The organism is Williamsia sp. MIQD14 (assembly GCF_051025635.1).
In the GTDB taxonomy this organism is placed as follows: Bacteria; Actinomycetota; Actinomycetes; order Mycobacteriales; family Mycobacteriaceae; genus Williamsia_A.
On record NZ_JBPFDG010000003.1, the window covers coordinates 506652 to 562657 of the forward strand.

Annotated in this window: 52 protein-coding genes (2 of these 52 cut by a window edge); 33 read left to right on the top strand and 19 right to left on the bottom strand. The window is 68.5% G+C overall.

The window, feature by feature from the left end; translation table 11 throughout:
• Together ACQ7HM_RS13935 and ACQ7HM_RS13940 are read right to left on the bottom strand one after the other, a co-directional pair.
• On the bottom strand, nucleotides 1–156 hold the beginning of the coding sequence (locus tag ACQ7HM_RS13935; protein WP_434216826.1) for a VOC family protein. Its footprint begins 1119 nt before the window's first position; only the first 156 of its 1275 coding nucleotides appear in the window; the start codon lies at nucleotides 154–156; the stop codon falls past the left edge of the window.
• Nucleotides 153–665, bottom strand: coding sequence for an RNA polymerase sigma factor (locus ACQ7HM_RS13940; RefSeq protein WP_434216827.1), 513 nt, complete (start codon nucleotides 663–665; stop codon nucleotides 153–155). Before ACQ7HM_RS13940 ends, ACQ7HM_RS13935 begins: the two co-directional genes overlap by 4 nt.
• Before the next feature lie 65 nt (nucleotides 666–730).
• Between ACQ7HM_RS13940 and ACQ7HM_RS13945 the strand changes: the two genes are divergently transcribed.
• From ACQ7HM_RS13945 to ACQ7HM_RS13965, 5 genes are all read left to right on the top strand, one after another.
• Complete coding sequence (locus ACQ7HM_RS13945; RefSeq protein WP_434216828.1) at nucleotides 731–1747, top strand: esterase/lipase family protein; 1017 nt, start codon at nucleotides 731–733, stop codon at nucleotides 1745–1747.
• The gene (locus tag ACQ7HM_RS13950; protein ID WP_434216829.1) at nucleotides 1717–2679 is read left to right on the top strand and encodes an esterase/lipase family protein; all 963 of its coding nucleotides are present in this window, start codon (nucleotides 1717–1719) and stop codon (nucleotides 2677–2679) included. The genes ACQ7HM_RS13945 and ACQ7HM_RS13950 overlap by 31 nt, the downstream gene beginning before the upstream one ends.
• Nucleotides 2680–2738: 59 nt before the next feature.
• Complete coding sequence (locus tag ACQ7HM_RS13955; protein WP_434216830.1) at nucleotides 2739–3500, top strand: VOC family protein; 762 nt, start codon at nucleotides 2739–2741, stop codon at nucleotides 3498–3500.
• 49 nt (nucleotides 3501–3549) lie between these two features.
• Nucleotides 3550–4518 carry an arsenic resistance protein gene (locus ACQ7HM_RS13960; RefSeq protein WP_434216965.1) on the top strand — a complete coding sequence of 323 codons (969 nt, stop codon included), beginning with the start codon at nucleotides 3550–3552 and terminating at the stop codon, nucleotides 4516–4518.
• Nucleotides 4519–4588: 70 nt separating this feature from the next.
• Nucleotides 4589–5542 carry an SGNH/GDSL hydrolase family protein gene (locus ACQ7HM_RS13965; RefSeq protein ID WP_434216831.1) on the top strand — a complete coding sequence of 318 codons (954 nt, stop codon included), beginning with the start codon at nucleotides 4589–4591 and terminating at the stop codon, nucleotides 5540–5542.
• 10 nt (nucleotides 5543–5552) lie between these two features.
• On the opposite strand, the gene ACQ7HM_RS13970 is transcribed toward ACQ7HM_RS13965, so the two are convergent.
• Entirely contained in the window at nucleotides 5553–6980 is a 1428-nt protein-coding gene (locus tag ACQ7HM_RS13970; RefSeq protein ID WP_434216832.1) for an acyltransferase, read from the bottom strand.
• Between the two features lie 53 nt (nucleotides 6981–7033).
• A complete protein-coding gene (locus ACQ7HM_RS13975) occupies nucleotides 7034–7975 on the bottom strand; it encodes an AraC family transcriptional regulator (protein WP_434216833.1) in 942 nt (313 codons plus the stop codon).
• A gap of 72 nt (nucleotides 7976–8047) precedes the next feature.
• Here ACQ7HM_RS13975 and ACQ7HM_RS13980 point away from each other — a divergent pair, with 72 nt between their 5' ends.
• The 3 genes from ACQ7HM_RS13980 to ACQ7HM_RS13990 all read left to right on the top strand — a co-directional run bounded on the left by ACQ7HM_RS13980 (nucleotide 8048) and on the right by ACQ7HM_RS13990 (nucleotide 10933).
• Nucleotides 8048–8521 (top strand): DUF1772 domain-containing protein, encoded by a 474-nt coding sequence (locus tag ACQ7HM_RS13980; protein ID WP_434216834.1) that lies wholly within the window; start codon nucleotides 8048–8050, stop codon nucleotides 8519–8521.
• 7 nt (nucleotides 8522–8528) lie between these two features.
• Nucleotides 8529–9416, top strand: a complete 888-nt coding sequence (locus ACQ7HM_RS13985) for an alpha/beta fold hydrolase (protein WP_434216835.1) — start codon at nucleotides 8529–8531, stop codon at nucleotides 9414–9416.
• A gap of 287 nt (nucleotides 9417–9703) precedes the next feature.
• Nucleotides 9704–10933, top strand: coding sequence for a DUF222 domain-containing protein (locus ACQ7HM_RS13990; protein ID WP_434216836.1), 1230 nt, complete (start codon nucleotides 9704–9706; stop codon nucleotides 10931–10933).
• A gap of 12 nt (nucleotides 10934–10945) precedes the next feature.
• Here the strand turns inward: ACQ7HM_RS13990 and ACQ7HM_RS13995 are convergent, their stop codons facing one another.
• Complete coding sequence (locus ACQ7HM_RS13995) at nucleotides 10946–11800, bottom strand: NmrA family NAD(P)-binding protein (RefSeq protein WP_434216837.1); 855 nt, start codon at nucleotides 11798–11800, stop codon at nucleotides 10946–10948.
• A gap of 127 nt (nucleotides 11801–11927) precedes the next feature.
• Between ACQ7HM_RS13995 and ACQ7HM_RS14000 the strand changes: the two genes are divergently transcribed.
• Nucleotides 11928–12320, top strand: coding sequence for a winged helix-turn-helix transcriptional regulator (locus tag ACQ7HM_RS14000; RefSeq protein WP_434216838.1), 393 nt, complete (start codon nucleotides 11928–11930; stop codon nucleotides 12318–12320).
• Between the two features lie 216 nt (nucleotides 12321–12536).
• Nucleotides 12537–15065 carry an ATP-dependent Clp protease ATP-binding subunit gene (locus tag ACQ7HM_RS14005; RefSeq protein ID WP_434216839.1) on the top strand — a complete coding sequence of 843 codons (2529 nt, stop codon included), beginning with the start codon at nucleotides 12537–12539 and terminating at the stop codon, nucleotides 15063–15065.
• Between the two features lie 76 nt (nucleotides 15066–15141).
• Here the strand turns inward: ACQ7HM_RS14005 and ACQ7HM_RS14010 are convergent, their stop codons facing one another.
• On the bottom strand, nucleotides 15142–15498 hold the full coding sequence (locus tag ACQ7HM_RS14010) for a hypothetical protein (RefSeq protein WP_434216840.1): 357 nt from the start codon (nucleotides 15496–15498) through the stop codon (nucleotides 15142–15144).
• 174 nt (nucleotides 15499–15672) lie between these two features.
• On the opposite strand from ACQ7HM_RS14010, the gene ACQ7HM_RS14015 reads away from it, so the two are divergent.
• The gene (locus ACQ7HM_RS14015; RefSeq protein WP_434216841.1) at nucleotides 15673–16665 is read left to right on the top strand and encodes a ferritin-like domain-containing protein; all 993 of its coding nucleotides are present in this window, start codon (nucleotides 15673–15675) and stop codon (nucleotides 16663–16665) included.
• A 64-nt stretch (nucleotides 16666–16729) separates the two neighbouring features.
• Nucleotides 16730–17620, top strand: coding sequence for a hypothetical protein (locus ACQ7HM_RS14020; RefSeq protein WP_434216842.1), 891 nt, complete (start codon nucleotides 16730–16732; stop codon nucleotides 17618–17620).
• An 11-nt stretch (nucleotides 17621–17631) separates the two neighbouring features.
• On the opposite strand, the gene ACQ7HM_RS14025 is transcribed toward ACQ7HM_RS14020, so the two are convergent.
• Nucleotides 17632–19092 (bottom strand): DUF222 domain-containing protein, encoded by a 1461-nt coding sequence (locus ACQ7HM_RS14025; protein WP_434216843.1) that lies wholly within the window; start codon nucleotides 19090–19092, stop codon nucleotides 17632–17634.
• Nucleotides 19093–19419: 327 nt separating this feature from the next.
• A complete protein-coding gene (locus tag ACQ7HM_RS14030; RefSeq protein ID WP_434216844.1) occupies nucleotides 19420–21198 on the bottom strand; it encodes an acyl-CoA dehydrogenase in 1779 nt (592 codons plus the stop codon).
• A 116-nt stretch (nucleotides 21199–21314) separates the two neighbouring features.
• Between ACQ7HM_RS14030 and ACQ7HM_RS14035 the strand changes: the two genes are divergently transcribed.
• Nucleotides 21315–21896: a TetR/AcrR family transcriptional regulator gene (locus tag ACQ7HM_RS14035; RefSeq protein WP_434216845.1), complete on the top strand. Its 582-nt coding sequence runs from the start codon at nucleotides 21315–21317 to the stop codon at nucleotides 21894–21896.
• 13 nt (nucleotides 21897–21909) lie between these two features.
• Here ACQ7HM_RS14035 and ACQ7HM_RS14040 read toward each other — a convergent pair whose 3' ends face one another.
• From ACQ7HM_RS14040 to kstR, 3 genes are read right to left on the bottom strand one after another with little or no spacing between them, the layout of a single operon-like run.
• Complete coding sequence (locus ACQ7HM_RS14040) at nucleotides 21910–22323, bottom strand: hypothetical protein (protein WP_434216846.1); 414 nt, start codon at nucleotides 22321–22323, stop codon at nucleotides 21910–21912.
• 48 nt (nucleotides 22324–22371) lie between these two features.
• Nucleotides 22372–23535: an iron-containing alcohol dehydrogenase gene (locus ACQ7HM_RS14045; RefSeq protein ID WP_434216847.1), complete on the bottom strand. Its 1164-nt coding sequence runs from the start codon at nucleotides 23533–23535 to the stop codon at nucleotides 22372–22374.
• On the bottom strand, nucleotides 23532–24242 hold the full coding sequence (kstR, locus tag ACQ7HM_RS14050) for a cholesterol catabolism transcriptional regulator KstR (RefSeq protein ID WP_434216848.1): 711 nt from the start codon (nucleotides 24240–24242) through the stop codon (nucleotides 23532–23534). Before kstR ends, ACQ7HM_RS14045 begins: the two co-directional genes overlap by 4 nt.
• Before the next feature lie 205 nt (nucleotides 24243–24447).
• Between kstR and ACQ7HM_RS14055 the strand changes: the two genes are divergently transcribed.
• Nucleotides 24448–26646 (top strand): acyl-CoA dehydrogenase, encoded by a 2199-nt coding sequence (locus tag ACQ7HM_RS14055; RefSeq protein ID WP_434216849.1) that lies wholly within the window; start codon nucleotides 24448–24450, stop codon nucleotides 26644–26646.
• 23 nt (nucleotides 26647–26669) lie between these two features.
• On the opposite strand, the gene ACQ7HM_RS14060 is transcribed toward ACQ7HM_RS14055, so the two are convergent.
• The gene (locus ACQ7HM_RS14060; RefSeq protein WP_434216850.1) at nucleotides 26670–29120 is read right to left on the bottom strand and encodes a sensor domain-containing protein; all 2451 of its coding nucleotides are present in this window, start codon (nucleotides 29118–29120) and stop codon (nucleotides 26670–26672) included.
• A 230-nt stretch (nucleotides 29121–29350) separates the two neighbouring features.
• Between ACQ7HM_RS14060 and ACQ7HM_RS14065 the strand changes: the two genes are divergently transcribed.
• From ACQ7HM_RS14065 to ACQ7HM_RS14095, 7 genes are all read left to right on the top strand, one after another.
• The gene (locus ACQ7HM_RS14065; protein WP_434216851.1) at nucleotides 29351–30511 is read left to right on the top strand and encodes a beta-ketoacyl synthase N-terminal-like domain-containing protein; all 1161 of its coding nucleotides are present in this window, start codon (nucleotides 29351–29353) and stop codon (nucleotides 30509–30511) included.
• A 157-nt stretch (nucleotides 30512–30668) separates the two neighbouring features.
• Nucleotides 30669–31757, top strand: a complete 1089-nt coding sequence (locus ACQ7HM_RS14070) for an acyl-CoA dehydrogenase family protein (protein ID WP_434216852.1) — start codon at nucleotides 30669–30671, stop codon at nucleotides 31755–31757.
• Nucleotide 31758: 1 nt separating this feature from the next.
• Nucleotides 31759–32925, top strand: a complete 1167-nt coding sequence (locus ACQ7HM_RS14075) for an acyl-CoA dehydrogenase family protein (protein WP_434216853.1) — start codon at nucleotides 31759–31761, stop codon at nucleotides 32923–32925.
• 7 nt (nucleotides 32926–32932) lie between these two features.
• On the top strand, nucleotides 32933–33952 hold the full coding sequence (locus tag ACQ7HM_RS14080; protein ID WP_434216854.1) for a bifunctional MaoC family dehydratase N-terminal/OB-fold nucleic acid binding domain-containing protein: 1020 nt from the start codon (nucleotides 32933–32935) through the stop codon (nucleotides 33950–33952).
• Nucleotides 33949–34413: a MaoC family dehydratase gene (locus ACQ7HM_RS14085; protein WP_434216855.1), complete on the top strand. Its 465-nt coding sequence runs from the start codon at nucleotides 33949–33951 to the stop codon at nucleotides 34411–34413. The genes ACQ7HM_RS14080 and ACQ7HM_RS14085 overlap by 4 nt, the downstream gene beginning before the upstream one ends.
• Nucleotides 34410–35585, top strand: coding sequence for a lipid-transfer protein (locus tag ACQ7HM_RS14090; RefSeq protein ID WP_434216856.1), 1176 nt, complete (start codon nucleotides 34410–34412; stop codon nucleotides 35583–35585). Before ACQ7HM_RS14085 ends, ACQ7HM_RS14090 begins: the two co-directional genes overlap by 4 nt.
• Nucleotides 35582–37255, top strand: coding sequence for an AMP-binding protein (locus tag ACQ7HM_RS14095; RefSeq protein WP_434216857.1), 1674 nt, complete (start codon nucleotides 35582–35584; stop codon nucleotides 37253–37255). Before ACQ7HM_RS14090 ends, ACQ7HM_RS14095 begins: the two co-directional genes overlap by 4 nt.
• Here ACQ7HM_RS14095 and ACQ7HM_RS14100 read toward each other — a convergent pair.
• Nucleotides 37252–38913 carry an MFS transporter gene (locus ACQ7HM_RS14100; RefSeq protein ID WP_434216858.1) on the bottom strand — a complete coding sequence of 554 codons (1662 nt, stop codon included), beginning with the start codon at nucleotides 38911–38913 and terminating at the stop codon, nucleotides 37252–37254. The genes ACQ7HM_RS14095 and ACQ7HM_RS14100 overlap by 4 nt on opposite strands.
• Before the next feature lie 137 nt (nucleotides 38914–39050).
• Here ACQ7HM_RS14100 and ACQ7HM_RS14105 point away from each other — a divergent pair, with 137 nt between their 5' ends.
• The 3 genes from ACQ7HM_RS14105 (at nucleotide 39051) to ACQ7HM_RS14115 (ending at nucleotide 40987) form a co-directional block, all read left to right on the top strand.
• Nucleotides 39051–39179: a hypothetical protein gene (locus ACQ7HM_RS14105; RefSeq protein ID WP_328856991.1), complete on the top strand. Its 129-nt coding sequence runs from the start codon at nucleotides 39051–39053 to the stop codon at nucleotides 39177–39179.
• Nucleotides 39180–39274: 95 nt separating this feature from the next.
• A complete protein-coding gene (locus ACQ7HM_RS14110) occupies nucleotides 39275–39895 on the top strand; it encodes a TetR/AcrR family transcriptional regulator (protein WP_434216859.1) in 621 nt (206 codons plus the stop codon).
• Between the two features lie 129 nt (nucleotides 39896–40024).
• Entirely contained in the window at nucleotides 40025–40987 is a 963-nt protein-coding gene (locus ACQ7HM_RS14115; protein WP_434216860.1) for a ferritin-like domain-containing protein, read from the top strand.
• A gap of 10 nt (nucleotides 40988–40997) precedes the next feature.
• Here the strand turns inward: ACQ7HM_RS14115 and ACQ7HM_RS14120 are convergent, their stop codons facing one another.
• Both ACQ7HM_RS14120 and kstD read right to left on the bottom strand, forming a co-directional pair.
• A complete protein-coding gene (locus ACQ7HM_RS14120; RefSeq protein WP_434216861.1) occupies nucleotides 40998–41861 on the bottom strand; it encodes a MaoC/PaaZ C-terminal domain-containing protein in 864 nt (287 codons plus the stop codon).
• Nucleotides 41861–43579 (bottom strand): 3-oxosteroid 1-dehydrogenase, encoded by a 1719-nt coding sequence (kstD, locus tag ACQ7HM_RS14125; RefSeq protein WP_434216862.1) that lies wholly within the window; start codon nucleotides 43577–43579, stop codon nucleotides 41861–41863. The genes ACQ7HM_RS14120 and kstD overlap by 1 nt, the downstream gene beginning before the upstream one ends.
• A 172-nt stretch (nucleotides 43580–43751) precedes the next feature.
• On the opposite strand from kstD, the gene ACQ7HM_RS14130 reads away from it, so the two are divergent.
• The 3 genes from ACQ7HM_RS14130 to dmpG are packed head-to-tail and all read left to right on the top strand — an operon-like array spanning nucleotide 43752 to nucleotide 46535.
• A complete protein-coding gene (locus ACQ7HM_RS14130; protein ID WP_434216863.1) occupies nucleotides 43752–44588 on the top strand; it encodes a 2-keto-4-pentenoate hydratase in 837 nt (278 codons plus the stop codon).
• Nucleotides 44585–45484 (top strand): acetaldehyde dehydrogenase (acetylating), encoded by a 900-nt coding sequence (locus ACQ7HM_RS14135; RefSeq protein WP_434216864.1) that lies wholly within the window; start codon nucleotides 44585–44587, stop codon nucleotides 45482–45484. Before ACQ7HM_RS14130 ends, ACQ7HM_RS14135 begins: the two co-directional genes overlap by 4 nt.
• Before the next feature lies 1 nt (nucleotide 45485).
• Entirely contained in the window at nucleotides 45486–46535 is a 1050-nt protein-coding gene (gene dmpG, locus ACQ7HM_RS14140) for a 4-hydroxy-2-oxovalerate aldolase (RefSeq protein ID WP_434216865.1), read from the top strand.
• Between the two features lie 62 nt (nucleotides 46536–46597).
• On the opposite strand, the gene ACQ7HM_RS14145 is transcribed toward dmpG, so the two are convergent.
• From ACQ7HM_RS14145 to ACQ7HM_RS14160, 4 genes are all read right to left on the bottom strand, one after another.
• Complete coding sequence (locus ACQ7HM_RS14145) at nucleotides 46598–47524, bottom strand: type IV toxin-antitoxin system AbiEi family antitoxin domain-containing protein (RefSeq protein ID WP_434216866.1); 927 nt, start codon at nucleotides 47522–47524, stop codon at nucleotides 46598–46600.
• 122 nt (nucleotides 47525–47646) lie between these two features.
• The gene (locus tag ACQ7HM_RS14150; RefSeq protein ID WP_434216867.1) at nucleotides 47647–48444 is read right to left on the bottom strand and encodes a VOC family protein; all 798 of its coding nucleotides are present in this window, start codon (nucleotides 48442–48444) and stop codon (nucleotides 47647–47649) included.
• A gap of 68 nt (nucleotides 48445–48512) precedes the next feature.
• Entirely contained in the window at nucleotides 48513–48875 is a 363-nt protein-coding gene (locus ACQ7HM_RS14155; RefSeq protein ID WP_434216868.1) for a hypothetical protein, read from the bottom strand.
• Nucleotides 48876–48879: 4 nt separating this feature from the next.
• Nucleotides 48880–50085, bottom strand: a complete 1206-nt coding sequence (locus ACQ7HM_RS14160) for a Rieske 2Fe-2S domain-containing protein (protein WP_434216869.1) — start codon at nucleotides 50083–50085, stop codon at nucleotides 48880–48882.
• Nucleotides 50086–50267: 182 nt separating this feature from the next.
• Here ACQ7HM_RS14160 and hsaA point away from each other — a divergent pair, with 182 nt between their 5' ends.
• The 6 genes in view from hsaA to ACQ7HM_RS14190 are tightly spaced (at most 28 nt apart) and all read left to right on the top strand, a layout consistent with a single transcriptional unit that may run on beyond the window.
• Nucleotides 50268–51449, top strand: a complete 1182-nt coding sequence (hsaA, locus tag ACQ7HM_RS14165; RefSeq protein WP_434216870.1) for a 3-hydroxy-9,10-secoandrosta-1,3,5(10)-triene-9,17-dione monooxygenase oxygenase subunit — start codon at nucleotides 50268–50270, stop codon at nucleotides 51447–51449.
• A gap of 4 nt (nucleotides 51450–51453) precedes the next feature.
• Nucleotides 51454–52380: an iron-dependent extradiol dioxygenase HsaC gene (hsaC, locus tag ACQ7HM_RS14170; protein ID WP_434216871.1), complete on the top strand. Its 927-nt coding sequence runs from the start codon at nucleotides 51454–51456 to the stop codon at nucleotides 52378–52380.
• Between the two features lies 1 nt (nucleotide 52381).
• Complete coding sequence (gene hsaB, locus ACQ7HM_RS14175) at nucleotides 52382–52954, top strand: 3-hydroxy-9,10-secoandrosta-1,3,5(10)-triene-9,17-dione monooxygenase reductase subunit (RefSeq protein WP_434216872.1); 573 nt, start codon at nucleotides 52382–52384, stop codon at nucleotides 52952–52954.
• Nucleotides 52951–54165 (top strand): hypothetical protein, encoded by a 1215-nt coding sequence (locus ACQ7HM_RS14180; protein WP_434216966.1) that lies wholly within the window; start codon nucleotides 52951–52953, stop codon nucleotides 54163–54165. The genes hsaB and ACQ7HM_RS14180 overlap by 4 nt, the downstream gene beginning before the upstream one ends.
• A 7-nt stretch (nucleotides 54166–54172) precedes the next feature.
• A complete protein-coding gene (locus ACQ7HM_RS14185; RefSeq protein WP_434216873.1) occupies nucleotides 54173–54955 on the top strand; it encodes an SDR family oxidoreductase in 783 nt (260 codons plus the stop codon).
• Between the two features lie 28 nt (nucleotides 54956–54983).
• A protein-coding gene (locus tag ACQ7HM_RS14190) for a sulfotransferase family protein (RefSeq protein ID WP_434216874.1) crosses the window boundary here: on the top strand, nucleotides 54984–56006 show its 5' portion. 129 nt of this gene lie beyond the right edge of the window; 1023 of the gene's 1152 nt are visible here — the first part of the coding sequence; its start codon is at nucleotides 54984–54986; the stop codon falls past the right edge of the window.

The following is a 56006-nucleotide window of genomic DNA, read 5'->3' on the forward strand; positions in this document are numbered from 1 at the left end:
GTCGACGGTGAGGGACATGTCGATTCTTTCCGGGAGGGTGGCGCCCCGTTCGAGGCGGATGCGCAGGCGGCTGCGGAAATCCGCCGACGGGTCGAGGGGTGTGTCGTCGGCGCGCAGGACGGCGAGCGGATCTCGGTCTCCGGGATGGGTGGTCACGACACGCCTCCTCTCGCGGTCGGAGCGCCCGGATAGTGGGCGCGGAAGTCGCGCTTCGCGCGGGTCAACAGCGCCTCGGTCGCCGACACGGTGCGGCCGAGGTGTCCGGCGCAATCGGCGACGGTGAGGTCGTCGACATAGCGCAGGGTGAGCACCGCCCGATGCAGCGGTGTGAGTTGCGAAAGCACGTGTTCGGCGATGAGTCGGTCGAGCTCGGTGTCCCAGCCGTCGTGGACGGTCTCGGGCACCTCGGCGACCGGTGTCGCGGTCCGTGCGGCGCGACGCCAGTGGTCGGCGAGCTTGTGCCGGGCGACGCCGACCAGCCACGCGGTGCCCGACGCGGGCATCGCACCCCGGCGCGCGGCGTCCATCGCGGCGAGGAACGTCTCCGAGGTCAGGTCCTCGGCGACGGTGGTGTCGCGACACCGGCGCAGCAGGTATCCGTAGACGACCGGCACCGCGTCGTCGTAGATCTCGAGGAGCGCGCCCGCGCCCGATCCGACACTCACATCCCCATAGTCGTCGGGTGGCGCGGAAATCCGGCGGAATCGGAGGCGACCCGTAATCTGACGACGTGGCGCATGGTCCGTTGATCCGACTGCTCGGCGACGCGATGACCATCCCGCTGCGTGTCGGCGGCCTGCTCACGCGGTCGACCGACGACGTCGGACTGCTTGCCCCCGATCAGGAGATCGACAACCCGGCGCCCCCGAACTCCGCCCATGAGCGGCAGAAGGTCGCGTACAACTTCTTCTCCGGGATCGGCCCGGAGATCGCCAACCCCGGCGGCGCGTTACCCGGTGCGAACCGGTGGGACGACGCTGTCGACCCGGCCCACCCGAACCCGGTGATCCTCGTGCACGGCACCGGTGGCGGCGGCCAGACGAACTGGGGCACCTACGTCCCGCTGCTCACCGGCGAGCGCTACTCGGTGTTCACCCTCACCTACGGTGCACTGCCCCATCTGCCGTGGCCGTTGTCGGCGATGGGCGGCATGACGACGATGGAGGACAGCGCCACCGAGCTCGGCGACTTCATCGACCGAGTGCTCGCCTCGACCGGGGCCGACAAGGTCGACATCGTCGGTCACTCCCAGGGCACGCTCGTGCCCAACCACTATGCGAAGTTCCTGGGCGGGGCCGACAAGATCGACAAGTACGTGTCGCTCGCGCCTCTGTGGGAGGGCACGAGTGCCTTCGGGGCCGGCCTGCTGCACACGGTCGACCTGCGGCTGGGCATCGACCCGCTGAAGGTGCTGCCGTGTCGAGCGGTGTCGCAGATGACGATCGGTTCGGCGTTCCTCGCCCGCATGAACGCCGATGGCGGTCCCTATGTCCCCGGCATCCGCTACACCAACATCTCGACACGGTTCGACGAGTTCGTGCGGCCGTACACCAGCGGTCAGCTGCCCGCGACGTCGGACGATCAGCACGTCACCAACATCGTCGTCCAGAGCAACTGCACGCAGGATTTCTGCGACCATCTCGGCATCTGCGGGTCGCCCCGGTCGGCGCGGCACGTCCTCAACGCACTCGATCCCGACCACACCGAGGAGGTGCCATGCGTGTTCGTCCCGCCGTTCTTCGGCTGACCGCGCTCGCCCCTGTCCTGTTCACCGCAGTGCTGATCGCCGCCACCGGCGTCGCGGCCCCCACCGTCACCGCGACCCCGCTGCCGGTGACCTACGACTTCTTCGCCGGCGCCCGCGCCGAACTGGCGAACCCCGGCGGTTCGCTGCCCGGCACGAACGACTTCGCCTGCCGACCGAGCGCCGCGCACCCGAACCCGGTGATCCTGGTGCACGGCACCGGCGGCAACCGGCAGACGAACTGGGCCACGCTCGGGCCGGTGCTGCACAACGCCGGCTACTGCGTGTTCGCCCTGAGCTATGGCGCGCTGCCGGGTACGCCGTATCCGCTGAACCAACTGGGCGGGCTCACCAGCATGATCCCGAGCGCGCGGCAGCTCGCGGTGTTCGTCGACCGGGTGCGGGCGGCCACCGGCGCGGCGAAGGTCGACCTCGTGGGCCATTCGGAGGGCACCCTGATGCCCGAGTGGTACGTGCGGTATCTCGGCGGCGCACGGTTCGTGAACCGGTACGTCTCGCTCGCCCCGTACTGGAAGGGTCAGGATCAGACGCCCTATCTGCAGCTCGAATCGGCCACGCGCGCACTGGGACTCGACCCCAAGGCGGTCCTGCCGTGCCCGGAGTGCGCCGAGGAGCAGTACGGCAGCCCGTTCATGCGCCAGATCAACGCCGGCGGCACCCCCTACGCCCCGGGGGTCGTCTACACCAACATCATGACCCGCTTCGACGGCATCGTGGAGCCCTGGACCGACGGCTTCGTGCCCGGCCTGCGCACGACCAACATCGTGGTCCAGGACACCTGTGCCGCCGACCGCTCCGACCACCTGTCGCTGGTGTCGTCCCCCCGCACGGCGGCGCTGGTGCGCACCGCTCTCGACCCCGCCCACCCGGTGCCGGTGCCATGTGTGCCGGTGGCCCCGGGCCTGCCCGGCTGATCCGACGACACCGACCGCGCCGCCGATGAGTTCGGCCGGTCGGCGGAGTCTGTACCGGTATGGCCACAGCAACGATCTCCAGCGCACTGCTCTCCAGCGACGATCCCGCACGGCTCCGTGACTGGTACGCGTCGGTGTTCGACGCCACCGTCGAGCAGGTCGGCGACGATCCCGGGTACGACGTCGTGGACCTCGACGGGTTCTATCTGATGATCGACGCCCGCGACGACGTCAGCGGGCCGGCCCGCGAACCCGCGCGGCTCATCCTCAACCTCGAGGTCGACGACATCCACGCGACGGCGGCCCGCGTCGACGACCTCGGCCACGGGTGGCTCGCCCCCGTCGAGGACCGCGACGGCAGCTGGTTCGGGACCGCCACCGATCCCGACGGCAACTTCGTGCAGATCATCGCGCTGAGCGAGGCGATGGTGCGGGACGCGCAGGAGGCCTCGATGACGCCGTTCAGCGGGTTCGCCGTCCGGGACATCGATGCCGCCGCGGAGTTCTACGGCGACGTCCTCGGGCTGCGTGTGGCGCGGTCGGACTCCGGGATGCTGACGCTGCACCTCGACCGCCGCACCCGGGTGCTGGTGTACCCCAGCGACGATCACCGGCCCGCCTCGCACACCGTGCTGAACATCCCGGTGGCCGACATCGATGTCGCCGTCGACGAACTTGTGGGCCGTGGCGCGGCGGTCCTGCGCTTCCCCGGGATGCCGTGCGACGACAAGGGCATCATGCGTGGCCGCCAGATGGGGATGGGTCCCGACATCGTGTGGTTCGCCGATCCGTCGGGCAACGTGGTGTCGCTGCTGCACTGAGCCGCCCAGCGCGCTCTCGCTATCCTCGGCGTCCGTGACGGTCGCGGCGATGGAGCGGTTCCAGATCCCGCTCTACCTCGTCGCGCTCGCCGTCGGAGCAACCGTGGGCATCGGTGTCCCCGACGCCGGTCCGGTGGCCGGGCACGCCGTCACCCCGGTGCTGATCGTGCTGCTCTACGCGACGTTCCTCGCGGTCCCGTTCGGACGCATCGGCCTCGCTCTGCGCGACGGCCGATTTCTCCTCGGGGTGCTCGTGCTCAATTTCGTGCTGGTGCCCGCGGTCGTGTTCGCGCTGACGCGCGTGATCGCCGACGACCGGCCCGTCCTGGTCGGCGCGCTGCTGGTGCTGCTCACACCCTGCATCGACTACGTCATCGTCTTCAGTGGGCTCGCCGGCGGGGCGTCGGATCGGTTGCTCGCCGCGTCGCCGCTGCTGATGCTGCTCCAGCTCGCGCTGTTGCCGCTGTACCTGTGGGCCTTCGTCGGGTCCGACATCGTCGGTGTGATCGACGTCGCCCCGTTCGCCGAGGCGTTCGCGCTGCTGATCGTGGTGCCGCTGATCCTCTCCGGCATCACCCAGTCCGTCGCTCGCCGACACCGGGCCGGACGGGTCGTCGCGTCGGCGATGGCGGCGGGGATGGTGCCGGTCATGATGATCACCCTCGCGGTCGTGGTCACCTCCGAGATCGACGCCGTTGCCGACCAGTGGTCGTCGCTGGTGCCGGCGGCCCTGGTGTTCGTCGCCTTCCTCGTCGTCATGCCGGTTCTCGGCGTCGGTGTCGCCCGGATCGCCCGATACGACGTCGCCGCGACCCGCGCGCTGGTCTTCTCCGGCGCCACCCGCAACTCGTTGGTGGTCCTGCCGCTCGCCGTCGCGTTGCCGCCCGCCCTCGATCTCGCGCCCGCGGTCGTGGTGACGCAGACGCTGGTGGAGCTGCTCGGGATGGTCGTCTACGTGCGGATCGTCCCCATGGTGATCGGCGGGTCGGCGAATCACGCTGCGGTCACCGGCGCATGAGACGATGTTCGGCGTTCGTCATGCGCAGGCCCGGTCACCGGGGTGCGGGCAGAAGGGGAGGGACATCGACGTGGGTCCGGGAACGCGACGGCGCTGGTTGCGTACGGCCGCTTCGCTGACGGCGATCGTGGGCGTGGCCGCGCTGGTGGCGACCGCGGTCGGGTGGTCGACGTCGGATTCGACGACCGACGACGAGGCGATGTCCCCGCTGCCGCGCAGCGTCTCCACCGAGGGCCCGCTCCACTACGTCGCCCTGGGCAGTTCGTACGCCGCCGGTCCCGACGTGGGCGACCTGATCAGTGCCCGCTGCCTGCGCAGCCGCGACGACTACCCGCACCGGGTCGCGGCCGGGTGGCGCGCCGACCTCACCGACGTGACCTGCTCCGGGTCGACCATCCCCGACATCCTCGACCGTGCGCAGCCGGGTCGGGCCTCGGAACCGCAGATCGATGCCGTGCGCCCCGACACCGAGCTGGTCACGATCACCACCGGCGGCAACGACCTGCGCTACATCGGTCGACTCACCGAGATCAGCTGCTCGAACTGGCTGGCCGAGCCGGTCAACGTCGACGGGAAGAAGTGCCGGCCCGGACGGCCGTCGCCGCCCCCGGTACCCGCCGACTACGACCGGCTGCGGGCGTCGATGATCCGTCTGGTCGACGCCGTCCGTGCCCGCGCGCCGCGTGCGGTCGTCATGATCGTCGACTACCTGCCGGTGCTCGACGCGCAGGCGACGACCTGCCCGGTCGTCCCGCTCGACCCGCTGCAGGCGCGCCAGACCGCCGACACCTTCGCGGCGTTGACCGCGACGACGCGTGCCGCCGCGGAGGCGTCGGGCGCGACCCTCGTGAACGCCGCGGCCGCCGGTGCCGATCACACGGCGTGCTCGGCATCGCCCTGGGTCTACGGCTTCCGACTACCCCTGCCATACCACCCCAACGCCGAGGGACGCGAGGCGATGGCGTCGCTGGTCCTCGACGCGCTGGAGACCTCCGGGCTGCGCCGCCCCACGACGCCGAGCTGAGCGAACGCGGTCAGGCCGCGACGGGGGTGTCGTGCGAGCGACGCTGCTTGAGCAGGACCCACAGCGACGACGCAGTGAGCAGTGCGCCGGTCCCGACCAGGGCCGATCCCGCGAGCGGCGAGAAGGTGTAGTGCACGGCGAGGCCCGCCGCCATCGTCAGGACACCCACCGGCAGTGACTTCGCGGGTGTCTGCGTACGCCAGTCGAGGGTGCTGCGTCCGGTGGTGATGAGGCTGATCGGGCTGCGACGCAACACCTCCACGATCGCGATGGTCATCGCGACGACCGCGGCGTAGGCGAGGACGATCTCGAGGCCGGTCGGCGCGTCGATGTCCTCGAGCACCGTCGGCTGCACCACGCTCAGCGCGACCGCGTGGGCGAGGTAGATGCCGAACGAGCGGTCGGCGGCGGTGCGCATGAACCGCGCCGCGATCGATCCCGCCCGTCGTCGCTCCTGCCAGATGGTGCCGATGCAGTAGAGCATCGCGATGATGGCGATGTAGGCGAAGGTGTTGTGCAGCATGAAGACGTTGGTCGCGCGGAACATCGACTCGCCGCGGTCGATGAGCACCAGGAAGTAGATCAGCGTCACCGCGACGACGATCGCGCCGACGCCGAGAACCGCCCACCGGAACCGCTTGGCGAAGCGGCTGAACGCCTCGAAGTGCATCGCGGCGAGAGCGCCGGACAGGATGAAGAACTGGTAGGGGAGCAGGGTTATCTCGAGGTGCCGCCACAGCACCCCGACGACGCCCTCCACCAGGAAGCCGTGCTGCGGTCGCACCATCAGGTAGAGCAGCACCGAATGGAACGCGAAGCTGACCAGCAGCAGGTAGCGGTGGTAGCCCCAGGTCTTGCGCATCACCCACAGCAGCGCGGGGAAGATCGCGTAGATCTGCATGCTCACCGACAGGAAGTACAGGTGGTACCAGGCGCTGCCGGTGATGAGGTCGTAGACGAGGCTCTTGGCCGCGAGCCGGGCGGCGTCGAGCGAGCGCACGGTGTCGGCGATGCCGGTGAGCCCGCCGCCGAGGTAGTGGCCGTAGAGCCAGTACAGAAGGCTCCACACCAGGAACGGCAGACCGATCAGCTTGTAACGACGACGCCAGAACGGCCAGACGTTCAGTTCGCGGTTGCGGTACTGGTAGGTGAGGACGAAGCCGGTGAGCGCGAAGAACCCGTACCGGGTGTAGCGGAGCAGCGTCTCGATCGCGCCGGCCGCGACGTTGGCGGGTGCGGCGACGCCGAGCATGACGTGGTCGAGGATGACGCCACCGAAGGTGACCAGGCGGACCAGGTCGATCTGGTGCAGATGCTTGTCCCGTGTGACCGGCGGCGCCGCGACCTCCACCGGCTCGGCGGGATCGGCGGCGGTGCTCGGGGTCGGGTCCGTGTCGGAGGGTGTGCGACCCGACGGGACGTCAGTGGGAGAAGCCATGATGAACCGAGACGATACTGCGCGATCCTGTGTGTGCCCTGCCGAGCCACGCCTCAGGCGCGCAGGTGTCGCCGGAATTCCCGGGGACTGACGCCCCGATGCCGGGTGAACGCGGCGCTCAAGGCGAACGCGCTGCCGTAGCCGACCTCGTGGGCCACCGACTCGAGTGTGCGCGCGGGATCGGCGAACAGATCGGCGGCCGACGCGAGCCGCCACTGCGTCACATACGTCATCGGTGCCGTGCCGACGAGCTCGGTGAAACGGCGCGAGAACGCTGATCGGGACATGCCGGCCGCGGCCGCCAGTGTGGCCACCGTCCAGGGGTGCGCGACGTTGTGGTGGATCAGCCGTAACGCCACCCCGACAACGGGATCGGACTGTGCGGCGTACCACCGAGGGGCCGCGGCGTCGGGCCGGTCGAACCACGAGCGAAGACCGGTCACAAGCACGAGATCGAGCAGCCGGTTGAGCACCGCCTCCTGGCCCGGCGCATCCCGGCTCATCTCGGCGTCGAGCACCGCGGTCAACGGGTTGTCGGAGCCGCCGATCACCGTTGCGCGTTCGACCGCGCCGAGCAGTCGCGCGCTGACCTCGCCCTCGACGGCGTAGGTACCGATGAGCATCTCCGCGTCGGGCGCACACCCGGGGTGTGCGTTGCCCCACGTCCTGACCCCGAGGGACATGTGGTCGGGCAGCGTGGCGCCGTTCTCGCTGCGGCACACGCCATCGGGATGGATGACCGCGGTCAGAGCGGTGTCGGGGGTGTCGGCGAAGACGTAGGGATCCGGCCCGCGCAGGATGACGATGTCGCCCACACCCGCCTGCAGTCGTGTCCCGTCGTCGTAGGTGATCGTCACGGTGCCGGTGGTCATCACCACCACGGTCAGCGGCGCCTCGTCGCGCACCCGGAGCGCCCACGGCGAGGACATCACCACCCGCAGCAGGAACGCGCTCTGGGCGCGGGGGCCGTCCAGGAGGCCCGACATCGAGTCCATGAGGACGATTGAACATGTTCCCGGCTCTCCAGACCATGTCGCGTGCTGGATCGGCCGGGTGGAATCGATTCCATGACCACCACTGCACGCGTCACCGACGCGCTCCTCGTCCTCGGCGTCACGACCTCCGGACTCGTCGCCGGACTGTTCTGTGCCTTCGCGTACGCGGTGATGCCCGGGCTGCACCGCACCGACGACCGCACCCTGGTCACGGCGATGCAGAAGATCAACCTCGCGATCGTCAACCCGGTGTTCCTGCTGCTCTTCTTCGGGGGACTGGTGGTCGCCGCGGCCGCCGCGTGGCTGAGCCGCGGGCAGTCGATCGGGCCGTGGGCGATCGCCGCGGCCGGGCTCTACCTCCTCGGCATGATCATCACGATCGCGGCGAACATCCCGCTCAACGACCGGTTGGCGTCCGCCGTCGATGCGGAGAGTGCACGTGCGGCGTTCGAGGCGGCGTGGGTGCGATGGAACATCGTGCGGGCGGTGGTCCACACCGCAGGGTTCGTCGTGCTCGCAACAGGACTGGTGGCCGGCCGGGCATAGTGGGGCCATGGCTTCCGCACAGATCCGGGCCGGTGTCCTCGACGTCGCCTACGAGCGGCATGGTGACCCCGGCGGTCGCGCAGTCGTTCTCGCCCATGGCTTCCCGTACAGCCCGCGCAGCTTCGACGATGTGGTCGAACGACTCACCGACGTCGGTGCCGATGTGGTGGTGCCGTATCTGCGGGGGTACGGCCCCACGCGGTTCGTCTCGCCGGACACCGTCCGATCGGGCCAGCAGGCGGCGCTGGCCCACGACCTGCGCGACCTCATCGGCGCGCTGGAACTGGAACGGCCTGTGGTCGCGGGCTTCGACTGGGGTGGTCGCGCCGCCTGCTTGGTGTCGTTGCTGTGGCCCGAGCTGGTGTCGGGGCTGATCACCGTGGGCGGCTACAACGTGCAGGACATCGCCACCGCCTCGACGACCCCTGCACCGCCCACTCTCGAGCGTCGCGCGTGGTACCAGTACTACCTGCACTCCGAACGCGGTCGAGCCGGGCTCGCCGAGTACCGCTCGGAGATCGCGCAACTGCTCTGGACCGAGTGGTCGCCCACGTGGCGGTTCGGTGACTCCGAGTTCGCCTCGTCGGCAGAGGCTTTCGACAATCCCGACTTCGTCGACGTCGTGGTGCACTCCTATCGACATCGCTACGGTCTCGTCGACGGCGATCCCGCCTATGACGCCACCGAGGTCGAGATCGCCCGTCTGGGAACGATCGACGTGCCCACTGTCGTCGTCGAGGCGACCGAGGACCCCATCGAAGCCCTCTCAGCCTCCTCCCGCGATCACGCTGCGCACTTCACCGATCTCCGCGACGTCCGCCGCCTCGACTGCGGCCACAACCCACCCCAGGAACTGCCCAGCCTCTTCGCCGATGCCGTGCGCGTCCTGTTGTGACGGGGATGTCGGCAGGCGAGGTCGGGGCGCGTCGTCGTCACTGGTCCTGAGTAACCGGGATAACAGTGGGCAAAATCGTTTGTGCGCGAACGATTCTGCTGCCGAGGTCTGTCCACAGGTCCTGGTTCAGGGCGGTCGTTGTCGGTGGGCGCGGGTACAATCGAACACATGAACGATCCGGGGGGATTGCGGTGAGCGCGCCAATGGGTGAGGTGGGTGTCGCTGCGCTGCAACAGATCCTGATCTCTTTGGGTGAGCTCGGACCCGCTGTGGCCGAGTCTGAGACTGTGGATTGCATCTCTCTTCTCGAGGCGATCAAGGCGGGTTGTGCTGCGGCGCAGGCGGTCGAGGCGATGCGGCTCGAGGAGTTGCGTGTCGAGGCCGAGCGTTCGGCGGGTGTCCCGGTGGCGCGGCAGGGGCGTGGGTTGGCCGCCGAGGTGGCGTTGGCGCGGAGGGCGTCGGGGTCGGCCGGTGGTCGGTATCTCGGTTTCGCGCGGGCGTTGATGCGCGTGATGCCGCACACGCGTGCTGCGTTGGCGTCGGGTGCGCTCACCGAGTGGCGGGCGACGATCCTGGTGCGGGAGACCGCGCACCTCACCCCGCGAGATCGCGGCGAGATCGACCGCCGCATCTGCGCAGACGTGTCGGTGTTGGAGGGTGTCAGGGACCGGGCACTCGATGCCGAGGTGAAACGACTCGCCTACGAACTCGACCCTCAGGCCGTGGTGGACCGGCACGCCCAGGCGGCCAAGGACCGACGCGTATCGACCCGACCGGCACCGGACGGGATGGTGCGGTTGTCGGCGTTGCTGCCGTTGGTGTCGGGGATCTCGGTGTTCGCGTCGCTGAAGAGGCACGCTGATGCGACCGTCGGCGGTGATGAGCGGACGCACGCGCAGGTGATGGCCGATGCTCTCGTCGAACGCGTCACCGGGGCGGCGACCACAGATGCACTTCCCCTGGCAGTGAACGCCGTCATGTCCGACGAGGTCCTCCTCGGTGACAGCTCTGCGGCGGCGCACGTGTCCGGCTTCGGCCCGATCCCCGCCGACACCGCCCGCGCGGTGGTGGCCACCGCCCTCGACGCAGACACGGCCTCGACGTTGCGTCGCCTCTACGAGACACCGTCGACCGGAGCCTTGGTCGCCATGGACTCCACCGCGCGCCTGTTCCCGACCGGGCTCAAGACGTTCCTCGAGTTCCGTGACCAGTCATGTCGCATCCCGTATTGCGACGCACTGATCGCCGAATACGACCACGCCCAACCGCACTCAGCAGACGGAGACACCAGCGCCGGCAACGGCCTGGGCATGTGCGTCAGCCACAACCGCGCCAAACAGAACCCCGGCTGGGTCGTCACGACGCGCGACGGCACCGATGCCGCCAGACACGTCGCGACGATCACCACACCGACCGGGCACGGTCACGCCTCCCGCGCGCCGGCGCCACCGGGTCATCGTGACGAGCCCTCTAGCCCCGTCGAACGACAACTGCGGGCTCTCCTCGACGCCGCATAGCTGCGGTCGGCGCTATGCGAGTGCTGCGCGGATGACGTCGACGAACGGGGTGCTCGGACGACCCAGGAGGTCGGCGAGATCGGTCGAGGTGGTGTCGAGTTCACCGCGCGCGATGCCGGCGTCGGAGTCGGCGAGTACCGCGGGCATCGGTTCGGGTACACCGGCGGAGGTGAGCGCCGCGGCGTAGTCCGCCTCCGGGAGATCCTGGTAGCGAACGGCCTTGCCCGACACCTCGGCCACCACGGCTGCGATGTCGGCGTAGGTGAGGTGCTCGGAGCCCGCGAGCTCGAACACCTTCGGCTCGCCGACGATCAACGCCGCGGCGCTCGCGGCCGCGTAGTCGGCTCGGGTTGCGGGCGCGACCTTCCCGTCGCCCGCCGAGCCGTAGAGGACCCCGCCGTCGATGGTGGGCTGCAGCGACGCGGTGTAGTTCTCCGAATACCAACCGTTGCGCAGCAGGATGTGGTCGAGACCGCTGTCGGCGAGAACCTTCTCGGTGGCGACGTGCTCCTTCGCCAGCTGCAGTCCGCTCGACTCCGCGTTCAGGATGCTGGTGTAGGCGACCAGAGCGACCTTCGCGGCGACGGCGGCCTCGACGACCGCGGTGTGCTGCGGCAGGCGCGACCCGACCTCGGACCCGGAGACGAACAGCAGTCGGTCGACGCCGGTGAACGCCGCCGTGAGCGCCTCGCGATCGGAGTAGTCGGCGACGCGGACGTCGACGCCACGCTCGGCCAACGACGCGGCCTTCGCCGCGTTGCGCACCACCGCGACGATGTCGCCTGCCGCGACACCCCGCTCGAGGAGAGCCTCGATGGACAACGATCCGAGCTGACCGGTCGCCCCGGTCACCGCATATGTGGTCATGACATCTCTTTTCCGACTGATGGTGGAGTCGCCGGACGCCCCGGCGCTGACCTCAGTGATAGCACTAACTAAACGTGCAGTGCAAACATTAAGACATGCGCATCCTGAAAGGGGTACGCTGCCGTGTATGGCAGCGCCCGACGTCCCCGACACCTCGCTCGAGGCCGACGTCTTCGCGCGCAACTGCGATTCCCGCGACGTCCTCCAGAACCTGACCGGACGCTGGGGATTGCTCGCGCTGCTCGCCCTCAGTGAGGGTGACTACCGCTTCAACGCGTTGCGTCGTCGCGTCGACGGGGTCAGTGAGCGGATGTTGTCGCAGACGTTGCAGACCCTGGAGCGAGACGGGTTCGTCACGCGGACGGTGCTGCAGAGCATCCCGCCGCGTGTCGAGTACTCGCTCACCGACCTGGGCCGGGCCGTGTCGGTGTCGGTGCGATCGCTGGTCGAACAGGTCGAGGGCGCGGTGCCGCAGGTGATGGCTGCCCGTGACCGCTACGACACCGAGTCGGGTCGGTGAGGGGCTCGTTCGCTGTCGGCGTATCGCACACCGAAACACGTGCCTCACCTGCGGTGTTGATGCAAGGGACACCACGTCCGCCGAGGGGCTGTCCGCACCCTCGGTGACACATCCCCGGTGGCACCGACAGGCGCCCACTACAGTGGTGACAAGGCTTCCGACGGGTGAGTTGTATCCGCATCACACCTGGTCGGCCGAGGTACGTAAGGGAGAACAATGTTCGAACGGTTCACCGACCGCGCTCGCAGGGTTGTCGTCCTCGCCCAAGAAGAGGCGCGGATGCTCAACCACAACTACATCGGCACCGAGCACATCCTGCTCGGTCTGATCCACGAGGGCGAGGGCGTCGCGGCCAAGTCGCTCGAGTCACTCGGCATCTCGCTCGAAGGTGTCCGCAGCCAGGTCGAGGAGATCATCGGCCAGGGCCAGCAAGCGCCGTCGGGACACATCCCGTTCACGCCGCGCGCCAAGAAGGTCCTCGAGCTCTCGCTGCGTGAGGCGTTGCAGCTCGGCCACAACTACATCGGCACCGAGCACATCCTGCTCGGTCTCATCCGCGAGGGCGAGGGCGTCGCCGCCCAGGTCCTCGTGAAGCTGGGCGCCGATCTCAACCGCGTGCGTCAGCAGGTCATCCAGCTGCTCTCGGGGTACCAGGGCAAGGAGCCGCAGGAGGCCGGTACCGGCGGACGCAGCTCCGAGTCGGGCACCCCGTCGACGTCGCTGGTCCTCGACCAGTTCGGCCGCAACCTCACCGCCGCGGCCGCTGACGCCAAGCTCGACCCGGTCATCGGGCGCGAGAAGGAGATCGAGCGGGTCATGCAGGTGCTGTCGCGACGCACCAAGAACAACCCGGTCCTCATCGGCGAGCCCGGCGTCGGCAAGACCGCCGTCGTCGAGGGTCTCGCGCAGGCCATCGTGTCCGGCAACGTCCCCGAGACGCTCAAGGACAAGCAGCTCTACACCCTCGACCTCGGTTCGCTGGTCGCCGGCAGCCGTTACCGCGGTGACTTCGAGGAGCGCCTCAAGAAGGTGCTCAAGGAGATCAACACCCGCGGCGACATCATCCTGTTCATCGACGAGCTGCACACGCTCGTCGGCGCAGGTGCCGCCGAGGGTGCGATCGACGCTGCCTCGATCCTCAAGCCGAAGCTGGCCCGAGGCGAGCTGCAGACCATCGGTGCCACCACGCTCGACGAGTACCGCAAGTACATCGAGAAGGATGCCGCCCTCGAGCGTCGTTTCCAGCCGGTGCAGGTCGGTGAGCCCTCGGTCGAGCACACCATCGAGATCCTCAAGGGTCTGCGCGATCGGTACGAGTCGCACCACCGCGTCTCCATCACCGACGGTGCGCTGGTGGCCGCGGCCACCCTGGCCGACCGGTACATCAACGACCGCTTCCTGCCGGACAAGGCGATCGACCTCATCGACGAGGCGGGCGCGCGGATGCGCATCCGTCGGATGACCGCACCGCCGGACCTCCGCGAGTTCGACGACAAGATCGCCAACGCGCGCAAGGAGAAGGAATCGGCGATCGACGCCCAGGACTTCGAGAAGGCCGCGAACCTGCGCGACAAGGAGAAGCAGCTCGTCACCGAGCGCGCCGAGCGTGAGAAGCAGTGGCGCTCCGGCGACATGGATGTCGTGGCCGAGGTCGACGACGAGCAGATCGCCGAGGTGCTGGGCAACTGGACCGGGATCCCCGTCTTCAAGCTCACCGAGGAGGAGACCACCCGTCTGCTCCGCATGGAGGACGAGCTGCACAAGCGGATCATCGGCCAGGTCGAGGCGGTCAAGGCCGTGTCGAAGGCGATCCGTCGTACCCGCGCCGGTCTGAAGGACCCCAAGCGTCCGTCGGGCTCGTTCATCTTCGCCGGCCCGTCCGGTGTCGGTAAGACCGAGCTCTCGAAGGCGCTGGCGAACTTCCTGTTCGGCGAGGACGACGCGCTCATCCAGATCGACATGGGCGAGTTCCACGACCGCTTCACCGCGTCGCGTCTGTTCGGTGCCCCTCCCGGCTACGTCGGCTACGAAGAGGGTGGCCAGCTGACCGAGAAGGTCCGCCGCAAGCCGTTCTCGGTGGTCCTGTTCGACGAGATCGAGAAGGCGCACTCGGAGATCTACAACACGCTGCTGCAGGTGTTGGAGGACGGGCGTCTCACCGACGGTCAGGGCCGCACGGTCGACTTCAAGAACACCGTGCTGATCTTCACCTCGAACCTCGGTACCGCCGACATCTCCAAGGCCGTGGGCCTCGGCTTCTCCTCCGGCGACGGAACCGGCTCGAACTACGAGCGGATGAAGCAGAAGGTCAACGACGAGCTGAAGAAGCATTTCCGCCCGGAGTTCCTCAACCGCATCGACGACATCGTCGTGTTCCACCAGCTCACCCAGGAGGAGATCATCACGATGGTCGACCTCATGCTCAACCGCGTCGAGGGTGCGCTCAAGAACAAGGACATGGCGCTCGAGGTGACGGACAAGGCCAAGAGCCTGCTGTCCAAGCGCGGGTTCGATCCGGTGCTCGGTGCGCGGCCGCTGCGTCGCACCATCCAGCGCGAGATCGAGGACCAGCTGTCGGAGAAGATCCTCTTCAACGAGATCACCCCCGGGCAGATCGTCCTGGTCGACGTCGAGAACTGGGACGGCGAGGGCGACGGCGACGGCGTGAAGTTCACCTTCAAGGGTGAGAAGAAGCCGGTCGAGCTGCCCGAGTCGCCGGTGGAGCTGACCAAGGCCGCCGACTGACAGCGGTCATGCACTGACACGAGCGGGGCGCATCCGAGAGGGTGCGCCCCGTTTCGCGTTTCGACCCTCTCGGTGTCTACCGCGGCATCGCCGACGTCGTCACCACGTAAGCGACCGCGACGCCGGCCGCGTTGACAACCAACAGCGTCAGGCACACGGGCCACATCAGGCGTCCCGAACGGCCGCGGCGAATCGTGACCACCCAGTCGACGACCGCCAGTATCAGCGTCGTCAGCACCATTACGCCCGCGACCAGGTCGTAGGGCGTCGCGTCGAATTCGCCGTAGTTCCCGAAGCCGGCGGCGAACACGATCCCGAACGCCAGGTACGGGACGATCGTGACCGCGCCGAATGCGTGCGTCCCACACAGCAGGGTCGCGAACGCCGCGTCGACATATCGGGGTGGCGGATCGGTCATCCTGCGCTCGGTCATCGGTCGACGGTAGGTCGCCGCGGTCGGGGGGTGACAGAGGAGAACTACTCACCTGCCGGGAGTGAACCGCTGCCATGATCTGCGCCACAATTGCGGCCACATCGGATAGTCGAGCTGGGGTCGACTCGTTGAACGCTTCGACAGGTAGACGACGATTCCAAGGACAGACTTCACATGGCAGCCTCGACCACGCCGATTCGTTCGCAGCTCAGCGTCCTTCTCACGCTGACCCACACCGAGATCCAGATCGCACAGACCCGAGTGGTGCAGGCCCGCACCGAGGCCGTCGCCGACGAGCTCCGGGAGAACGCCGAGAACGGTCGCGTCCGCGCGATCGCGATCGAGAAGGTCCTCCGTGAGCTCGGTGGCATCCCGGAGATCACCCGCCCCCTCGTCGGACGCGGTGTCGCGTTGGGCAAGACCGTCCTCGAGCAGGCGCAGCCCCTCGACGAGGCCCTTCTCGGTGACCTCGCCCTCGAGCAGCAGCTGCTCGGGCGCGCCAAGTACGTGAAGGCACTGGGCACCGCCCACGATCTCGACTCGGTCGTCGCGCTCGCCGACACGCTCATCGACGCGCACTCGGCGACCGTCGACTGGCTCACCACCGTGCTGGCCGAGGAAGCCATCGGTGGACCCGCCGCGCTCCGGCGTACCCCGACCCAGTGGGCCAGCGGTGTCCTCGCCACCGCGGTCACCCTCCCCGGAACCGTCATCGCGCGCGGCGCCGACCGTGTCATCGACACCGTCACCCGCGTCCCGCAGCGCGTCGGCGGCCTGCGGTCTGCCGCGAAGGAGACCACCGAGAACCTGCGGTCGACCGCGAAGGAGACCACCGAGACCGTCGCCGTCACCCTCACCGCAGGACGTGACGCCGCGCTCGAGGCCGCGGAGGAGGCCGCACGCGACACCGGTGCGACCGGCATCGCCGAGACCATCCACAGCGCACGCGTCGCCACCGGCACCATCACCGCCGACGACCTGCCGATCGAAGGCTACGACGACCTCACCGTCGGCTCGGCCGTGTCGGCGATCAAGGAGCTCGACAAGCCGTCCGACATCCGCCTCGTCGTCGACTACGAAGAGGCACACAAGGATCGCCAGGGTGTCGTCTCCGCGGCGCAGACGCAGCTCGCGTCGATCGCGAAGGAGATCGCCGGCACCAACTGACCGCACTCTCCCTGCTCGGGCTTGATACCGTACGCGCGTCAAGCGAGAGCGAGGGGACGGTCAGGTGAGTCATCCGAACAATGGTGCGCCCTACGGCCACCCACCGCTGCCACCGCCCACCAAGGGCGGTGGCAGCGGTCGTTCGTTGCTCGTCCTCGTCATCGTGCTGACGGTGCTGGTGGCTGTCATCGCCGCAGTGGGCGTGGTGGCATACCAGCAGTTCGGCCCGGGCGAGGACTCCTCGTCGGTCGCGGCCACCTCGTCGTCGGTGACGACCGACTCCGACGACGGGCTGCCGTCCCTCGCCGCGCCGTCGACCGGCGAATCGGCGTCACCCGATCCCGACAGCGGCGACCGGTGTCCGGCGGCGTCGGCCGGCCCGACGACACCGGCCGGCTGGAAGTCGGTGACCGGTACACGCGGCCTCGCCTACGACGTCCCGCCCACCTGGACCGTGCAGCCCTGCGGCACGGTCATCGGTTGGGAGAAGAAGTGCACCGACGGCCCGTTCGGCTTCTGCCCTATTCGGACGATGAGCGGCGCCGCGACGCTCGAATCCGCCTCGTGCCCGAAGAGCACCCTCGCCGACGCCGGTCTGCCGGGGGCATCCGACACGAGCGACATCCTGCAGGCGGTGCGGGCGGAATCGGCCCTGGTGGCCGACATCTACACCTCCGATTCCGGCCGCGTTCCGCGAGTGCAACTGAGTGCGCCTCGGCGATTCACGGTCGGCGGCGCCGACGCGGTCCAGGTGGTCGCATCGGTCACCGGCATCGAGACGTCGGCCTGCCAGGGCCCCACCGCGCTGCACAGCATGGTGGCCACGACCGTTCCCGGACAACCCGGTTCGGTGATGTTCGTGATCTCGCTACCGCAGGGCATGACCGACGCGGTCGCACCGGCCGTCGGCGATCAGATGGTCGCCACTCTCCGCCGCACGGTTCAGGGGCGGTGACCAGACGTCCGCTAGGCCGCCGGGTACAACTCGAACCCAGGCCAGGTGATGTCGAACCGTCGACTCAATGCCGGGACCGTGTCGAGTGGGTTCCGGTATCGCTCGAGGAGTTCGTCGATCCGGTGTAGCTGGTTGGCGCGGAGTGTCTCGGGTGGGTCGGTGTTGTGTCGCCAGCCGTAGCGGCCGCGGTCGGGTCCGTCGGTGATCTTCTCGGTGGTCCATTGATGGGGTTCGGTGCCGACGGCGCGGTTGTGCGGTCCGCATGCGGGTGCCATGTGCGACGAGTCGGTGAGTCCGCCGTCCGCCCAGTCCTGTTCGGCGTGGTGCATTTCGTTGTGGGCGAACGGGACCTGGCAGTTGTCTTTGCTGCAGCCGCCGTATTTCGCGAACGCCATCAGCCGTTGCGCGGGTGAGGCGAGGCGCCGGGTACGGCCGAAGAACAGTGGTTCGCCGGTGACGTCGCTGAACACGGCGAGGTGGGTCTGCGCATCAGCGGCCAACTTCACGACATCGCTGATCGGGAGGTCGCTGCCGGTGGCGGTGCGTGCTACGCCGGCGTGCTCGCGTAATTGGGCGTCGGTGATGGAGACGATGATTTGCGGTGGCAGCCCACGATGCGATCCGCCGAGCAGGCCGCCGGTGACGGCGGCGTCGAGGAGGGCTTTCAGCGCATCGTGATTGCGCTGGGACTGCGACCGGCAATCACGGTCAGCCGCTTGTTTCAGTAGCTCTGCATCGGCGTCGCCGTGATCGCCCTTGGGTGACTGGTCGTCGTCGGGGTTGTTCATGCCGGGTGCCGCCCATTTCGCGAGAACCACGTCGAACAGCGCACGCGTGATCGGATCCAGTGTCGCGGTGAGCTTCGACATCAACTGGCTGTCCTGGCAGCCGAGGTTGAGTTTCCGATTCCGTGCTCGGTCACGGTCGTCGGTGAGGGTCCCGTCGGGATCGAGGTGGGCGAGGATCCGCACCCCTGCGGCGGCGATCTCCTTCGGCGTGAGCGTGGTGGCGAACTCGGCGAGCGTCTTCTCTGCGAACGCACGATGCTCGGGGTCGACCGCGGCAGGGATCTTGTTCATGACGTCGAGGACGGCGTGGACGTGGTCGGGGCCGATCGACCCGGCGGCCAACTCGCGTGCGGTGTTCGGACAGACCGGTGGGAGTGTCTCGCCGGTCATCGCGTGCATCGGCTCGAGTGCCTGCACTTCTTTGAGGCGCTTCTTCGGTTGCGTGATGCGCAGTTTCGTCTGCAGGAACTCGGTGAGGGTCACGCATCCGACGGCGCGGTGAGCGTCGCGGTCGGAGACCTCGAGGATCCGCCGGTTCCCGGCCGCGTGGTAGCGCCGCGCGATCCGTTCGTGCCGGATCGCCACCTCGGCGAGCGTCTTCTGGTCGTAGCTGTCCGACGATGCCTCGTCCATCTCATCCAGGAGTTGCTCGAAGGCAGCGTATTTCGCCAAGAGATCGCTCACCGCTGCCCCCTCCCCAGGTGGTTCTGTACATCCAGGTTAGCACGGATGTTCGAACCAGGGGAGATTGATTTCAGTGAATAGTGTTGAACGTGAGTGTATTTCGCTTGTCTGGTTGCGTTGTACTACCACTGACGGTGCGGAAGCCGGTCGTCGAGTGTGCGTTGTCTCGTCGTCGGCTCACGATCCGCGGTCAGCACACTCGACGGCCGTTTCCACACAGTCAGCACGACCTCGGCCAGCCGTTTCCACACAGTCAGCACGACCTCGGCCAGCCGTTTCCGCACAGTCAGCACGACCTCGGCCAGCCGTTTCCACACGGTCAGCACGTCAGAGCCAGGCGGGCTCCAGGTCGAGGGTGGTGCGGTCGAGGGAGGCCAGGAGGTCGAACTGGGGTCCGGTCTTGGGCAGCTCGTAGCGGAAGAAGTACTGTGCCGCAGCTCGTTTGCCGTCGTAGAAGTCGCCGGCCTTGTCGGCGACGGCGAGCAGCTGCTCGAGCCAGATCCAGCTGATCACCACGTGGCCGGCGGCTTCGAGGTACACGGTCGAATTCGCCAGCGACACCGAGACGTCACCGGCCGACCACAGAGCGACGGTCACCTCGGCGAGGCGGTCGGCTGCGGCCTTGAGCTGTGTCGCGTACTCGGCGGCCGGTCCACCGGCAGCGGTCCCGCGGTCGACGGTCTCGGTGATGGCCCCGACGAGAAGCTGTAGACCCTTGCCGCCGTTCATCACCACCTTGCGTCCGAGCAGGTCGAGACCGTGGATTCCGTGGGCGCCCTCGTGGATCGGGTTCAGCCGGTTGTCGCGGTAGAACTGCTCGACGTCGAACTCCTTGGTGTAGCCGTAGCCACCGTGCACCTGGATGGCGAGGCTGTTGGCCTCGAGGCACCACTGCGACGGCCAGCTCTTCACGATCGGCGTGAGCACCTCGAGCAGCAGGTGCGCGTTGTCGCGGGTCTCACCCTCGGTGGTCTGCTCCTCGTCGACGAGCTTGGAGGCGTAGAGCCCCAACGCGAGCGCGCCCTCCACGTAGGACTTCTGCGCCAACAACATCCGCCGCACGTCGGCGTGGTCGATGATGGGGATCGCGGGCGAGCTGGGGTCCTTGTTGTCGAGCGGACGACCCTGGGTACGCACCTTTGCGTACTCGAGCGAGGCGAGGTAACCGGCGTAACCGATGGCGGTGGCGAGGAACCCGACACCGATGCGGGCCTCGTTCATCATGTGGAACATGTACATCAGGCCGTGGTGCTCCTCACCCACGAGATAGGCGACCGCGCCCTTCTCGTCGGTGGGGGAGTGGGTACCGTCGCCGAAGTTCAACAGGCAGTTGGTGGTTCCGCGATTACCCATCTTGTGGTTGAGGCCCACCAGCGCGATGTCGTTGCGGGTGCCGTCGGGCAGGTACTTCGGGGCGATGAACAGCGAGATGCCCTTCACGCCCGCGGGCGCGCCAGGGGTCTTCGCCAACACCAGGTGGACGATGTTCTCGCTCAGCTCGTGTTCGCCGGCCGAGATCCACATCTTGGTGCCGGTCAGCCGCCAGCTGCCGTCGTCGGCGGGGACCGCCTTGGTGGTGATGTCGGCGAGGGTCGATCCGGCCTGCGGCTCCGACAGGCACATCGTCCCGTAGAAACGACCCTCCACCATCGGCCGCACCCAGGTGTCGATCTGCTCGGGCGTGCCGTACTCGGCGAGGAGGTTCGCGTTGCCGACGGTGAGGAACGGGTAGGTCGACGACGACGGGTTCGCGGCCTGGAACCACGCCAGCAACGCCTTGCTCACCACCGACGGGAGCTGTAGGCCACCGACGGACTCGTCGAACGAACCGGCGATCAGACCGGACTTGGTGAACTCGGCCAGCGCGGTGCGCACCTCGTCGATGAGGACGACCTTGCCGTCCTCGCCCACGTACGGCTCGTTCTGATCACCCTTCTTGTTGTGCGTCGCGAACAGCTCGATCGCCATGTCGGCGCTCAGCGACAACACGTCGTCGAAGGTCTCGCGCGAATGCTCGGAGAAACGCTCACGCTCGGTGAGCGCGGTGACGTCGAGCCACTCGTGGAGCAGGAAGTCGATGTCGCGACGGGACAACGGGTCGGCCATGAGATCTCCTCGATATGAGCACTCGCTAATAAATGAGCGCCCGCTTATGATGCTCTCCGGGTGCGCCGATCGTCAATGGTCCGTGCCCACCACACGCACAAGAGTCGAGAGAGTTCATGAGCACCACCACCGGACGCGCCGGGGCCGCTGATCGCATTCGTCGCGCCGCGATCGATGCCTTCGCCGAGTCGGGATACGCCGGCACCTCCACCCGCGAGATCACCCGCCGACTCAACATGAGCGCGACCGCGATGTACCCGCATTTCGACTCCAAGGAGGAGTTGCTCTTCGACATCGCGCTCGAGGGGCACCACAGCGTGCTGGCGGCGATGCGCGCCGTCGACGACCCCGAGGCGACGCCGGCGGTGCGGCTCGAGGCCGTCGTCGCGGCGTTCGCCCAGTGGCAGGCCGAGTTCTCGAGCCTCGCCCGGGTGGTCCAGTACGAACTCGGTGCCCTCACCCCGGCCCACTACCGCGAGATCGTGGGCATCCGGCGCGAGACCGTCGCCGTGATCACGGCAATCGCCGACGCGGGCCGCGCTGCAGGCGATTTCGACATCGACGACGTCGACGGAATCGTGCTGGCGATCTCCTCGCTGTGTGTCGACGTGTGCCGATGGTTCCCCTCGGGGGCCTATCGCGACCCGATCGAGCTCGGTGCCGCCTACGCCCGCATCGCCCTGCGCATGGTGCGCTGAAGCGCCCCATCGGTCACGGCACCACGGTGCCCATGAGCCCGACCCATGCCGCCAGCAACAGGCACTGGATCGCGATGCCGGCAAGCGGAACCCAGAAGGCGATACGGCGGCGCGCCATGAGCACGATCGCGGCGATCGACGCAGCGAGCAGCACGATCCCGCCGACCCCGTCGAGCAGGATGTAGGCGAGATTCATGTTCCCGTAGTTGCAGTCGTTCACGCCGCACGAGTCGGTGATCATCATCCCGAACAGGCTGAAGAACGCGACGAATGCGAAGCCGCCCCAGTAGAGGGCGAGCAGCAGCGAGGTCACGATGACGTCGGCGGTCCGCGACGGACGCTGCGGCGCGACGTACGGATATGCCGCCGCCGACCCCGGCCCGGGCGGTACCGGCGGGGGCGGGAAGAAGCTGAAGTCGTCTGTCATATCGGGGACAGTAGGCGGCCGCAGGACGGTCTGGCAGAGGGAAAATACCTACTGATAGATCTCGCGGTAGAGCCCGATGATCTCGTCGGCGTCAGGTACCCGGGGATTGTTCGCCGGCGATCCCGAGGCCAGAGCCTGCTCAGCCATCACCGACAGTCGCGACGACCAGTCGTCGGCGTCGATGCCGTAGGTGGCGGGGGTGGGGACCTCGACGTCGGCGCACAGCTGCGTGAGCTCGTCGACGAGTGCGTGGGCCGCGCTCGGGTCGTCGACGCCGTCCCCGACCACGCGCATGGCGCGGGCGCAGTCGGCGTACCGCTCGGGTGCCGCATCGACCGAGAACCGCGTGACCGCGGGCAGCAGCATCGCGTTCGACAACCCGTGGGCGACGTGGAAGTGGCCGCCGATGGGCCGACTCATGCCGTGCACCAGCGCGACGGAGGCATTCGAGAACGCCATGCCTGCCTGGGTCGAGGCGACCATCATCGCCGCGCGGGCCTCACGGTCGGAGCCGTCGGCGTACACCCGACGCAGGGCGCCGGCGACGGTGCGCATCGCGGCGAGCGCGAGGCCGTCGCTGAACGGGTTGGCCTTACGGCTGACGTAGGCCTCGATGGCGTGGGTGAGCGCGTCGACGCCGGTGTCGGCGGACAGACGAGCCGGCATCGACATCGTCAGGTCGACGTCGACGATGGTGGCGATCGGCAGGAACGACAACCCCGGGCACAGCATCTTCTCGTCGGTGTCGCTGTCGGTGATGACCGTGAACTGCGTTGCCTCCGAACCCGATCCGGCGGTCGTTGGGATCGCGATGATCGGCAGCGCCGGCCCGGTGTAGGGGCCGGGCGCACGGTAGTCGCCCATGGTGCCGCCATTGGCGAACAACACCGACAGGGCCTTCGCGGTGTCCATGGGGGATCCGCCGCCCAGGCCGATGACGGCATCGGCGTCGGCCGCGCGCACCGCCTCGAGACCCGGGTCGAGCGACGCGGTCGTCGGGTCGGGCACGGTGCCGTCGAACAGTGTCGGGGTCGCCCCGGCTTCGGTGAGGAGGTCGAGCACGCGCCGCGCCACACCCGCATCGACCATGAACCGGTCGGTGACGACGACCGGGCGATGCACACCGAGGGTGGTGATCACCGATCCGAGACGGTCGAGGGCGCCGGAGCCGATGTGCGCCAGTCGCGGCAGGGCGATCGACGCGACGGTCACGAGCGCGACTCGCGCCCGGCCAGCAGCAGCTCGATGGTGAGTTCGAGGCGGTTGGTGACGTCGGTCGCCGTGGCCCGCCGCGTCAGCCACTGCACGAGATTCGACATCCACACGTCGGAGATGACGCGTGCGATCTTGAGGTCCTCGTCGGTGGGTGTCCCGGTCACCATCGCGTTGGCGAGCAGGCGGTCGATGACCGCCGCCACCGCGTCGACCTCGGCGGCGGCCGAGGCATCGGCGAACATGAACGCACGGGTCATCGCTTCGGTGAGGAGGGGATCGCGCTGCATCGCCAGCGTGATCAGGTCGAGGACGTGGCGCAGTCGCTCCAGGGCGGTGTCCCCCTGCAGTTTGCTGCGGTCGGCGCGACCCTCCACGCGTTCGAGTTCTCGCGCGAGCGCGGTGACCAGCAGGTGGACCTTGGAGGGGAAGTAGCGGTACAGCGTCCCGACGGCGACGTCGGCGCGGTCGGCCACCGCGCGCATCTGGACGGCGTCGTAGCCGCCCTTGGAGGCGAGCGCGAGGGTGGAGTCGAGGATGCGGCGGCGGCGTTCGCGCTGCGCGCTGGAACCGAGGTCGGTGTCGGCGCCACTCTGCTGCGGGGCGGTGGGCCGACGGGAGTCGGCAGCACTCTCACCCTGCGGGCTCTGCGCAGGTGGGCTGTCGGTCGTGGGCGCGAATCCGCCCGGTGTCGCCGGCGTGGCCATGGGTCACATCCTCACTTCGCACGCCGCGTGGCGAGCGAACCGGTTCTCGAATGGATCAACGATATGCCGCGGCCGTCGAAGTCGACGACTTGCCGCACCGTTCCCACCACACGACGTCCTCCCCGGCTTCCTGCTCGACCGGGCGCCTGGCATGATTAGAACACGTTCTAGTTTCGTGATCGGTGAGATATGTGAGGGCAGATCCATGACGATTGCCGACACCAGTGAGCACGCGTCGTTCACCGACGCCGTCCACCGATGGGCCGAGCACGTCGACACCGTCGGGCTGGTCCGCGCCGACATCGACCACACCGATCCCCGTGGCGGCACCGACACGTGGACGCAGATCTGGCCGCAGGTCGCCGACCTGGGTCTGTTCGCGGTCACGGTGCCCGAGCACCTCGACGGACTCGGCGCGTCGCCGGTCGATCTCGCGGTGATGCTCGAACAGTGCGGACACGATCTCGTGCCCGGTCCGCTGGTCGCGACCGCGGTCACCGCCGAGCTGCTCGCCGGGTCCGAACTCGGGGCCACCCTGCTCACCGGCGACCGCAGCGTAGCCCTGGCCCCGGCGGGTGTCGCAAAGGGCACGGAGGTCGGGGCGCGCTCCCGCGACGGCGCCGACGGCGTGCTCGTCGATGCCGACGCCCTCACCGTGGTCGGCGCGACCGCGAACGGGCTGGCGCTGCTCGCGGCCGACGCCCACGATCACGCCGACGGCCCTCGTCGGTGGCTGGTCGTCGACCTGTCCGCACCGGGTGTCGACCTCAAGACGGCCACCGCTCTCGACGGTCGGGCCGGGGTGGCGTCGCTGTCGTTGCGTGGGGTCGCGGCGGCCGCCGTCATCGACACCCCGGCCGAGGTGGTCGCGGCCCGACTCGTCGCCGGTTTCGCCGCCCAGGCCTCGGGCATCACCCGCTGGGCGCTCGACACCGCCGTCGCGTACGCCAAGGTCCGCACCCAGTTCGGCGCGCCCATCGGGTCGTTTCAGGCCGTGAAGCATCTGTGCGCGGAGATGCTGTGCCGCAGCGAGCAGATGACCGCGGCCGCCTGGGATGTCGCGCACGCCGTCGCCGACGGGGTACGCGGAGACGGGGCAGACGGAGAAGGGGACCAACTCGCCCTGTCGACCGCGGTGGCCGCCGCGGCTGCCGTCGACCTGCCCGTCGCGACCGCGCAGGACTGCATCCAGGTGCTCGGCGGCATAGGTTTCACCTTCGACCACGCCGCGCACCTCTACCTCCGCGCCGCGCTGTCGATCCGGACCGTGCTGGGCGGCAGCGAACCGTGGCGCGCGCAGTGCGCCGACGCCGCGCTGGCCGGTACCCGCAGACGCGTCGACATCGACCTGTCGGCGGTCGAGGGGCGACGCAGCGAGTTCCGGCAGACCTGCGAGCGGATCGCGTCGGCCGCCGACACCCGTCGGGCGCTGGCCGAGACCGGCTACCTGATGCCGCACTGGCCCGCCCCCTACGGCCTCGGCGCCGGTGCGGCCGAACAGATCCTGCTCGACGACGAGCTCGAGCGCGCAGGGGTGACCCGCCCCGACATCGTCATCGCCGGATGGGCGATCCCGACGATCCTCGAACACGGCACCGACGCCCAGCGCGAGCGATTCGTCGCGCCGACCCTCGCCGGCGACATCGTCTGGTGTCAGCTGTTCTCCGAACCCGAGGCCGGCTCCGACCTGGCGTCGCTGCGCACCCGCGCCACCCGCACCGACGGCGGGTGGCTCCTGCAGGGCCAGAAGATCTGGACCTCGGAGGCCCACACCGCCGACTGGGCCATCTGTCTCGCCCGCACCGACGCCGACGTCCCGAAACACAAGGGCATCAGCTACTTCCTCGTCGACATGCGCAGTCCGGGCATCGACGTGCGGCCGCTGCGGGAGATCACCGGCAACGCCCTGTTCAACGAGGTCTTCCTCGACGACGTGTTCGTCGGTGACGACTGCCTCGTCGGCGAGGTGAACGGAGGCTGGCGACTCGCCCGCACCACGCTGGCCAACGAGCGCGTCGCGATGGGCGGTTCGGGCCTGGGCAAGGAGATGGAATCGCTCCTCGAGCAGCTCGCCGACGGCCATCCGCTGTCGCCGGTGGCACGCGACACCCTCGGCGCCCTGTGCGTCGACGCGCAGATCGGCCGGGTGCTCGACGCGCGGTCGGTGCTGGCGAGCATCGCCGGGATGGATCCCGGCGCGATCTCCAGCGTCCGCAAACTGATCGGCGCGCGGCACCGTCAGGCGGTGCCCGAGTTCGCGGTCAGCGCACTGGGTCAGGCCGGGCTCGCCACCTCCGACGCCGCCGACCTGTACCTGCGCAACCGATGCCTCACCATCGCGGGAGGTACCTCGCAGGTGCTCGCCTCGGCCGCCGCCGAACGGATCCTCGGCCTACCGCGCTGAGAAATGGTGGCGCTTCGCGGATCTCAGTCCGGCGCGGTGCCGTCGGCGTCGACGAGCGGCCTGATCGCGGCGAGTGACGTCGGCGTCGCGTAGTAGTACCCCTGCGCGAAATCGCACTCGACACCCTTCACCTTCGCCGCCTGACTGGAGGTCTCGACACCCTCGGCGACCACGCGCATCCCGGTGGTGTGGGCCATCGCCACGATGCTCGAGAGGATCGCCTGGGCCTCGACGCTCTCGTCGAGGGCGTCGACGAACGGCTTGGCGGTCTTGAGGATGCTGATGGGCAGGCGGTAGAGCTGGTTCAACGACGAAGCACCCGTGCCGAAGTCGTCGATCGCGACCTGGATGCCGAGTTCGCGGATCGCGGCGAGGGTCACCGGCGCGCGGGTGTCGCTCTCGGCGAGTGCGCTCTCGGTGATCTCCACGCACAACCGTTCCGGCGCCATGCCGGACTCGGTGATCGCGTCGGTGAGCCTCGACAGCAACCGCCGGTCGGTGAGCTCGCGACGGGACATGTTGACGCACAGGGTGAGTTCCGACGTCCACGGCGCCGCGGCGAACTCGGTGGTGGCGGTGCGGACGACGTGGTCGCCGATGAGGTCGATGAGGTCGGTCATCTCCGCGATCGGGATGAACTCGGTCGGCGAGATGCGGCCCAACGTCGGGTGGTCCCAGCGCAACAGCGCCTCGACCGCGACGACCCGCTGGTCGCCGGTCGCGACGATCGGCTGGTACTCCATGAACAGACCGCGGGCCCCCGAGTGCAGGGCCTCGCGCAGATCCTGCTCGATCGACTGACGGCGCTGCAGGTCCTCACGGTGCTCGACTCGGAAGCGCACATAGGGTGTGCGCGAACTGGATTCGAGCTTGGCCTGGTACAGCGCGATGTCGGCGTCGCGGAGCAGGTCGGTCGGTGACCGTCCGTCGCCGAGGCCGGCGACGGCCACACCGATGCTGATGGTGAGTCGTTCGCTACGGGTGCCCAGCGCGATCGCCGCGCCCATCGCGGCGTGAACCGACTGGCTCTGCGCCTCGATCCGGTCGTCGAAGTCGTCGGAGAGCGGCGTCACGATCACGAACTCGTCGCCGCCGATCCGGCCGATCGCGCTGCCGGCGGGGGTGATGGCGTCGAGTCGGCGCGCGATGGTCTGCAGCACCTCGTCGCCCACGGAGTGGCCGAGGGAGTCGTTGACGAGCTTGAAGTTGTCGAGGTCGAGGTAGTAGACCGCGACGCGGTCCTCGGGGGCGCTCAGACCGTCGATCTCCCGTGCGAGCCTGCGGAGGATCCCGCCGCGGTTCAGCAGTCCGGTGAGGTGGTCGTGATTGGCCTCCCACGCCAGCTGCGAGGTCCGCTCGTGCCGGTCGGTGATGTCGACGATCGACACCAGGGCCGCCGCGCCGTTGGCGTCGTCGTCGATGATGCGGGCGCTGCACGACAACCAGCGCCGGCCGTCGCTCGTCGTCAGCTTCGCGGTGCGGTCGGCGACCGGGAGCCCGGTGCGCAGGCATGCGGCGATCGGCGACTCGATGTCGTCGGGGAAATCGAGTGCGAGCGAATCGATGTCGACACCGGGCACCGCCGTCGGGTGCAGTTCGAGCATGGCCACCGCCGCGGGGTTGGCCAACTCGATGCGGCCGCCCTCGCGCACCACGATGACCGCCTGGTGCAGGGACATGAGGATCGCGCCGAGCCGCTCGATGAGCGGGCGGCGGGTGGCCGCGCAGACCAGCAGGTAACCGTCGCCCATCGCCGTCGCGGAGACCCGGGTGAGCACCGACCGGCCGTTGTCGTAGCGGTGGTGCAGTTCGTCGACCACGCCGCCCATCGCGACGATCGCACTCGGGTCGGTGCCGGCGCCGACGACCGTCCCCAGTGGGCGGCCGATCGCGTCGAGCGCACTGAGGCCGTACATTCTCGACGCTCCCCGGTTCCACGACCGCACGTGCAGGTCGCGGTCGACCGAGACCACCGCGTCGCTCACGTGGTCGATGAGCGCGGCCTGGTGTCGCAGCGCGGTCTCGGCGGCGCGAATGGCGGCGACGTCGCGCAGGATCACCTGGTAGGCGGGTGCGTCCTCCCAGATGGTGCGGACCGAGGTGACCTCCATCGGGCGCGTCTCCCCGGTGGCGTTGCGCATCAACACCTCTTCGGGCATGGTCGCCGCCCCGGGTTCGTCGCCCATGTCGGTGAAGCGTTCGAGCATGCGCGGCAACGAGTCGGGATGGACGAAGTCGGTGATCGACAGGCCCAGGAGTTCCTCGCGCGTCTCGACACGGCCGAACCGCACCGCCGCGGAGTTCACGTAGACCACGCGGCCGTCCTGGTGGACCACGATCGGGTCCGGACTGAGCTCGAGGAGCAATCGGTACCGCTCGGCGACCGGCGAGACCGCCGAGGGCGTCATCGGGGCCGCGGCCGGGGCGACGACCTCTCCGACGGCCTCCCCGTCCGACGTTCCCCCGACCGACACGACCACTCCGATTCCTCGCTTGCGGCCGATTCGTCGCGAACCGACGCGGCCATTGTCCCGCACATCGTTAGCGCATGTGCCCGGTGATGCGGAAGTGCATCCGCGAGGTCTGTGAAATATCCCGGACTCGCCATCCGGCACGAAAGTACGAGATCGTGGGAAGTGCCGTCTGACCTGGGCGGATTCACGATAGGCGACTGCTTATCGCGGCAAACGACAAGGAGTTCACCATGGCAAAGAACTTGCACTCCCGTGTGTCCGGAGTTGGCACCGTCACCGGTTACGGATGGGGTCGAGACCGATTGTGGGAAGGGCTCGCATCGGGCAAACCGGCCGCCGGCCTGCACGCGGGCTTCGGCTCGACCCCCGACGAGGCCGGCTGGTTGGTGGCGGTGCCCGACGGCGGCGAGCCCACCGACGGTGCCACCCGCTTCGCGCGGGCGATGCGCTGGGCCGCGCGCGAGGCGATCGAGGACGCCCTGGCGCACGGATGGACCCCCGGGCGTCGCGTCGGACTGGTCCACGCGACGGTCATGAACGACACCGCGATGCACCCGATGTTCTCGTGCACCCCCGGCGCGTTCAACCCGCGGCAGTACGTCGCGGTGACCCCGTCGACACCGATCACCCTGCTTATGCGCGAATACGGGTTCCACGGGCCGGCGATGAGTGTGTCGGCGATGTGCACCTCGGGGACGGCGGCGGTCATCACCGCGAAGATGTGGCTCGACGCCGACATGGTCGACGACGTCGTCGTGGTCGCGACCGATCTGTCGGCCACGCCGGAGATCGTCAACATGTTCATGCGCCTCGGGGTGGCGATCACCGACGACGAGCCGCTCTCGGCCTGCCGTCCCTTCCAGGAGGGCAGCCGTGGGTTCACCTTCGGCGAGGCGGCGGTCGGATACGTGATGACCAACCGGCGTGACGTCGACGGATACGCCGATGTCCTGGGCGGCTCGATGGCCCACGACGGTTTCCATCCGACGTCGATCGATCCCGAGCTCACCCATGTCCTCGGATGCGTCGACGATGCGCTCGAGAACGCCGGCGTGTCCGGTGAGGACATCGCGTTCCTCAATGCCCACGGCCCCGGCACCGCGCAGTGCGATGCCGCCGAGGGCACGATCGCGACGAGCCGGGTGCCGAACGCGGGGGTGTTCTCGGTCAAGCCGTTGGCCGGGCACTGCCAGGCGGCGGCGGGTGCGGTCGAGCTGGCGGCGTCGCTGCTCGGGTTCACCCACGGCGAGGTGCCCGCGAGCCCGCAGGTGTCGCGGGCGGTCATCCCGAACCTGCTCGACGGTCTCACGACCGCCGAGCCGGGGCTCACCCTCAAGACGTCGCTCGGCATGGGCGGCTACACCTCCGCCCTCGTCGTGTCGCCGGTCTGAGCCCTGACCCGAACACTCCGGGGGTGTTCGGTGCGATCGGGGGCGGTCGCGAGTCATGACCGCCCCCGATCAGCCGGCCGGTCGGCGGCCCTGGGGTCCGGGGCCCATCTCTGCTACAACTAGAACAGGTTCTAGTTGGAGATGAGGTGTTCGCCCCGTGGACTTCACCGTCGATGCCACCGCGACCGCGGTGGGCGATGTGGTGTCGGACCTGCTGCGCCGTCACACACCGGTCTGGGAGGCGGAGTTCGCCGAGCCCGGTGGATTCGACACCGAGCTGTACTCCTCGGTGCACCGCGCCGGTCTGCTCGCACTTGCGCTGCCGTCGGCCAACGGCGGCGACGACGTCGGGTTGATCGGCCTGCACCCGCTGCTGCGGGCCCTGGGCAGCGCGGCCGCCGTCACCCCGACGCCCGGGACGGTGGTCGCCGCCGCCGTCGCGACCGATCCGGTCTCGGCCTCGCTGGTGGAGACGATCGTCGACGCCGGTGGCCACATCGCGGTGGCCGTCTCCGAGCCGGGTTCGCCGCTGACCACCACCCCGCAGACGTCGCTGTCCCACGGCCGTCTGCGCGGCACCAAGACCGCGGTCCTGCACGCGCAGGGCAGCGCAGCACTGCTCGTCACCACCGACTCCGGCGCCGTCCTCGTCGACACCGACGCCGCAGGGGTCAGCGTGACCGCGACCCCGTCGTCGACGGGCTGGGGCGAGTACACCGTGCGTTTCGACGACGTCGCCGTACCCGACGACCGCGTGGTGGCCCGCGACGCGCGAGTGGTGCGCGACGCCCACCGCTTCGCCCTGTCCGCCTACGCCGACGGTGTCCTCGCGGGAGCTCTGCGCATCACCGCCGACCACGTGACCCAGCGCGTCCAGTTCGGCAAACCGATCGCGACGTTCCAGGCCGTCACCCAGCAGCTCGCCGACATCTATGTCGTCGGGCGGTCGATGAACCTCGCCGTCACCTCCGCGGTCTGGCGGATGTCGGAGGGGCTCGACGCCGATCGCGATCTGTCGATCGCCGCGTACTGGCTCGCCGCGGAGATGCCGGCGACGCTACGCACCATGACCCACCTGCACGGGGGTGTCGGTGTCGACATCACCTACCCGCTGCACCGCTACGCCTCCATCGTCAAGGATCTCGCGCGTCTCGTCGGCGGTCCCATGGCCCGACTCGACGAGCTCGCGGAGTCGTCCGTGTTCGCAGACGAGCTCGCAGAGTCGTCCGTGGAAGAGGGGATCTGAGATGTTCATCGACCTCACGCCCGAACAGAAGGCGCTCAGAGCCGAGCTGCGCGAGTACTTCTCGTCGCTGATCTCCGCCGAGGACGCGGTGACCATGCGCACCGAACGCCACGGACCCACCTATCGCAAGGTGATCCGACAGATGGGTTCCGACGGCTGGCTCGGTGTGGGCTGGCCGACGGAGTACGGCGGCAAGGGGTTCGGCGAGATCGAACAGCAGATCTTCGTCAACGAGGCCGCCCGCGCCGATGTCCCGCTGCCCGCGGTCACCCTGCAGACGGTGGGTCCCACCCTGCAGGTCCACGGCACCGAGGAGCAGAAGGCGAGGTTCCTGCCGGCGATCCTCGCCGGGGAGGTCCACTTCGCCATCGGCTACAGCGAACCGGGTGCGGGCACCGATCTGGCGTCGCTGACGACGGCCGCGGTCCGCGACGGCGACTCCTACGTGGTGAACGGCCAGAAGCTCTGGACGACAGGCGGTCACGACGCCGACTACGTGTGGCTCGCGGTACGCACGGACAAGACGGTGGCCAAGCACAAGGGCATCTCGATCCTCATCGTCGACACCAGGGATCCGGGCTACAGCTTCACCCCCATCATCACCGCCGACCGTGCGCATCACGTCAACGCCACCTACTACTCCGACGTCCGGGTGCCGGTGAGCATGCTCGTCGGGGAGGAGAACGGTGGCTGGAAGTTGTTGACCACCCAGCTCAACCACGAACGGGTGATGCTCGGTCCGGCCGGCCGGATGGACGGTCTGCTGGCGCGGATCACGGCGTGGTCGCACCGACCGGCCGCCGACGGTGCCGTCCCGGCGAAGAACCCCGACGTGCGGCGGGCGCTGGCCGAGATCGCCGCCTACACACGTATCAACGAACTGCTGAACTGGCAGATCGCGTCATCGGGCAACGAGTCCATCTCGATGGCCGACGCCGCCGCGACGAAGGTCTTCGCCACCGAGCGGGTGCAGCGGATCGGACGCCTGATCGACGAGATCATCGGTCGTTACGGTGATCTCAGCGATCCGGCCACCGCGGAACTGGTGGAGTGGTTCGACGCGCAGGCCAAACGCAACGTCGTGATCACCTTCGGCGGCGGGGTGAACGAGGTGATGCGCGACATGATCGCGACCGCGGGGCTCGGTCTGCCGCGAGCGGCGCGGTAGCCGCCCCATGTCCCTCGAGTCCCCGTCCCCCGACGACACCATCCGTGCCGCCACCGACGCGGTGCGCGCCGCGGGCGCGAGCGCCCCGGTCGCGGGCCGGGATCCGATCAACACCCCGATGATCGCGAACTGGGTCGAGGCCATCGGCGACACCAACCCGATCCACTCCGACGACACCGCGGCCCGCGCCGCCGGGTGGGACGGCATCGTCGCTCCACCGGCGATGGCGCAGGTGTGGACGATGCGTGGACTCCACGGTGCGCGACCCGACGACGACCCGCTCTCGGCGGTGTCGCAGATCTTCGACGATGCCGGCTACACCTCGGTCGTCGCGACCAACTGCGACTCCACGTATCACCGCTACACCCGCCCCGGTGAACAGGTGGCGATCTCGTCGGAGTTGACCGACGTGGTCGGCCCCAAGCAGACCGGGCTGGGGGAGGGCTGGTTCTTCACCACCCACAGCGTGTGGACGGTCGGCGACGAGGTGGTCGCCGAGATGGACTTCCGGATCCTGAAGTTCCGGCCCGCCGAGCGGGCGAGTGCACAGTCGATCGTCTCGTCGGCGGGTGCCGACACCGCCGACCTCGACGCCGGGTCGCTGATGCGGCCCAGCGCGTCGCGCGACACCGCGTTCTTCTGGGAGGGCGTGGCCCGGCACGAACTGCGGATCCAACGTCTGCCCGACGGTGCCCTGACCCACCCCCCGGTCCCCGCACTGTGGAAAGACCACACGGAGCCGACCGACTACCAGGTGGCCGCGGGCACCGGGACCGTCTACAGCTTCGTGGTGCACCACGCGCCCCGGGTGCCCGGCCGCACGCTGCCGTTCGTCATCGCGCTGGTCGAACTCGACGAGGGGGTCCGCATGCTGGGCCACCTGCGCGGCGTCGACCCCGCCGAGGTCGCCATCGGGATGCGCGTCACCGTCGAGTTCCTCGACATCCCGGCACACCCGGACATCGCGGACGACGCCCCCTGGTGCCTCTACGCCTGGCGCCCCCTCGACGATCAGGAGCGATCATGACCGCCCCGACCGCCACGACGGTCCCCGCCCACCCGCCGACCGCGGGTGTCGGTGACACGTTGCCCGCGTTGACGATCGAGGCGACACCGACGTTCATCGTGTCGACGGCGCTGGCGACCCGCGATTTCCAGGACGTCCACCACGACCGCGATCTCGCCCACGCCAAGGGATCGAAGGACATCTTCGTCAACATCCTCACCGACACCGGCCTCGTCGGTCGCTATGTCGCCTCGTGGGCCGGGCAGCGGGCGCAGATCCGGTCGATCACCCTGCGCCTCGGTGTGCCCTGGTACGCCTACGACACCCTCACCTTCTCCGGCACCGTCAGCGCACTCGACGCCGGCACGGCCACCGTCGACGTCGTCGGGACCAACTCGCTGGGCAAGCACGTGACCTCCCGGGTCGTCGTGGAACTCGATCACACTGCGGTGGATCACTCAGCGGGGAAGGGTCGTTCGTGACGAACACGCTGTCCGGTGCCGCCGCGATCGTCGGCATCGGCGCCACCGATTTCTCCAAGGACTCCGGCCGCAGCGAGCTGCGACTGGCCGCCGAAGCGGTGCGGGCCGCGGTCGCCGACGCGGGATTGACGCCCGCCGACGTCGACGGTCTGGTCTCGTTCACGATGGACACCAACACCGAGATCGCCGTGGCCCGCGCCGCCGGGATCGGTGAGCTGACGTACTTCTCCCGCATCCACTACGGCGGCGGCGCAGCGTGTTCCACAGTCCAGCAGGCCGCGATGGCCGTCGCGACCGGCGTCGCCGACGTCGTCGTGGCCTACCGCGCCTTCAACGAACGCTCGGGCATGCGTTTCGGTCAGGTCAACGCCGGCCTCGCCGCGCAGGACAACTCCTCGGGCACCGACAACGCCTTCAGCTACCCGCACGGGTTGTCGACACCCGCGGCGTTCGTGGCCATGGTCGCCCAGCGGTACATGCACGAATACGGGGCGACCAGTGCCGATTTCGGTGCCGTCGCCGTGGTCGACCGCAAACACGCCGCGGTCAACCCCCACGCGTTCTTCCACGGCAAGCCCATCACCATCGACGACCACCAGAACTCGCGCTACATCGCCGAGCCCCTGCACCTGCTCGACTGCTGTCAGGAATCCGACGGTGGTGTCGCGCTGGTGATCGTCTCCGCCGAGCGGGCGCGCGACATGCCGCACACCCCGGCGGTCATCGCCGGTGCGGCGTCGGGCAGCGGCACCGATCAATACATCATGACCAGCTACTACCGTGACGATCTCGCGGGCCTGCCCGAGATGGGCCTCGTCGGTCGGCAGCTGTGGGAACAGTCGGGTCTGCGTCCCGGCGACATGGACGCGGCCATCCTCTACGACCACTTCACGCCGTACACGTTGATGCAGCTCGAGGAGCTCGGGTTCTGCGGGCGCGGTGAGGCCAAGGATTTCGTCCGCGTCCCCGGGGCACTGGAGGTGGGTGGCGCACTGCCGCTGAACACCCACGGCGGCCAGCTCGGTGAGGCCTACATCCACGGCATGAACGGCATCGCCGAGGGCGTCCGGCAGTTGCGGGGCGACTCGGTCAATCAGGTCGACGGCGCGGCACGCGTCGTCGTGACGGCGGGGACCGGTGTCCCCACGAGCGGATTGGTGTTGACCCGATGAGTGCGACCGACCTCGACCCCACCGACGTGACCTCCACCGACTTCAACCTCGGCGACATCTTCGAGACCATCGCCGACGCGGTGCCCGACCGGATCGCGATCGGCTACGAGGGTGTCGACGTCAGCTATCGCGAGCTCGACGAGCGGTCGAACGCGATGGGTCACCTCCTGCGCGACAACGGGATCGGTGCCGGCGACCACGTCGCGCTGTACCTGAAGAACAGCCTCGAGCACGTGTACGCCATCGTCGCGCTGCTCAAGATCGGCGCCACGGCGATCAACATCAACTACCGCTACACCGCGACCGAGCTCGCCTACATCCTCGACAACTCCGACGCCGTCGCCGCGCTCGTCGAGCTGCCCGAGCATCAACGCACCCTGGCCACGGTGCTGCCGCAGACCGCCGTGCGTTCGGTGCTGGTGATCGGCGACATCGCCCCGGAACTCGCTGCCGCGCAGAACAATCGGGTGTCGGTCGGGATCGTCGATCTCGCCGCGTACAGCACCGCGCGTGACTTCCCGGCCCGCTCGGGCGATCAGCACTACATCCTCTACACCGGCGGCACGACCGGCTATCCGAAGGGTGTGGTGTGGCGTCACGACGACTTCTTCCACAAGCCGCTCTCGGGCGGCAACCCCTACGGGCCTGAGCCGTTGGCCGATCACGCCGCGATCGCTCACAACGCGAGCACGTTCGCGCCGATCTCGTTCCTGCTGGCCGCGCCGCTCATGCACGGTGCCGCCATCTACTCGCTGTTCATGTTCTTCATCAACGGCGGACGACTCGTGCTGCAGCGTGATTTCGTCCCGTCGGCGGTCCTCGACTCGATCGAGCACCACGGCGTGCAGATCGTGCTCATCGTCGGCGACGGGATGGGTGCGCCGCTGGTGGAGGAGATGGAACACCGTGCCGCGCAGGGCACGCTGGACGTGAGCGGCCTGCTGTCGGTGACGAACGGTGGGGCGATCTGGTCGGGCGCCGTGCGCGATCGGATGCGGGCGATCAAACCCGACCTGTGGTTCCGCGACAACTTCGGGGCCTCCGAGACGGGCAACGACGGTGAGCTGATCATGGGGGCCGATGGACTGTTGCGCTCGACGTCGAACCCCGCGCTCACCGTCCTCGACGAGAAGCTCGCGCCGATCGAGCCCGGATCCGAGGAGATCGGCTACATCGCGCGCGTCGGACGCGTCCCGGTCGGCTATCACAAGGACCCGGAGAAATCGGCCCGCACCTTCGTGACCCTGCCCGACGGACGTCGCGCGGCGATCCTCGGCGACATGGGGCGACTCGACGCCGACGGCGGTGTCGTGTTCCTCGGTCGCGGCTCGGGCTGCATCAACACCGGTGGCGAGAAGGTGTTCGCCGAGGAGGTCGAGGCCGCGGTGCAGGCGCATCCGGCGGTGCACGACGTCCTCGTCGTCGGCGTCCCCGACGAGCGGTTCGGTCAGAAGGTCGCCGCGGTCGTCTCGGTGGTCGAGGGGTCGCCGACGCCCACGCTCGCCGACGTCCAGACCGTCTGTCGTGAACACATCGCGGGGTACAAGGTGCCGCGGGCGCTCACCGTCGTCGACGCCGTGAAGCGGTCGCCCGCGGGCAAGGCCGACTACACGTGGGCCACCTCGGCGGCACAGGGTGCCGCGGCGGGGGGATCGGCCGCGGCGGTCTAGCGAACCGGATCGGTCTCGCGGTCGGCGGGTGCCGAGACGACCGTGGTGCCGGTCGCCTTCTCGTCCAACCGGTTCGGCGCCCAGAACCCCAGCACGATCGAGCCGGCGATCACCAGCGCGCCCAGCACGATGTAGGCCTGGTTCGACGGGTCGAGGAACGCGCGCTGGGCGCCGTCGAAGATGTCGGCGCCGAGACGGCCCGGGATGTTCTGACCGATCTGTTCCGACACCGCGCGCGCCTGCGCCAGGGACCTACCGATGGTGTCGCGCACGGTGTCGCTCTGGTTGATCAGCATCTGGCCGCGGGCGGTGTCCCCGCTCGCGGCGAGCTGATTTCCCATCGTCCGCAACTGATCGCGGGCGGCGTCGGCGGTGGCCCCGATGCGCGCGGTGTACCCCGCGGCGACGATGCTGCCCGCGAGCGCCATGCCGATGGCCGCCCCGAGCTCGCGCGCGGTGTCGTTGACGGCCGAGCCGACGCCCTGGTTCTCCACCGGGGTCGACACCATGATGGCGGTGGTGGCCGGCGCGGTGGCGATGCCCAGCCCGAAGGCCATGACCGACAACAGGATCGCGATGGTCGAGTACTCGGTGTAGGTGAGCGCCCCGAGCAGCACGATCCCGATGCCGAAGATGCACATCCCCGGGGCGAGCACCGCGCGGAAGTTGAAGCGGACCGCGAGCCAGTTGCCCAGCAGCGACATCACCATCACGACCACCACGAGCGGGAACATCGCCACCGCCGACTTCAGGGGCGAGTACCCCATGATCAGCTGCAGACGCTGCAGGATGAGGAAGAACGTGCCGAACGATCCGAGGAACTGCAGCGCGATCGCGAACGCACCCGAGCCGAACGCCCGCCGGCGGAACAGGCGGACGTCGAGCAGGGGATGCGCGCGCCGGGTCTCGAGTCGGATGAACGCCGCCGCCAGGCCGAGACCGGCGATGAGGGCGATCAGCACCAGCGGGTCGGTCCACCCGCGCACGGGACCCTCGATGAGTCCGAACACGAACGCGGCGATGGCGACCGCGGAGGTCACCGACCCCGGGAGGTCGAACGGCGGCGGATTGCTGTCGCTCGAGGTGCCGATGGTGAAGGCGAGCGCGACGATGAGCACCGACGCCCCGGCGAAGGTGATGAAGATGGAATGCCAACTGAAGAACTCGAGGAGGATGCCGGTCACGAAGAAGCCGCCGATGGCCCCGGCGCCGGCGACACCGGCCCAGATGCTCACGGCGATCGGTCGTTTCGACTCCGGGACGCCGGAGGTGATGAGCGACAGCGTCGCGGGCATGACCAGCGCGGCACCCGCACCGGCGAGGCAGCGGGTCGCGATGATGAGGTTCGGGTCGCCGAGGAACACCGGCAGCACCGAGGCCACCCCGAACACGACCATGCCGCCGATGAGCATGCCGCGCCGACCGAACCGGTCACCGAGGGCGCCCGCGGGCAGCAGCAGGGCCGCCAGCGTCAGGGTGTAGCCGTCGACGAGCCACGTGATCTGCGCGGAGTCGGCGGAGATGTCGGGCGCGATCTCGGCCAGTGCGGTGTTGAGGGCGGCCATCGCCGCGACGACCGCGCTGAGTGCGGCGCACGCGACGGCGATCAGCCAGACGTCGCGCATCGCAAGACGGTCGGCGCTGTTCCGCTCGGTCATGTGTTGCTCAATCGTGACGTCGCGATGCGGCCTAGTTTTGTGGCCACAAGTGTTACTTCTGTCACTATTTTCACACGAGCACCACACAGCTCGCCAGACCGGGTCATCGCTGCCCCGGGGTGAAAGGAACCGATCCCATGTCCGTCACCATGCACAACCGTCATCACTCACCCGCGTCCATCCGCCTCTGGCGCGTCGTCGCGATGATCGCGCCGCTCGCCGCACTCGTCATCGGCATGCTGCTCGTGGTCGGCTCGATGGGCTGACCGTCGCTCGATCCCTGCAGGGCGTCGAGATTTTTGAGACTAACAGTCTTGTGTAGCCTCGTCTGCGGTTCGACCGTTGCAGGAGGTGGTGTCCGGTGCGTCGTCGCGATCCGCGCCCGGCACAGTCGCGCGCGAAACTGATCGACGCCGCCGCCGACCTGCTGCGCGAATCGGGTCCCTCGGCGGTCACCGTCGACGCCGTCGTGGCCGCGGCGGACGTCTCCCGGGCCACCTTCTACCGCCACTTCGCCGGCACCGCCGAACTCGTCGCCGCGGCCTTCCACGTCGTCATCCCGCCCGCGCCCGTGCCACCCGAATCCGGTTCGGTCCGAGAGCGTCTCCTGGCCCTGACCCTCGGACAGGCCCGTCTCATCGCCGCCGTCCCGGCGACCACCACCTTTCTCGCCTGGCTCTCGCTCGGCGCCGATCTCGGTGCCGACTTCCGCACCCGCGACCCCGACGACCTCGTCGAACAGCGCACCCTCCGCGAGCGCGTCGCCGAGCAGTATCTGCGACCGTTCGACGAGGTGCTCGGGAGCCCCGACGCCGTGGCATTGCTCGGCGACGTCGACCGCATCACCGCGATGGCGTTGCTCGTCGGGCCGCTGGCCATGGGGCGTCTGAGCACGCTCACGACCTTCGACTACGAGGCGATCGCCCGCGCGGCCGTCGACGGGTTCCTGGCCGCGCGGACCCCGCGCGACACGCAATTCTGAGAATGGGGGCGTTGGATACCCCGGGGGCCTCGAACTGTGCTTAGGTCGTTTCACGATCCCTAGCACCTGGGAACGCGTACTTCGTCGGGGCCGCGTGCCGGTCATCAGTTGTGAACCAAAGGACCATTCATGTTTGATCGTCACTTCCTCACGTCCGCGATCGCCCGGAGTTCGGAGAACTCCGTCGACCGCCGTCGTTTCATGCGCGCGGCCGGCCTGACCGGACTCGGTGCCGGTGCCGCGATGGTCGCGGGCACCGGGATCGCCGCGGCCGACAACAGCCCGTCGATCCCGCCGGGTGTCGGCAACCTCATCCCCGCTCCCGCGGCCCCCATCACCGACGGCGCGATCCTCAACTTCGCCCTCAACCTGGAGTACCTGGAGGCGGAGTTCTACCAGCGCGCCGTCAACGGTGTCGGCCTGCCGAACAACCTGCTCGGCGGCAAGGGTCGCCTCGGTGGCGTGAAAGGCGGCCGCAAGGTCACCTTCACCTCGCCCGCGGTGAAGGCCTACGCCCAGGAGATCGCCGCCGACGAGCTCGCGCACGTCGCGTTCCTGCGCAAGGCGCTCGGTGGTGCCGCGGTGGCCCGCCCGGCGATCGACCTCGACGCGAGCTTCACCGCCGCGGCCAAGGCCGCCGGTCTGATCAGCGGCAACCAGACGTTCGACGTCTTCGCCAACGAGGACAACTTCCTCCTCGGCGCCTTCATCTTCGAGGACGTGGGCGTCACCGCGTACAAGGGTGCGGCACCGCTGGTGCAGAACAAGACCTACCTCGATGCCGCGGCCGGCATCCTGGCGGTCGAGGCGTACCACGCGGGCATCGTCCGGTCGAGCCTGTACAACAAGGGACTCGTCAAGGAGGCCAACGCGATCTCCGACGCACGCGACAGCCTCGACGGATCGTCGGATCTCGATCAGGGCATCACCAAGGGTGGCGCGGCGAACCTGGTGCCCACCGACGGCAACGCGATCGCCTACAGCCGCACCCCGTTCCAGGTCCTCAACATCGTGTACCTGAACCCGAAGCCGGTCACGCGTGGCGGCTTCTACCCGGCCGGTGTCAACGGCGCGCTGAACATCAGCGGCTAGTCACCGTCGTTCACCGCCGCCGATCGAGGACGACGTTGCCCAGCACGGGGGCGTCGTCACGGTCGGCGGCGGTCGCGGTTGCGAGCAGCTGTGTGCCGGTGTCCCACACCGAGATCCGGAACGTCTCACCGGGGAAGAACACGCCCGCGAACTTCGCTCCGAACGCGCCCACCACCCCGACGTCGCCGTCGAGGACCTCGTCGACCAGCGCCCGGCACACCGTCCCGTAACTGCACAATCCGTGCAGGATCGGTGCGGGGAACCCGGCCCCGGCGGCGAACGCGGGATCGGAATGCAAAGGGTTGCGGTCGCCGCAGAGGCGGTAGAGCAGTGCCTGGTTCGGGTGGGTGGGAACGGTCAGCACGTGGTCGGGAGCACGGTCGGGGTACTCGACCCGCTCGGATGCGCCGCGCTCGCCCCCGAATCCACCCTCGCCCTTGGCGAAGATCGACGACCGTGCGCTCCACAGCAGTTCGCCGTCGCCGTCGAAGGTCTGCGACTCGGTGAACACCACCGCCGCCGAACCCTTGTCCTGGACCTCGGCCAGGCGGGATCGTGTCGTTGCCTTGCCGCTCGCGGGGATCGGTCTGTGCATCGTGACCTGCTGGCTGCCGTGGACCACCTTGGCGAGGTCGATCTCGATGCCGGGGAACGACACCGTCGGCGCCGAGGTCGCGTGGAAGTTCTCGGCGACGGTGGCGAACGTCGGCAGCACCGCCGGCGCGGTGTCGTCGACGTAGCGCAGGCCGCGGGTGTCGAGGGGATCGGCCGCCGCACCCACGCCGAGGTTGTAGAGCGCGACATCGGAGGCACTCCACTCGAACGACACCTCGCCGAGGTCGGCGCCGACCGCGACGTCCGGATCGATCGGCATCAGCCCGCCCGGCGATCCGAGCCGACCTGCTGTGCCGGCGACGATCCGGCGCAGTCCATCGCCGCGAGATGGCCGAACACCATGGCGGGGCCGATCGTTGCGCCGGGACCGGCGTAGGTGTGTCCCATCACCGGGCTGCTGGTGTTGCCCGCGGCGTAGAGGCCCTCGATGATCGAACCGTCCTCGCGCAGAGCACGTCCCGCGACGTCGGTGTTGATGCCGCCCTTGGTGCCGAGATCGCCGGGGTACATCTTCACCGCGTAGTACGGGGCCTTCTTGAGCTCACCGAGGCTCGGGTTGGGCTTGTTGGTGATGTCGCCGTAGTAGTGGTCGTAGCGGCTGACGCCACGCCCGAAGTCGTCGTCGGATCCGCTGCGTGCGAAGCCGTTGAAGCGTTCAGCGGTCGCGACGAGTGCGTCGGCGGGCACCTCCATCTTCTCGGCGAGGCTCTCCAACGACCCGGCCTTGAGTACCGCGCCGGTCGTGAACCACTTGGCGGGCAGGGGCTGTCGACCCGACACCGAGGCGAACATGTAGCGGTCGCGGTAGGTCTGGTCGAACACGAGCCACGCCGGGATGTTCTCGCCGGGCCCCTCGCCCTGGCCGTACTCGCCGCCGAACATCTGGTGCACGGCCTCGACGTACGGGAGTGACTCGTTCATGAACCGCTTCCCGCGGGTGTTGACCATGAACGAACACGGCAGCGAGCGTTCGGCGAGGGCGAACCACGGGCCGCGCGGCAGCATGATGGTCGGGCCCCACCACGAGTCCTCCATGAAGCTCACCGCCGCACCGATCTTGATGCCCGCGTTGATGCCGTCGCCGGTGTTGCTCGGTGCGCCGGTGGTCCATTCGGTGCCGATCGGTTCGCGCTGGTACTTCTTGCGCATCTCCTCGTTGTGCTCGAATCCGCCGCAGGCGAGGATCACGCCCTTGCGGGCGCGGATGGTCGCCGGTGTCCCGTCGGCGTCGACGGTGACACCGACGACCCGACCGTTCTCGGTCACCAGATCGGTGAGACCGGTGTTGAGCATCAGGGGGACACCGAGTTTCCGGACCCCCAGCAGCAGCTCGCCCATGAGGGCGGCACCCATCCCGATGAGGTGTTTGCGGGTCACGCGACCCCAGATCATCCGCAGACCGACCTGCATGATCTTGAGCGGCCCGCGCCAGTGCCGCAGCCCCGTCGACAACCAGCGGTAGTCGGACTGCTTCACGACGACGCCGAGCGGGGCCTTGGTGTACTGCGGGTGCAGGGTCGCGAAATCGGCGCCCAGCTTCTTGGCGTCGAACGGCCGCGGCTCGCACGAGCGTCCCCCGACACGGCCGCCGGGCGCCTCGGGGTAGTAGTCGGAGTAATTCTTCACCCACTCCAGATCCAGCGGCGCGTGCTCGGAGAGGAAGTCGAGAACCTTCGGGCCGTTGTCGATGTAGGCGTCGATGCGTTCGGGTGCGACCACGTCGCCGACGATCGACCGGACGTAGGTGCGCGCGGCCTCGGGATCGTCGTGCACACCGTCGCGCTCGAGAACGGAGTTGTTGGGGATCCACACGCCGCCGCCCGAGCGTGACGTCGAGCCGCCCCAGTACGCGGACTTCTCGATGATGACCGTCGACAGGCCCTGCGAGGCGGCGGTGATCGCGGCGCTCATCCCCGCGCCACCCGCGCCCACGACGACGACGTCGTATTCCGCTTCGAGGTGGTCTGTGCTGGTCATGGCCGGCCCTTTCGCCTGTCTCGCCGGAGCCGGTCGGTGGATGCCGGTCTCCCGCAAATCTAGAACACGTTATAGAATTGGTCTTCGTGCAGGCTATACCAGGTGGACGATGGTTCACCACCGACGTTTGTCGGCGAAACGGCAACACGTTCCTACGAAAGAGGGCGCAGACGTGACGGTTCCCGACGACGTGCGCGATCACATCGCCCACACCCTCGCCGACGCCGAGGCGCGGGCGCAGGCCATCGACCCGCCGACCGTGTCGCATCCCGACCTCGACGTCGTCGACGCCTACGAGATCCAGCTTCGCAACATCGCCCGCCGGGTGGCCGGTGGTGCCCGCGTGGTGGGACACAAGGTGGGTCTGGCTTCGGAGGCGATGCAACAGATGATGGGCGTCGACGAGCCCGACTACGGCCACCTCCTCGACACGATGGGGTATCGCCAGGACGCGCCGATCGATGCGCGCCGGTTCTGCTTTCCCCGCGTCGAGGTGGAGGTCGGTTTCATCCTCGGCAAGGACCTGCCGGGCGCGGGCTGCACCAACGACGACGTCGTCGACGCGGTCGAATGGGTGGTCCCCGCCATCGAACTGATCGACTCGCGTGTCCGCGACTGGCAGATCACCCTGTGCGACACGATCGCCGACAACGCGTCGTCGTGCGGCTGGATCCTCGGCGACGAGCGTGTCGCGATCGCCGGCATCGACACCGGCGACATCGACGCCGAACTCACCCGCAACGGCGAGGTCATCGCCAAGGGCAACTCGTCGGCCGTGCTCGGCCATCCGCTCAACGCGGTGTCGTGGCTGGCGCGCAAGGTCGATGCCTTCGGGGTGCGTCTCCGTGCCGGCGACGTGATCCTCCCCGGGACCGCGACACGGGCGATCGACGTGCGGCCGGGTGACGAGTTCCGTGCCGACTTCGTCGGTCTTGGCAGTGTGACAGCCGAGTTCGTCGGGTTGGGCTCGGTCACCGCAGATTTCCGCAGCAGCGAGGAGAAGAAGTGAGCGCGAAGGTCACCGCCGCGATCATCGGATCGGGCAACATCGGGACCGATCTGATGTACAAACTCGAACGCTCCGAGGTGATCTCGCCGCGCTGGATGGTCGGGATCGACTCCGACTCCGAGGGCATGAAGCGCGCCGCCGACCACGGGCTCATCACGATGTCCGGTGGTGCGGAGGAGTTGCTGGGTTCGAGCGAGCGGCCCGATCTGATCTTCGAGGCGACCTCGGCCTACGTCCATCGGGAGTACGCCCCCCGCTACGAGGCGGCGGGCATCACCGCGATCGACCTCACCCCGGCCGCGGTGGGGCCCGCGGTGGTGCCGCCGGCGAACCTGCGTGAGCACCTCGACAAGCCGAACACGAACATGATCACCTGCGGTGGGCAGGCGACGATCCCGATGGTGCACGCGGTGTCGTCGGTGGTGTCGGTGGCCTACGCCGAGATCGTCGCCTCGGTGGCGTCGGTGTCCGCCGGTCCCGGTACCCGCGCCAACATCGACGAGTTCACCAAGACCACCTCGCGCGGGATCGAGACGATCGGCGGTGCCACGCGGGGCAAGGCGATCATCATCCTCAACCCGGCCGATCCGCCGATGATCATGCGCGACACCATCTTCTGTGCAATCCCCGAGGATGCCGATGTCGATGCGATCGCCGAATCGGTGCATCGTCGCGAGAAGGAGATCCAGGAGTACGTGCCGGGATACCGCCTCCTGCAGGATCCGCAGTTCGACCCGCCCAGCGCGATCAACGGCGGCATGGCGCGGGTGTCGATCTTCGTGGAGGTCGAGGGCGCCGGCGACTTCCTGCCGCCGTATGCGGGCAATCTCGACATCATGACCGCAGCCGCCACCAAGGTCGGCGAAGAGCTGGCCAAGCAGAAGTTGGGGATCTGACATGAACGGCATCGCGTACTCCGACAGCCTCGACATCCGCGTCACCGACTCCTCGCTGCGCGACGGCAGCCACCACATGCGTCATCAGTTCACCGAGGACAACGTCCGCGACATCGTCGGCGCGCTCGACGGTGCGGGGGTGCCGGTCATCGAGGTGACCCACGGTGACGGTCTCGGCGGGTCGTCGTTCAACTACGGGTTCTCGAAAACGCCGGAACAGCAACTGATCAAGGTTGCCGTGGAGACCGCGCAGAACGCGAAGATCGCGTTCCTGATGCTGCCGGGACTCGGCGTGAAGGACGACATCCGTGCCGCGCAGGACAACGGCGCCCAGATCTGTCGGATCGCGACCCACTGCACCGAGGCCGACGTCTCGATCCAGCACTTCGGGCTCGCCCGCGAACTCGGGCTGGAGACCGTCGGGTTCCTCATGATGAGCCACAGTCAGCCGCCCGAGGTGCTCGCCGCGCAGGCCCGCATCCAGGTCGACGCCGGCTGCCAGTGCGTCTACGTGGTCGATTCCGCGGGTGCCCTGGTGCTCGAGCAGGTGTCGGATCGGGTGTCGGCGTTGGTGGCCGAGCTCGGCGACGACGCGCAGGTCGGCTTCCACGGTCACGAGAACCTCGACATCGCCGTCGCCAACTCCATCGCGGCCGTGCGGTCCGGCGCCCGCCAGATCGACGGATCGGTGCGGCGTTTCGGGGCCGGTGCGGGCAACACGCCAGTCGAGGCCTTCGTCGGGGTGTGCGACAAGCTCGGCATCCGCACCGGCATCGACTTCATGAAGATCGCCGACGCCGCACAGGATGTCGTGGCCCCGATCATGCCCAGCGAGTGCCTCGTCGATCGCGCCGCGATGATGATGGGCTACGCCGGGTGCTACAGCTCGTTCCTCAAACACGCCGAGGGCCACGCCGCCAAGTACGGCGTCTCGGTCGCCGAGATCCTCCTCGAGGCCGGTGCCCGCAAACTCGTCGGCGGCCAGGAGGACCAACTCATCGACATCGCCCTCGAACTCCGCAAGAAGCAGGACGCCAACGCCGGAGTCTGAACGCGGGGCGACTCGGCGAACGTGGGGTTCCTGGCGCCCGCGTTCGCTCAATTCCCACGCGGTCACGCGGCCATGAGGTCGAGTCTGACCAGCCACTCCCGAACCATCGTCACCAGCCGACCCGACACGAGATCGGTCCAGGTCCATCGGATGACCATGATCCCGAGTCGCCGCAGTGCGTCCTCGCGAAGCTTCTCGCGCTTCATCGCATCGAACGGTGTCTCGCCGGGCCGCAGGTACCGCTGATACTTGACGTCGCCGTCGAACTCGCCGACCAGGCGGCCGGACCAGTCGAAGTCCGTTCGAGCCACGTCGTTGCCGTGGCCATCGACGAACGTGTGCTGCAACCGCGCGGCGGGGAGTCCCGCCTCGATCATGAGCGCTCGGCTCCACGACTCCCCCGGATTCTCTGCCGCACCATCGGCGAGTGAGAGGGCGCGGCGTGCCGGCCCGACTCCGCGGCGGGAAGCGTCGAGGGCGCCGGTCATCTCCTCGCGGTCAGCCCCGAGGCGCAGTGCCGAGTCGAAGACGGCCAGTGCTGCGGCAAACCCGCCGCGGGTCGTGCGCGCGACATCGACCGCTGTCCGTTCCAGCGAGGTCACCAGCACCCCGTCGACGGTCGTGAGCTCGTGATCGGCGAGGAGCCCGACGTGATCCTGACGAACTGACGTTCGCCAGCCACCGGTGAGGTTCCCGTTTGTGGTGTGGACCCGCTGCAGGTCCGGCCGCAGCATCGACAGTCCGTGCATCGCGGCGGCCGACTGGTGGCTGAGGATTGCTCGCGCAGGGGACGTCTCGGCCGACGCTATCGCGGCCAACCTGTGGGCCGCCTCCGGCGATCGGGTCGCGGGGGCGACATACACACCGCGCTGCACCCGACTCAGACGCCCATCGCGCAGCTCGCGTCTGATCTCGTCATCGGTGAAGCCTGCTGCCAATGCGGTCTCACGATGGACGAGCCCGTGACGATCGGAAGGGAGGGTGATCATCGCCTTCTGACTTACGCCGCGACGTTCCGGTTCCAGGCGCATCGAACGCGGGTCGAACCGGAGGACGCGGGCGCCGTGGTACCCGCGTTCCCCGAGTCGACCCGCGTTCGTGGAACGGAGGGTTACATGCCGGCGGGGGGTGAGGCGTAGCAGAAGACGGCGCCCATGGGGTCCTTGGCGGCACCGAGGGTGCCGAAGGGGGTGTCCTCACCGGCCATCATGATCTCGCCACCGAGGTCGGAGATCGTCGCGGTGGCCGCGGCGACATCGTCGACGGTGACGTAGAACTGCCAGAACGACGGCACCTCGGCGGGGAACACCTTCGTCGCGTCCATGATCCCGGCGTAGCCCAGTTCGCCGTACATCAACTGCGAGTAGCGCTCGGGTCCCTGCGCGTCCTCGGCGCCGCCGGTGCCGACCTCGAGCAGCGTCGCCCCTGTCACCGATGAATAGAAAGAGGTCGAGGCGTCGTAGTCCTTCGACTGTGTCTCGAACCAGTAGGGCGCACCGTGCTCACCCCAGGTGGTGAAGCCGACGTGGTCGGCGGGTTGCCAGAACCCGATCGCGGCGCCGGCCGGGTCGGCGAGCAGGAGCATCGTCCCCTCCGTCCCCACCGCCATCGGCGGGAACAACACCTGTGCGCCGACTTCCTCGGCGGCCGCGGCGGTCGCCGCCGCGTCGGTGGTGTGCAGATACACCGACCACACGTCGGACGGGACGCCGGCGCCGTCCATCACCGGGCTCATACCCGCGACGCGGGCGCCCTGTCGGGTGAAGTTCTGGTATCCGCCGAAGTCGGCGCGCGGCGCCTCGACCTCCCACCCGAACACCCCGCCGTAGAACTCGGCGGCGCGGGCGGGGTCGGAGCTCATCAGGTCGAACCAGATGGGTGCGCCAACGGGCGCGGAGTACTCGGTCATGGTCAGATCCTCTCGCGGGTGGATGTCACCGGTACAGACCGGAGACACCGCGGGAAGTCATCGGCGACTCACTGATGTGGCGGGATGATCCCCTCGATGACACCGTGGTCGATGCTGGCCGACAGCCGCGAGCAGGTCGGGGTCATCGCCGGGTTGCCGCCGCTCTCGCGGACCCGCGTCAGTTCGGAGCATCGGGTTCGGGCCTCACCCGACCACTGCACGCTGGTCTGGAACTCGCTGATCTTCTTGACCATCACGCAGGCGTGGCACGCCCGGCATTCGATCTCGCGCAGGCCGTCGCGCAGGTAGTGGTCCCGGTCGCGATCGGTCGCCGAGGCGATCTCGGCTCGACGGTGCGGGTCGTCGGCGAAGTCGGGGGCCTTCGCCCAGGCGCCGACCGACCCGGCCGGTCGGTCGACGGCCCGCGTCATCGGGTCACACCTTCGCGGCGTCGTTGGTCGCCGAGAGCTTCTCCTGCTCGGCGCGGATGCCGGATTCGGTGTCCTCGCCGGCGGCCTTGCGGCGCAGGTTGTCCTCGACCTCGACACCCCAGTTCTCCAACGCCTTGGTGGTGTCGATCTCGTACTCGTAGCGCGCCGTCATCTCCTCGGTGACGTCGGCGGCGTCGACGTAGAACTGCTCGTACCACCGACGCAGCTGGTACACCGGTCCGTCCTCCTCGACGAGGAGCGGATTGTCGATGCGGCTCTTGTGCTTCCAGATCTCGACGTCCTGCAGGAAGCCGACCTCGACACCCTGCGAGATCTTGCGCGCCATGCCCTGGGCCTGCTCGTCGGAGAGCCCCTCGGGTTTGCGGGCCATCACGCCGAACATCAGCACGAACGAGTTGTTGTCGATGGGGTAGTGGCAGTTGGTGAGGATCGTCTCGATCGCGTAGCCGCCGTAGGTCTGGTGCATCGGGTTGAGCATGTACGCCGGACCGTAGTACGCCGCAATCGATTTCAGATAGCTGTCACCGTAGGCGGAGGTGAGCTCGATGTCGGGCCGACCGCGGGAGTTCATGTACTGCGCGGCGGTCTCACCCTCGAAGACGTTCTTGAAGTAGTCGGGCAGCGCGTAGTGGATGTAGAAGAAGTGCGCCATGTCGACGACGTTGTCGATGATCTCGCGGCAGTTCGAACCCTCGATCACGATGCGGTTCCACGTCCAGCCGGTCCACTCGTCGGTCCCGAACTCCTCGATCTCCGGGATCACCACGTCCTCGGGCGGCGGGTTGCCCTCGGGGTCGTTGTAGACGAAGAGCTGACCGTTGCGGATCATCGTCGGCCACGAACGGGTCTTCGCGAGCTTCGGTGTGCGCTTGGCATACGGGACGCCGGCGCAGCGGCCGTTGCCCTTCCAGCGCCAGTCGTGGAACGGGCACGCGATGTTGCCGTCCTTCACGCTGCCCTTGCTCAGGTCGCCGCCCATGTGGCGGCAGTACGCGTCGAGGATGCTGACCTCACCGGTCTCGCTGTTCCCCCAGGCGACGAGCTTCGTCCCGAAGGCCTCGATCGAGTGGGGCACTCCGTCGGTGAACTCCGAGGCCAGACCCAGGCAGTGCCATCCCCGGGCGAACCGGGTGGGCGGGGTGCCGGTGTCGATCTCGCGGACGGCGACATCGGTCTGCAGATCAGTCATCTCAACGCTCCTCGCGAACGGCCACACGCGGCGTGTACCCGCGGCATCATCAGTAGAACACGTTACAGAAATGGCCCTCGAGACGCCACTGTACCGGCGCAAACGCGCAGGCCTCGACATAAATGAGAACGTGTTCTAGTCTTGGATCCGAGATTGTTCACCATGAGTTGGGAGTTGCGCGCATGACACAGCGGAGTGAGATCGGCACCGAGGTGCTGAACAAGATCGATTCCCTGTTGCCCGAGATCGAGAAGCGTGCGCAGGAGTGCGAGGACCAGCGTCGCATCCCCACCGAGACCATCGACAGCCTCGACGAGGTGGGCTTCTTCAAGCTCGTCCAACCCGCGCAGTGGGGCGGCTACGAGGTCGACCCCGTCACCTACTACGAGGCGGTCCGCCGCATCGCGAGTGCTTGCGGCTCCACCGGCTGGGTGTCGTCGATCCTCGGCATCCACAACTGGCACCTCGCGCTGTTCCCGCAGCAGGCGCAGGAGGAGGTGTGGGGCGACGATCCGACCACCCGCATCGGCTCCTCGTACGCCCCGATGGGCATGGGTGAGGTCGTCGACGGCGGCTACAAGGTGAACGGTGAATGGCACTGGTCGTCGGGCTGCGACCACGCGCAGTGGACCTTCGTCGGTGGCCCGGTGTTCAAGAACGGCAAGCCGGTCGACTTCGTGAGCTACCTGCTGCCCCGCAGCGACTACGAGATCCGCGACGTCTGGCATGTCGCCGGCCTCAAGGGCACCGGCTCCAACACGCTCGTGGTGAAGGACGCCTTCGTGCCCTCGCACCGCATGCTCAGCTTCCGCGCGATGGCCACCGGTACCGCGCCGGGCCTCGAGGCGAACACCGCCCCGGTGTACAAGATGCCCTGGGGCACCATCCATCCCACCGTCATCTCGACGCCGGTCGTGGGCATGGGATACGGCGCCTACGCCGCCCACGTCGAGGCCCAGGGCAAGCGTGTCCGCGCGGCCTACGCCGGTGAGAAGGCGAAGGACGACCCGTTCGGCAAGGTGCGTATCGCCGAGGCCGCCAGCGACATCGACGCCGCGTGGCGTCAGCTGTCGGGGAACGTCCAGGATGAGTACGACCTCATCCTCGCCGGCAAGGAGGTCCCGATGGAGCTGCGCCTGCGTGCCCGTCGCGACCAGGTGCGTGCGTCGCAGCGCTCGATCTCGGCGATCGACCGTCTCTTCGAGGCGGCCGGTGCCCGGGCACTCGACAGCGACCAACCGCTGCAACGCTTCTGGCGCGATGCTCACGCCGGTCGTGTGCACGCCGCCAACGACGCCGAGCGCGCCTACCAGGCATTCGCCAACGGGGAGTACGGCATCCCCATCGGCGACACGATGGTCTGAGCGCATGGTCTCGGCAACCACCGACTCCGGACCCATCCGATCGCTCGGATACATGCGCATCGAGGCCACCGACATGGCGGCCTGGCGCGAGTACGGCCTCAAGGTCCTCGGCATGGTGGAGGGCAAGGGCACGACCGAGGGTGCGCTGTACCTGCGCATGGACGACTTCCCGGCACGCCTGGTCATCGTCCCCGGTGATCGCGACCACCTCGCCTCATCGGGGTGGGAATGTGCGAACGCAGCAGGGCTGCAGCAGGTGCGCGACCGCCTGTCGGCGGCGGGCATCGTCTATCGCGAGGCCAAGGACGAGGAGTTGCTCGACCGTCAGGTCGTCGAGATGATCGTGTTCTCCGATCCCACCGGCAACGTCCTCGAGGCCTTCCACGGTGTGGCACTGCAGCATCGGCGCGTGGTGAGCCCCTACGGCCACACCTTCGTGACCGGTGAGCAGGGTCTCGGACACGTGGTGTTGACCACCGACGATGACGAGGCCTCGCTCGAGTTCTACCGCGACGTCCTGGGATTCCGGCTCCGTGACTCGATGCGTCTTCCCCCGCAGGTGGTCGGGCGCAACGAGGGCGATCCGGCCCCGTGGCTGCGGTTCTTCGGGTGCAACCCGCGCCACCACAGCCTGGCGTTCCTGCCGATCCCGAACACGACCGGGATCGTGCACCTCATGGTCGAGGTGGGCAGCACCGACGACGTCGGCCTCGCCCACGACCGTGCCCTGCGCAAGAAGGTGCCGATGTCGGCGACCCTGGGTCGTCACGTCAACGACCTCATGTACTCCTTCTACATGAAGACCCCCGGCGGCTTCGACATCGAATTCGGTTGCGAGGGACGTACGGTCGACGATCACGAGTGGGTGGCACGCGAGAGCACCGCGGTCAGTCTGTGGGGCCACGACTTCTCCATCGGGTTCGCGCACTGACATGAGCTACGCCTCGCGAGGCACCACCGACTTCGACCCGCGGCAGTTCCGCACCGCGATGGGGCAGTTCTGCACCGGGGTCACCGTCATCACCACTCTCGACACCGAGGGTGCGCCGGCCGGTTTCGCATGCCAGTCGTTCGCGGCGCTGTCGCTCGACCCCCCACTGGTGCTGTTCTGTCCGCAGAAGACCTCACGCAGCTGGAAGGTCATCGAGACCGCGGGCCGGTTCTGCGTCAACATCCTGTCCAACCACCAGCAGGACGTGAGCGCCACCTTCGGTGCACCCGGTACCGACAAGTTCGCGAACATCGACTGGGACCCCTCGCCGGGGGGGCTCCCAGTGATCCGTCACTCCATCACCTGGGCGCAATGCGACGTCGAGCGCGTCGACGACGGCGGCGACCACTTCATCGTGATCGGACGGGTGACGGTGCTGGGGGAGATGCTGCAGGACAAGCCGTTGCTGTTCTACCGCGGCGGCTACCTGTCGACCGAACACCCGCGGGTCACGCCGGCGCAGGCCGAACTCGAGAACTTCCTCACCTGGACCGGAGGCGACACGTGGCTGTGAGCAGTGACATCCCGGCAGCACCGCCGCCGCCGGTCGCCGACATCACCGCACCGCTGACCGCGGCGATCGCCGAGGCCGAGCAGCTCATCCGCGGCGCGGACTTCATCCGCACCGACATCGACCTCGCCGAGGGGTACAGCTACCTCGGGCAGAGCATCCACGCGGTGATGCAGTTGGCGTGGTCGCGGGCGCTCACCCATCCGTTCTTCGTCACCTCCACCGGCCCGTACACGAAGATGGGCCTCGACAACCCCGACACCCTGTACTACAGCGCCGATCTCGTCGCCGGCGCCGAGTACCGGGTCACCGGAACGCGCGGCACCACCACCGATCTCAGCTTCCAGGTGATCACCGGCAACTACGACCCCGACCGTGTTCCCGGCGGCGACGACGCGTTCGACGACCGACGCCTCGAGATCGGCGCCGACGGCACCTTCGAGCTGTTCTTCGGCCCCTACGGGCCCGACGAGACCCGACCGAACCACTTCGCCCTCGCCGACGGCGCCACCACCCTCGCCGTCCGAGAGGTGTTTTCCGACTGGCTGACCGAGCAGAAGGGGACCATCGCGATCGAACGCGTCGACACCGTGGGCACCCCGGCCGACGAACCCGACATGGCCGTGCTCACCAAGCGCTATCGGGTGGCGGGCAAGATGCTGCTCTCCCGGATCAACACCTGGTTCAACTTCCCGAAGTGGTTCTACCTCGACCTGCCCGTGAACACCTTCACCGAACCCCGCCTGACACCCGGGGGACTGTCGACACAGTTCTCCTCGGTCGGCCACTACGACCTCGCCGACGACGAGGCCATGATCATCACCGTCCCGAGATCCGATGCGCCGTATCAGGGTTTCCAGCTCGGCAGCATGTGGTACATCTCGCTCGACTACATCCACCACCAGACCAGCCTCAACACCGGTCAGGCGCAGACCGACCCCGACGGCATGATCCGCATGGTCGTCTCCCGACGCGACCCCGGTGTCGCGAACTGGATCGAGACGACCGGTCGCAGCCATGGCATCCTGCAGATCCGGTGGCAACGCGTGTCCACCCCGATCCCCGCGACCGCCGGCCCCACCGCCCAGGTGATCGCCTTCGACGATGTCGCACAACACCTCCCGTTCCACTCCCACAACGTGATCGACGCGCAGGGGTGGGCCGCCCGGATCGCCGCCCGGCAGCGCGGTGTCGCGAGCAGGATGCTGGGGTGAGGACGAGATGAGCGGGCTCCTGCACGACAAGGTCGTCGTGGTCGGCGGCGTGGGCCCTGGCCTGGGTCGGTCGATCTGCCTGCAGGCTTCCGCGGCCGGGGCGTCGGTCGTCCTGGCCGCGCGTACCGAGGAACGTCTGCGCGCGGTGGCCGACGAGATCGGCGACGCCGGTGGTGTCGCGCACGTCGTGCCGACCGACATCACCTCCGACGACGCTGTCGAGGCCCTCGTCGCGGCGTCGGTGGAGCGGTTCGGCCGCGTGGACGCCCTGATCAACAACGCCTTCGCCCTGCCGTCCATGAAGTCGTTGGCCCGCACCGACTTCGACGCGATCACCTCCAGCCTCGACCTCACCGTCCTCGGCGGTCTGCGTATGACGAAGGCGTTCACCGGCGCCCTCGCCGCCACGTCGGGTGCGGTGGTGATGATCAACTCGATGGTGCTGCGCCACAGCGAACCCCGCTACGGCAGTTACAAGCTCGCCAAGGCCGCGCTGCTCGCGATGTCGCAGACCCTGGCCACCGAACTGGGCGACGAGGGCATCCGGGTCAACAGCGTGGCCCCCGGTTACATCTGGGACTCCCAGCTGCAGTGGTACTTCGGTGAGGTCGCGAAGAAGTACGACATCAGTCCCGACGACGTGTACCGCGAGACGGCGTCGAAAACGGACTTGAAGCGTCTGCCCGAACCCGACGAGATCGCCAGGGCGGTGGTGTTCCTCGCCTCGGACTGGGCCAGCGCGGTCACCGGGCAGACCCTCGACGTCAACTGCGGCCAATTCCATTCGTGACGCGAGTTCACCCCTGAGAGGACCGACGATGACCGGACGTACCGGCGTGGGAACCGTCGAGGACCTGCACGCCTCGGCGACGAAGGCATGCGGCCTCGACGACTTCGGGGGCGACGACCACGTCGAAGGCCTCTCGGTGCTGCTGGAGAGCTATCAGCGCGACGCCGGGCTGACCGAGCTGGGCAGCAAGATGTCCCGGTTCTTCCTCCGCGGGGCACTGGTCGCGCGGCTGGTCAGCCAGGCGTCGTTCAGCGCGAACCCGGGCCTGTCGTCGACACCGATCACCCGGCCCGTCTTCGTCACCGGGCTGCCGCGCACGGGCACCACCGCACTACATCGCCTGTTGACCGCCGACCCCGCCCACCAGGGCCTCGAGATGTGGCTGGCGGAGTTCCCCCAGCCCCGCCCGCCGCGCGACACGTGGGCGTCGAACCCGGTGTTCGCGCAGATCAACGCCGGTCTCGAACAGCACCACGTCGAGAACCCGGAGTTCATGGGTCTGCACTACATGAGCGCCGACGACGTCGAGGAGTGCTGGCAGCTCCTACGCCAGAGCATGATGTCGATCTCCTACGAATCGCTCGCGCATCTGCCGACCTACTCGCGATGGCTCGACGGTCGCGACTGGACACCGGCCTACGAACGACATCGCCGCAACCTGGCGTTGATCGGCTCGAACGAACCCGAGAAGCGGTGGGTGCTGAAGAACCCGAGTCACCTGTTCGCCCTCGACGAGCTCTTCGCCGTGTACCCCGACGCGCTCGTGGTGCAGACCCACCGGCCGCCGCGCACCATCATCGGGTCGATGTGTTCGCTGGCCGCGAGCGCCACCGACGGGTGGTCGACCACCTTCGTGGGTGACACCATCGGCGCGACACAGCTCGAACTGTGGTCACGCGGCCTGCGGCGGTTCACCGAATCCCGCGCCCGACACGACCCCTCGTCGTTCGTCGACATCGACTTCACCGACCTGCGCGACGACCCCATCGGTGCGGTCGAGACCATCTACGCCGCCCTCGGCACCCCGCTGGGTGACGAGGCACGCGCAGCG

Excerpts from the sequence above, each read along its gene's own strand:
- ACQ7HM_RS13950 (WP_434216829.1), top strand. The coding sequence starts at position 1,717 with ATGCGTGTTCGTCCCGCCGTTCTTCGGCTGACCGCGCTCGCCCCTGTC.
- ACQ7HM_RS13955 (WP_434216830.1), top strand. The coding sequence starts at position 2,739 with ATGGCCACAGCAACGATCTCCAGCGCACTGCTCTCCAGCGACGATCCC.
- ACQ7HM_RS13960 (WP_434216965.1), top strand. The coding sequence starts at position 3,550 with ATGGAGCGGTTCCAGATCCCGCTCTACCTCGTCGCGCTCGCCGTCGGA.
- ACQ7HM_RS13970 (WP_434216832.1), bottom strand. The coding sequence starts at position 6,980 with ATGGCTTCTCCCACTGACGTCCCGTCGGGTCGCACACCCTCCGACACG.
- ACQ7HM_RS13975 (WP_434216833.1), bottom strand. The coding sequence starts at position 7,975 with ATGGACTCGATGTCGGGCCTCCTGGACGGCCCCCGCGCCCAGAGCGCG.
- ACQ7HM_RS13980 (WP_434216834.1), top strand. The coding sequence starts at position 8,048 with ATGACCACCACTGCACGCGTCACCGACGCGCTCCTCGTCCTCGGCGTC.
- ACQ7HM_RS13985 (WP_434216835.1), top strand. The coding sequence starts at position 8,529 with ATGGCTTCCGCACAGATCCGGGCCGGTGTCCTCGACGTCGCCTACGAG.
- ACQ7HM_RS13995 (WP_434216837.1), bottom strand. The coding sequence starts at position 11,800 with ATGACCACATATGCGGTGACCGGGGCGACCGGTCAGCTCGGATCGTTG.
- ACQ7HM_RS14000 (WP_434216838.1), top strand. The coding sequence starts at position 11,928 with ATGGCAGCGCCCGACGTCCCCGACACCTCGCTCGAGGCCGACGTCTTC.
- ACQ7HM_RS14005 (WP_434216839.1), top strand. The coding sequence starts at position 12,537 with ATGTTCGAACGGTTCACCGACCGCGCTCGCAGGGTTGTCGTCCTCGCC.
- ACQ7HM_RS14010 (WP_434216840.1), bottom strand. The coding sequence starts at position 15,498 with ATGACCGAGCGCAGGATGACCGATCCGCCACCCCGATATGTCGACGCG.
- ACQ7HM_RS14015 (WP_434216841.1), top strand. The coding sequence starts at position 15,673 with ATGGCAGCCTCGACCACGCCGATTCGTTCGCAGCTCAGCGTCCTTCTC.
- ACQ7HM_RS14030 (WP_434216844.1), bottom strand. The coding sequence starts at position 21,198 with ATGGCCGACCCGTTGTCCCGTCGCGACATCGACTTCCTGCTCCACGAG.
- ACQ7HM_RS14035 (WP_434216845.1), top strand. The coding sequence starts at position 21,315 with ATGAGCACCACCACCGGACGCGCCGGGGCCGCTGATCGCATTCGTCGC.
- ACQ7HM_RS14040 (WP_434216846.1), bottom strand. The coding sequence starts at position 22,323 with ATGACAGACGACTTCAGCTTCTTCCCGCCCCCGCCGGTACCGCCCGGG.
- kstR (WP_434216848.1), bottom strand. The coding sequence starts at position 24,242 with ATGGCCACGCCGGCGACACCGGGCGGATTCGCGCCCACGACCGACAGC.
- ACQ7HM_RS14055 (WP_434216849.1), top strand. The coding sequence starts at position 24,448 with ATGACGATTGCCGACACCAGTGAGCACGCGTCGTTCACCGACGCCGTC.
- ACQ7HM_RS14065 (WP_434216851.1), top strand. The coding sequence starts at position 29,351 with ATGGCAAAGAACTTGCACTCCCGTGTGTCCGGAGTTGGCACCGTCACC.
- ACQ7HM_RS14075 (WP_434216853.1), top strand. The coding sequence starts at position 31,759 with ATGTTCATCGACCTCACGCCCGAACAGAAGGCGCTCAGAGCCGAGCTG.
- ACQ7HM_RS14080 (WP_434216854.1), top strand. The coding sequence starts at position 32,933 with ATGTCCCTCGAGTCCCCGTCCCCCGACGACACCATCCGTGCCGCCACC.
- ACQ7HM_RS14085 (WP_434216855.1), top strand. The coding sequence starts at position 33,949 with ATGACCGCCCCGACCGCCACGACGGTCCCCGCCCACCCGCCGACCGCG.
- ACQ7HM_RS14095 (WP_434216857.1), top strand. The coding sequence starts at position 35,582 with ATGAGTGCGACCGACCTCGACCCCACCGACGTGACCTCCACCGACTTC.
- ACQ7HM_RS14100 (WP_434216858.1), bottom strand. The coding sequence starts at position 38,913 with ATGACCGAGCGGAACAGCGCCGACCGTCTTGCGATGCGCGACGTCTGG.
- ACQ7HM_RS14105 (WP_328856991.1), top strand. The coding sequence starts at position 39,051 with ATGTCCGTCACCATGCACAACCGTCATCACTCACCCGCGTCCATCCGC.
- ACQ7HM_RS14115 (WP_434216860.1), top strand. The coding sequence starts at position 40,025 with ATGTTTGATCGTCACTTCCTCACGTCCGCGATCGCCCGGAGTTCGGAG.
- ACQ7HM_RS14120 (WP_434216861.1), bottom strand. The coding sequence starts at position 41,861 with ATGCCGATCGATCCGGACGTCGCGGTCGGCGCCGACCTCGGCGAGGTG.
- kstD (WP_434216862.1), bottom strand. The coding sequence starts at position 43,579 with ATGACCAGCACAGACCACCTCGAAGCGGAATACGACGTCGTCGTCGTG.
- dmpG (WP_434216865.1), top strand. The coding sequence starts at position 45,486 with ATGAACGGCATCGCGTACTCCGACAGCCTCGACATCCGCGTCACCGAC.
- ACQ7HM_RS14145 (WP_434216866.1), bottom strand. The coding sequence starts at position 47,524 with ATGATCACCCTCCCTTCCGATCGTCACGGGCTCGTCCATCGTGAGACC.
- ACQ7HM_RS14150 (WP_434216867.1), bottom strand. The coding sequence starts at position 48,444 with ATGACCGAGTACTCCGCGCCCGTTGGCGCACCCATCTGGTTCGACCTG.
- ACQ7HM_RS14155 (WP_434216868.1), bottom strand. The coding sequence starts at position 48,875 with ATGACGCGGGCCGTCGACCGACCGGCCGGGTCGGTCGGCGCCTGGGCG.
- ACQ7HM_RS14160 (WP_434216869.1), bottom strand. The coding sequence starts at position 50,085 with ATGACTGATCTGCAGACCGATGTCGCCGTCCGCGAGATCGACACCGGC.
- hsaA (WP_434216870.1), top strand. The coding sequence starts at position 50,268 with ATGACACAGCGGAGTGAGATCGGCACCGAGGTGCTGAACAAGATCGAT.
- hsaC (WP_434216871.1), top strand. The coding sequence starts at position 51,454 with ATGGTCTCGGCAACCACCGACTCCGGACCCATCCGATCGCTCGGATAC.
- hsaB (WP_434216872.1), top strand. The coding sequence starts at position 52,382 with ATGAGCTACGCCTCGCGAGGCACCACCGACTTCGACCCGCGGCAGTTC.
- ACQ7HM_RS14185 (WP_434216873.1), top strand. The coding sequence starts at position 54,173 with ATGAGCGGGCTCCTGCACGACAAGGTCGTCGTGGTCGGCGGCGTGGGC.